This is a genomic window from Cochlodiniinecator piscidefendens (assembly GCF_011326755.1).
Lineage (GTDB): Bacteria > Pseudomonadota > Alphaproteobacteria > Rhodobacterales > Rhodobacteraceae > Cochlodiniinecator > Cochlodiniinecator piscidefendens.
Genome location: NZ_JAAOIE010000005.1, coordinates 114,356 through 171,407, shown reverse-complemented (window position 1 = coordinate 171,407; position 57,052 = coordinate 114,356). Strand labels below are relative to the sequence as shown.

The window sequence follows — 57,052 nt, the reverse complement described above, 5'->3', positions numbered from 1 at the left end:
AACCGAAATCTAATTCCGCACGGGCGATGTTAGCCGGATTACTGAACTAAAATTCTGCGCGACGGTTACAACGCTGCGCAGTCTAATTTTCCAAGGATCACTGCGACATCCCCCGTTAAGGATGCGGGATCAACAGAGCACTCTGTGACTTGTTCCATCGCGATACGTGCCTTTGGAAAAACTTCGGGGATCGATAAACCGAATTCAAAACCAGAGCGCACTGCTTGCACCTGCAATTCATCGCGGTAAACAACGAATGTCATGCCTTCGACAGTTACGCTCTGCCCCGCACCTTCGGCGCTGAACCGCATCGTTGAACTATCGCAACCTGAAAGCCCCCCGATCAAAACCAATCCTAACACCAATCGTAACATAATCGATCCTCCTGCGTTCAGCTTCAGGAACAAAAGTTAACAACTCCCTAATAGTTAGCGAAATATTAACGTCGGTTGTGAAACAGCGCCAACAAACGACCTTGGCGTTGAAATGGTTCCCTCTTCACTCCCGATGCACTGGAATTCATAACTCTACGTGCCAAGAACATGGCTCCTAATCCAAACACCACTCCGCCAACCGCTTGGCCAATCAGAACGCCGGCCGCTCCAAACCAAGACGCCCCTAACAAAACAAACGGAACGGTGCCTAAAATATTGCGACCCCAGTTCGTCCAAGTGGAATAAAACGGATGGCCCAGGTTATTAAATGCTGCGTTTGAAACAAACAGCATCCCGTTGAAATAGAACGCCAATGCCAAAGGCCCACAGAACAAATATACCAATTCAAGCGCAATTCCGTCCGCATTAAACAAAGCAGCGATAGGCGCTCGTAACACGAACAAAAGGGCTGTCACGCCTAAGACAAATACGGCTGCAAACAACAGCGCATCTCGAAATGCAATCTTGACTCGCTCCGTGTTTCCCGCACCAAAATTCTGCCCGATGATTGGTCCAACTGCCCCAGACAGCGCGAACAAGACACCAAAAGCAACGGGTGTTAATCTTCCGACGATTGCCATGCCTGCCACGGCATCCGCACCAAATTGCGCCATGGTCCGCGTTACAAAGGCCTGCCCAATTGGAGTCGCCAGCTGGGTTAAAATTGCAGGAAAGGCGATCCCGAGTATCGCAGGAAAATCGACTCTAAACTCTTCGCGTGTCGGGCGATCTAACCCACCGTGAAATTTGAAAATTGGCCACAAAGACATAAATGCGATTGCCACGCGTGCTGCGACACTGGCCAGCGCCGCACCTGTTAGATCAAGACCAAGGCCAAAGATCAGAATAGGATCAAGCACTGCATTGACAACACCCCCGGTCACAGTTGCCATCATTGAACGCCGCGCATCACCATGCGCGCGTAATATCGCCCCTCCAACCATACCGACAATCAACAATGGTAGGCTGGGAATAATAATCCTCAAATAACTAGTAGCAAGTGTCAGCGTTTCGCCCTCGGCGCCCATCAGCGCAGCAAAGGCAGGGACTTGCCACCAAACCAAAGCGGCAAAAACACCACCGAACAACACCCCATACAATAAAGAAGTCGCGGCCCGGCGGCGCGCCATATGTCCATCGCCCTCGCCCAGCGCACGCGCCACCAATGATCCGGCTGCGATCGCCATGCCAATGCCAAACGAACTGGTGAAAAACAAAATGGCGCCAGCATATCCAACCGCAGCAGCCAGTTCTGCCTTTCCCAACATGGAAATAAAAATCATGTCGACAAAATCGACCAGAAACACTGCCATCAACCCGATAGAAGCGGTTAGAGACATCACGCTCACATGCTTAAATAAATTGCCTTCTAGGAATTTTGCTTGTTCGTTCGCCATGGTTCGCTCCTACTTTAGAGTCACTATGACGTGATCAATTGAGTTTTTCCAATCCGTAGATTGCGCATCATCACCCTGCAAATACGCACATATCAAACACAAAAATTCACCGTAAGTGCAAAAAGACGCAACTCTTTCAAATAAGAACATGACCTACGACCCAAAATATGATTAAAGAACCAAACGCCAGTCTTTTTGAAGTGCTAAAGCACTGCATGGCGGATCAACAACATTGTTATTTGCGAAAGGTAAATGCGGCTTTATGCGTACGTTTAAACTGGCTGATCACGAGCAAAAATTGAAATGGTTTGCGCTATTATTAGGTGCCGCGAGTACAGTCGCAGTTGTTCAAAACTGGTACCCTTACACGATGTTTCTCAGCCTGCCCTTTTGCCTCATATGGATATATTGTGCATGGCTCCACACTGAACGGCAATTGAAGTATATCAACATAATGTTCAGCGCACTTTATGTATACGGAATTGCAAAGTACTTTTTGACAACTGGATAGATCCCCCTCGTCTTCCTAGATATGCCCCCACTCAGAGATTTACCGCTGCCATTCAGCAAGAAACGGGTCGATAAGAGCTGAAAATTGGGTGAACGTAGATCAAAATTCTAGGACAAAAAGATGGTTCACTTAACATTCGCCCTTTTGCTATTTTTATTCCCCCTCGCCTATAGCCCGGGTCCCGGCAACATGTTCTTTGCTGCCAATGGTGCACGGTTTGGGTTTCGATCAACAATTCCGGCAAATATTGGCTATCACCTTGCAACCTTGGGTGTCAGCACGGCCATTGGATTAGGCTTTGTCGCAACCTTAGATGCGTTTCCCCAATTCTTCTCTATCATCAAGGGCGCCGGGTCTGCCTACGTCCTTTGGATTGCTTGGAAGATGTTCCGAGCCAATACCCTCGATGGAGATCAGGCCGCGAAACCTGCGACGTTTATGGACGGGTTCATATTGCTCCTCTTGAATCCAAAGGGTTACGTCATCATGGCGCTTATGTTTACACAGTTTTTGACTCAGCCCGAAATTGACGCTTGGACCGGGGTGCTGTTTATTGCCACAATATTCACGCTCAACAATCTGGTTGCCTTTTCGCTCTGGGCGATGATCGGGGACAAAATCGCAACCTATTTCAGAACCCCGGAAAGCGCGCGAAAGCTCAACACAATGTTTGGTGCCATACTTGCTGCGGTAGCAATCTGGATGTTTCTTTCATAATTGGTCAACCGCAGTCGCCAAAATGGTGTGATCAGACGCAAGAGGGCTTGCAAACCCACACGGCTTCCGGTCCAATCAACAAAACGCGAACAACACCGGGGAATAAGATGAGCGAAGATACCGAACGCCACGCAATGAAGATGGCTAAGAAAAAAGCCGCCCGCGATAAAATCATGGCGACCAAAACCGATAAGAAAGGCCTGATCGTCGTCCACACAGGCAAAGGCAAAGGTAAATCATCTGCTGCGTTTGGTATGATCTTCCGTTGTATCGCTCATGATATGAAATGTGCTGTTGTCCAATTCATCAAAGGCGGAATGGAATGTGGTGAACGCAATCTCATTCAGGAAAAATTCTCTGACACCTGTGAATTCCACACGATGGGCGAAGGGTTCACATGGGAAACACAAGATAAATCGCGCGATATCGAAATGGCTGTGGCCGCTTGGGAAAAATCCAAAGAATTGATCCGCGACCCTGCCAACACCATGGTTCTTCTTGATGAAATCAACATCGCGTTGCGTTACGATTATATCGACATCAATGACGTTGTAACCTTCCTTACCGAAGAAAAACCAGAAATGACCCACGTCGTCATGACAGGGCGCAATGCCAAGGAAGAATTGATCGAAATTGCGGATCTGGTCACGGAAATGGAATTGATCAAGCACCCCTTCCGTGCAGGTGTCAAAGCCCAGATCGGTGTTGAATTTTAAACCCAGCACTAGAACGATCCAAAGCCGAAGCATCACTGCTTCGGCTTTTTTGTGCCTTGACCTTCTAGGGGCTGGAAACTGTATCAGTATTCCAAACACTATTGCATCAGCCGAACTTAGGACACGATAGATGAAAATTTTTCTTTCTTTGGCTCTTTGCTTGATATTGGCGACACCAATACTTGCACATTCTCCATTGCGTCACACTACACCAGAGGATGGCGAAAGGCTTTCTATGCCACCAGAGGAAATTGTCATGAAATTTGGCAGTGACATCCGCCTCACTCTGGTTCAGCTTGTCTATCAAAATGATACTGCAATTCCGCTGGACATGTCCGGCGCAACCGAATTTGCGACGAATTTCAGCTTTCCAGCAAACACCTTGAATGCTGGTCTATATGTCGTCGAATGGCGCGGCTTAGGCGCAGATGGCCATATTCTGGACGGTGCGTTTGAGTTCACCGTTGAATGACATCTGGCCTGTGGGACATTAGCGCGGTAGCAGCCAAACTTCTGATATATGCAGGCCTGCTCGGCGCGATTGGCGCGGTATTTTTTGATGCGGTCTTTGACCGAAAACACCCACGTCTTTTGTTTGGCTGTCTTTTGAGCGGGCTATTCGGAACCATCTTATCCTTTAGCCTAAATGCTATGGCTCTTACGGGAAGCGTTGCAGGGTTAACGGACCCTTTCATTTTATCATTACTCTGGGGTGGCCCCGTCGGATGGGCTCTCGCTTTACGGCTTGTTGGGTGCTTTTTTCTTCTCACATCTTTGACCCGCTTTCGTGGACAAAAGATTTCTGTCGGATTGGGGTGCATCTGTATTCTGGCTTCGTTTTTTCAGGTTGGCCATGTGTCCACTCTTGAATACGTAACCGCAAAGCCTGCACTGTTTTTACATCTCTTAGGTGTCACATTTTGGCTTGGCGCTCTCTGGCCCCTATATCATATGGCCTGTACATGCCCTCCGATCCAAACAAGCGTAATTGCCCATCGGTTTGGCCAAATAGCAATGATTGTCGTCCCTCTTTTACTGTTCATGGGTGGCTTTCTAGCGTGGCTCATTCTTGGGTCATTCGACGCATTGTTCAATTCTGCGTATGGTCGCGCGCTTGCCCTCAAGATTGCCTTCGTAGTCGCGCTATTAATCCTCGCTACGCTTAACAAACTGCGTTTTGTTCCGAAACTACGCGCCGGTGATCAAAATGCGGCCACACAGCTCGCCATGACCATTCGGTGGGAAGCTTTGGCGTTCGCGGCTATCTTTTTACTCACAGCAATATTTACCAGCATTCTTTCACTTCCACATTAATCGCAGAGTCACTGTGCATGAGGTGCAGTTGTAACTGTCCGGCTGTACGGCCAAGTTCACAGCAACGTGATTAGAAAGGTATAGCCATGTCAGAACTAAAACTTTTGGGTATTTCCGGCGCACTGCGCGAAGGGTCCTTTAACCGCAAGCTCCTACGCGAAGCAGCACGCGTGTCAGGCGCGCATTTGACCGAAGCCAACTTAAGGCTCCCGCTGTATGATGGCGATCTTGAAGAAAACGAAGGCATTCCAGCTGACGTGCAGGTTCTAGCGGATCAAATCGCTGCCGCAGATGCTGTGCTAATCGCAACACCCGAATACAACCAAAGCTTTTCGGGTGTTCTGAAAAATGCACTAGATTGGGTGAGCCGCGTTGAAAACAATCCCTGGCAGGATAAACCTGTTGCTATTATCGCTGCCGCTGCAGGTCGTGCTGGTGGTGCACGTGCTCAATACGCTTTACGCTTGGCGATGACTCCGTTTCAACCCAACCTGCTCACCGGGCCTGAGGTTTCGGTAGCACAGTCTTATGCTGAATTTGATGAAAACGGTCAGCTGACCAATGATCGCTACCTTGCGTCATTGGGTGAAGTTGTAAAACGCCTACAGGCTGCCGTTTAAACGCGGTTTGATATTTCGATTAAGTTTCGATCTGGGTCTCTGACGTAGATCGAAACGATCGGCCCCGTTGCCCCAGTTCGCGCAACCAGGCCTTGTTCGACCTCAACGCCATTGTTGGTGAAATGCACCAGCCATTCAGCCAAATCCGTTTGGCTAAGAAAGCACAAATCCGCGCTTCCCGGCGTGGGTTGTTTCGCTTTGGGGTCGAACTCACCCCCCGCTTTATGCAGATTGATTTTTTGACTGCCAAATTTTAACGCGGTGCGACAACTACCATCAACCGGATGAAACACTTCGGCCTGCATGCCCAACACATCGCAGTAAAATCCCACCGTTGCGTCTATATCAGACACGGTCAAAACCAAATGATCCAGACTATCAACTTTCAGCATCATCCCACCATTATTTTATGTCGCTCAAAGGTTCGCCTCAACCTTGAACAAAGTGGGGATGCGGTCAACGTCATTCAGAATCAGTTCCGCCATCGTCTCACCAACCATAGGGGCCATTCCGAAACCAATTTTGAAACCACCATTGGCAATATATTGCCCATCTCGCCCCGGATAGTGCCCTAACATCGGCGCTCGGGTTTTCCCGCGCGGACGCACCCCGGCCCAACGTTCCAAAACTGCCGCATTTTCCAACACCGGGAATGCGGTACGCGCCCGCGCCAATACGTCGTCCAACTGATCATCAGTGCTGCTTGGGTCATCAAAATACCGTTCACTGGTGGACCCAATCGCAACTGTTCCATTTTCATGCGGCACGATATGGATCGCATCAGCAAACAACTGCGGCCTATCCCGCGCATCAAACGCGAGCAATGCAGACTGCCCCTTTACCCCGTTGCCAGCCGGTTTCTCAAACTCATCCGACAGTTCATACAAACCTTGATAACCGGTTGCCCACACCACAGCGCCACCGGGGGTCACTGTGCGCGCATCCGCTGTGATGAACGTCGCTCCTTTCGCTTCGACAGCTTTTGCCAGACTCTGGGTCGCAAGACGTGGGTTAATCCGCGCCGCCAGAGTATCAAAAATCAAAAAACCTGATCCACTCTGAGGCGCCCAAGCCCCGGCCTGTGCTGCGTCAATAATGCGCCACTCCGCGCGACCCTGCCAAAACTCTTTTGATGTGGGCACACGATCATAAGCCTGCTGCAAGAGCCGTTCATTCCCGATGGGCTGCAAGCGACCCGTCTGAGCATATCCCGGCGAAATACCAGAAACCGCGGCAACCTCTGCCCAAAAGGCTTCAGCCATTAAAAGGCTTTCCAACTGAAACGCCTTTTTGGTGTCCCATGTGTCTGGCACATGTGGGGCAAGCGCACCGACAATTCCGCCGCTCGATCCGGCGCCTGCATGGTCTTTTTCCACCACTTGCACAGATGCGCCTCGCTTTAGACAGGCCCACGCAACCGAAAGCCCAAAAATCCCTGCGCCCATTACTGTGATATCAGCCATTGCCAAACCTTTTTGCATTGCCCATGTTCGCCGCGCACACCCGCGTTGCATTCCTTTAGGCGATCCAAACATGAACGACCAGTACGCAGAACTAGAGTGGCGTGATGAAACCTTGCCCGTGTCCAAGCGTTTTGACGATCCCTACTTTTCCATTCATGACGGCTTGGCGGAAACGCAACATGTGTTTTTGATGGGAAACGGATTGCCTGAACGATTTCGCGATGGCTTTCAAATTGCAGAACTCGGGTTTGGAACCGGGCTTTCGATGCTCACGGCCCTGTTGGCATGGCAACAATCAGGCCAAACCGGGAAACTGCGTTTTACCTCTTTTGAAGCCTATCCAATGAAAGCCGACGACATGGCCCGCGCATTGGCAGCCTTTCCCGCAGCCGCAGCAATTGCAGTCCCCTTTTTGACGCAATGGGCTGATGGAAAAACGAAAATTGAAACCGCCGACCTGATTGCAGACATTCGCGTTGGCGATGCACGGACAACCGTTGCCCAATGGAATACTCAAGCCGATGCCTGGTTCTTAGATGGCTTTGCCCCTGCAAAAAATCCAGAACTCTGGGAAGCGGGGCTGCTGGCCGATGTCGCAGCACATACTGCACCGAACGGCACTCTGGCCACCTACACTGCTGCGGGCTTTGTGCGGCGATCCTTGGCCGATGTCGGTTTTGTGGTAGAACGCATTCCCGGTTTCGGGCGTAAACGTCATATGACCATTGCAAAATTGGATGCCCTGCCGTGACCGAGAATAACACCCGACTTGGCATTCTATTAATGATCGCCACCGTATTCATTTTTGCAGTGCAGGATGGGTTATCCCGCTATCTTGCGGAAAACTACAATGTATTGATGGTTGTGATGATCCGCTATTGGTTCTTTGCCGCATTCGTCATCACAATTGCGGCTCGCAAAGCTGGCGGTTTAAAGGCCGCAGCAACCACGGATCAACCTGTCCTCCAGATCTTTCGCGGCCTTCTTCTTGCTGGCGAGGTTTGCGTCATGGTTGTCGCATTTACAACTTTAGGGCTTGTTGAAACCCATGCTGTTTTCACGTCTTACCCATTATTGGTTACGGCTTTGTCCGGCCCTGTCTTGGGGGAAAAAGTCGGTTGGCGGCGCTGGGGCGCGGTTGCGATCGGGTTCATCGGCATCCTTGTTATCCTAAAACCAGGCTTTCAAGTGTTTAGCCCTCTAGCCCTTATTCCCCTACTGGCAGCGAGCATGTTTGCGCTTTATGGCCTGCTTACCCGCTTTGCTGCACGTAAAGATTCAGTCGCCACCAGTTTTTTCTGGGCTGGTGTCTCGGGGAGCGTTGCAATGACCTTGGCAGGCGTTTGGTATTGGGAACCGATGTCCAGTTATGACTGGATGTTCATGGGGGCGCTTTGTGTTACCGGTTCTCTGGGTCATTGGTTGTTGATAAAATGCTACTCAGTCGCAGAAGCCAGCTCGGTACAACCTTTCGCCTATTTACAATTGGTCTTCGTAGCAATCATCGGCGTGTCTATTTTCAGTGAAACACTCCACCTGAATGTTATCATTGGGGCAGTGATCGTTGTAAGTGCAGGGATCTTCACACTTTGGCGCGAACGTACAAAACCAAGTAACTGATTATTTTTATCAGGATTGACTTTCTGATAATTTTTGTCGGATATAGACTCCATAGGAAAATGAGTCGTACCGCCATGATAATCTGTAGCTGCCAAGCCATCAGTGACAAAGACATTCACGCCGCCATTGATTGGATGCGTGCAGCTGATAGGCGCGCGATTATTACACCCGGAAAAATTTATCATGCGCTTGGTAAGTCCCCAGAATGCGGCGGCTGCATGAAGCTTTTTGTTGCCTCTATGCGTTCAAATCCTAAACTGGAAATACCTGCAGAGCTGAGAGGCCTGCGTTCTCGTACACAGCACAAAAGGACGCGTCATGAAGGGCGACAAGAAAGTTATTGAATATTTGAACAAGGCGCTACGGGTAGAACTAACTGCCGTAAGCCAATTTTGGTTGCATTACCGCCTGCAAAAAGACTGGGGTTACGGTAAACTCGCGAAAAAAATGCGCGAGGAAAGCATTGAAGAAATGGAACATGCGGACAAGCTGATTGACCGCATTATTTTCCTGGAAGGCCACCCAAACCTGCAAACACTCGATGCCCTTAGAATCGGTGAAAACGTACGTGAGACTCTAACGTGCGACCTCGAAGCAGAAATGGAAGCTGTCAAACTATACGCCGAAGCGCGCAAATACTGTTCAGATGTTGGCGACTTTGCATCAATGCACCTGTTTGAAGAACTGATCTTAGATGAGCAAGGGCACGTTGATTTTCTGGAAACACAAATCGGGCTTCTCGACGAGATCGGTGAACAAAACTACGGTTTACTGAATGCCGACTCTGCCGATCAAGCAGAGTAATATAAAAAGAACTGGCATGTGTTTTCAGCTTACGGCTGTATGATGGCGGGCGATGTGCCCCCGTTTTGGTTGAACAAGAAAAAGAAAGGGCGGCGTTGATACGTCGCTCTTTTTCCTACATGAAATGTGGTCAAATCACACATGCGCCACTCAAAAAACACTTGGGAACCGGGAAGCATATTACTTCTCAATCCTGGCCAACGCCGCCGCTTATCGCTTTGTCAGAACCCTTACAAACAATTCGACGAAAACGCCATTTCGATGCCTGTCAACGCATGATGGGTTTTGGCATTAAAATGGCGGAAGGCGCATCCTCACGGGGCTCGATTTCACAATTGAAGTATTCGTGGTTGCCGTCCGTCCGAACGTTTCCAGCAATGGGTCCAATTCGCCAATATCCTTCAAGAGCATACGCGCAACAAAACCGTCTTCACCAGTGATCTTATCACATTGAACAATCCGACTGGTGTCTTGGATCTGTTGCTCCAATACGTGACGCTTGCCAGGCAGAGGGCGAAATCTCACAACGGCCTCAAGGGCGTATCCGAGCGCGGCCGGTGAGAGTTCCACAGCGAAGCTCTGAATCACACCTGTGTCCTGTAATCGCTTTACGCGATCACGGATGGTCGGCGAAGAGACCCCTGCCCCTGCGGCCAAATCTTTCCAACTGATACGAGCATCGCAGGCCAACGCAGTCAAAATAGTTCGATCCAATTCATCCACTAAGATTTCCTTTATAAGCCATATAGCCAAAACTCCTTACATTACATAAGAAACAATACAACATTGCCTTCGTTTTAAAAAGTACATTGTACGACTTCATAGGTACGCTCCAGCCCTCACCACTTCAACATCAGGAGAGAGCATGAATTTAGCACTGTGGATATCCTTCTTAACCGTTTCTGCCGTGAACATCGTTACACCGGGACCAGCGAATATGAACACCGTGCGACGCGCGGTGCAGTTGGGTAGCAAGCGGGTTATACCTACAATATTTGGAAATGCCTTTGGCCTTGCAGTAGGCGGAGTAGTTTGCGCTGCGGGCATTGCTTCTTTTGTGATGACATCCAGCGTTCTCTGGTCTCTCTTTCAATGGCTGGGCATTTTCTATCTTGCGGGACTTGGAATTAAATTACTGATAAAAAAGGAACCTTTATCTTCGAACTCCTCCGCTGACGTTTCTATTAGAGCGAAAAAACTGTTTTCAGAAGCGTTTCTGCTGGCCGCCACCAACCCAAAAGCATTGCTTTTCTACATGGCTTTATTCCCTCAAACCTTGGACCAAGAGCGCAGTATCTTACTGCAAGCAAGCGTTATGATCTTAACCTATTGTGGGTTGTCTATACTGTCGCTCAGTACGTATTCGGTACTTGCAGATTTCTTGAGAACCCAGCTTATGACTCAAGAGAGATACGACAAATTCCGCCAAGTTTCGGGAATGGTTCTCATTCTTTTTGCAATCAAACTAACATCGTAACTAACGCCCCCTAGGTGGCGCTTGGGTTTGCCGGCCTGTGGATCAGTGCAGCCTTTCGCGAACTCAAAACAAGCATTCGCATTGTGTTGTACTGATACTATCTTTTCCGAGTCTGACTAGCTGTTTCCTTGAACTGCCTTTTATAACTACGAGCGAAGCTTTCAGGATTTTCATATCCGCAAAGCCTGCTGACTTCGCTGATCCGGTAGCTCGAATTTTGTAGAATGTTTTTAGCCTGGGACAAGCGAAGATAACGATAATACTCAGAGGGCGTCTGCCCAAGATGCCGTTGAAACAACCGCGCTAGTGTCCATTCAGGCAAATCAAGCTGATCGCCAATTTCAGCAATAGTGAGTGGCTCGGAGATATGTACGAGCATTAAATCGACTGCACGGCCTAAATTGCGATCTAGGCGCATGAGCGATGTCTCAGCTAACATTCTTTGTTGAGGCCCAAGGTGCTCAGTTGGACGATACGTTAAAATCTCAGCAACACGGCGCGACAAGTCACGGTTCGTGAACCGAGCAATCAAAGCAAGTGTCATGTCAAAAGTAGCCACCCCTCCCGCGCTTGAACATCGATTGTCCGACAAATCAAACAGCCTATCTGCGAACATCTGATCAGCATACGCCTCACGGTATCCGTGTAATGCTTCAAAATGAACTGCGGCCGGTGCCTTGGTGAGCAAACCAGCCTCGGCAAAAATCAACGCCCCTGTGTCAACGCACCCCATGAGAGCCCCAGATCGCGCCTTTGCACGAAGCCATCCCAGAAGCGGTTTTGCCAGCGCTTTTTCCGGGGCGTAGGACGATACTAACAGGACGATGTCCGCACGCTGCTCGTCCAACGGGGCAGAGTGTAACTCAAATCCGCTGGAACTCAGAACTAGCCCGCCCGTCGCTGTTAAAACGCGCCAGTGCCACACCCGTTTACCCAGTTCCCGATTGGCAACACGCAGTGGTTCCGTGATCAGAGTGAGAGACAGCATTGGAAAATTCTGGGTTAGAACAATATCGACTTGGATCATGGCACCACCTGCATTTGTCATTTAGCGTCAAGTAACTGCTAAATACAGTCAACCCACTTGCAGGTTTCACGGCTAGTCTTTCGATAGGAGGACCAATAATGTCGGAATTGCCTGCGACCCCGGATTTCAATATATGGCCTGTGAATGAAACGGTGCAAACCGTGTCATTTTCGGAGTATAGCATGCGTCTAACATGGTCCGATGGGCGCATTAGCGATCATCATGTTTTGCTGTTGCGGGAAAACAGTCCTGACCCCATAACAACACATCCCAAAGCCCGTGAAATGGCAATCGCCCCGACAGATATCGTCGACGATGTGACGTTAACAGCGGTGGAACTTTTAGAGTCAGGCGTAATTCGCGTAGAGTTTTCAGATGGATTGAACACCGCCTACCATCCGGGGTGGTTGTTCGGAACAGCGTGGTTTGGACCGGATTCCGTTGAACAGCCAATTTTGTGGAATGCGGCAGAACAACCGGAGCCACCAACATTTGACGGGCCTGAAGCCCTAAAGAACTCCGATGTTTTCTTGGAGTGGTTAGAAGCATTGCGGGATTATGGGGTAGCGCGATTGCGCAATCTTCCGCAACAGGATGGTTTACTTGAACAGGTTGTGACGATGATTGGCCCCGTCCGCGAAAGCAACTTCGGGCGTCAATATGTGCTTGAAATCAAAGATGACCCCGACAGTCAGGCCTATACATCAGGCAGCTTGCTTCAGCATATTGATTTGCCAACACGCGAGTTACCATTTGGGCTTCAGTTTCTCTATACGAGGGACAACACCACAACTGGTGGAGAGGGCGTTTATGTCGATGCGTATCGAATTGCAGAAGACATGCGAACCAATGAGTCCGATCATTTTTACTCCCTGACCACTGACGTTTGGGAATATAATAATCGCGCAAAGACGTCGGATTATAGGGGGCAAGGACCGGTTGTTGAAACCAATGCCGAGGGGGCGATAACCGGGGTCAGATACAACACGTTCCTACGCGCCCCGCTGAAAGCCCCATTGGATATTCAAGCACGCGCGTACAAAGCTTACCGCGCCTTTTGCACCCGCGCCCAAAGTCCTGAATACCAAATGAAATTTAGCTACCAAGCTGGCGATCTTCTGGCCTTTGACAATCGGCGCGCGCTTCATGGTCGCGCCGGGTATGACGCCAAGGGCGGCGCGCGATTTATCGAAGGGCTCTACGCGGATCGAGATGATCTTTATTCACGCATCCGCACCATCAAACGCCAACAGCGCGCCAAAAACGCCACCTAAGAGAGGACACTCCAATGCCTGATACCCTAGCAACATCAACACACACCTGTTCAGATGCCGAATGGCAGACGCGCGTCGAACTTGCCGCGCTTTTTCGGGTTGTAGCCCATTATGGGATGTCCGATTTGGCCAATGGCGCGATTAGTGCGCGCGTGCCAGACCAACCCGATCACTATCTCGTGCACCCTTACGGGATGTTCTGGGAAGAAGCGCGGGCCTCTGACATGATCAAAATCAACGCAGAAGGTCAGCCCGTCGATCGGGATGCGCCTTGGCTTAACGATGGCGTGCAAAACTTGTGCAAGTGGATCTTGGGGTCTCGTAATGACGCGAACTTCTTTGTTCATGGTCACGAAGAAGAGGTCATGGCTGTTGGGTCAATCGAAGAGGGAATTTTGCCGCTGAACCAACCCGCCGTCTATCTGGGCAATATCACGGGCTATATCGAGTATGAATTCGAAGAGGACGACGCATTTGGTGAACATTTCATCCGTCAGCTCGGGAATAATCAGATTCTGGTTAGTCACAATCACGGCTACTACGCATTAGGTGATACTGCCGCTGCTGCGTTCTTCCGGGCATACTTCTTGCGTCAAACCTGTTCCACTCAGATCAAAACGCTTTCCATGGGGCGTGAATTACACTTGATTGATCCGCAAAAAGTAGCCCGCTATCAGGATCAAATGGCGGCGTCAGAACATTATAATTATAATGGTAAAACCGAATGGCCGGGCTTGCTACGTATGCTCGACAGATCCGGGTCCGACCATGCAACTTAATGTGAGCATTGGGAGATTGAGATGAGACAGTTTCAAACTCTGGGTGAAATCGTGGACAATGGATTTTGCATAGGCTGCGGCCTGTGCAAAGCTATAGCTCCGAATGCTGCTATCGAAATGCGCGAGGCGGCTCACGGACATTTGCGACCTGCGCCGACGCGGTTACTTGAAAAAGACGAAGAGAAAGCCATTCTCGGTTCTTGCCCCGGCATCAATGTAACAGGGCCTTTTTCGGCAGATACGAAACCGGGATTTGATGCGATCTGGGGGGAGTGCCGCCGCATTGCAAGAGGATACGCGCAGGACAAGGCTCTCAGGTTTGCAGCGTCTTCCGGCGGTATTATGACCGCAATCAACATCCATTTGCTTAAGACAGGTCGTGTCAATTTCATTTTGCAGGCTATTCCTGATCCTGAAAACCCATATGGGAGCCTGCCTGCTGTATGTCGCACAGAGGAAGAGCTGCTGGCCGCCAACGGATCGCGTTATGCCAGTGCCGCCACTCTTTCGAGCATCCTTGATGTCCTTGACTTGGGGGAGCCTTTTGCTGTTTCGCTCAAGCCATGTGATGTTGCTGGCGTTAAAAACCTTCAGCGTAAAGATGCCCGTGCGCGCGATCTTATCCGGTTTACGCAAGCGATGTTCTGCGGCACGGTTCCAAGCATATCATCCCTAGAAGGGTTTTATGAGAGACGGAACCTGAACTACCATAAAGATCGGCCCACAGCGTTCCGCTGGCGCGGCATGGGCTGCCCCGGTCCAACTGTAGCAACTATGCCTGATGGTAGCGCTCTTGAAGGGACCTACAACGAGCTTTGGGATGAAAACCCTTGGACGACACAATTTCGTTGTAAACTTTGCCCAGACGCAATCGGTCTGCAGGCCGACATTGCCGTCGGTGACGATTGGGCTGGTGCGGTTCCCGTCGGTGAAGACGAAGGTTGGAATGCCCTTGTTGCGCACACTGAAATCGGCCTTGAAGTGCTAAACTCGTGCGAAGCGGCCGCTGAAATAGCGCTGTATGACGCTGACATTGAACACCTGAACAATGTGCAACCTCATCACGTCAAGATGAGAACAGAGATGCAGTCGCGCCTAAATGCTTGTGCCGATGAGGGTTTGCCGGTTCCTAAATTTGAGGCGTTAGATCTGGCGGCTTGCTCAGATCGATTAACTCCGAATGAACGAAAAAGAGCTCGTCAAGGAACAGCTGCTCGACTTCAACGAGGACAGGGTGACAGCGATACAATGACGGACTACGGCTCTTTTGTCGGCTAGGATTATCCGCATGGAATATCTATCGACTCCGAATACGTGACGTGTGTTTGCACTAGCATATCGACCATAAAAGGCGCTACAGTTCCTGCCGCAATCAACTCATGATCGAATGAGAAGCGGGGCACGCAATGATGAACCAAATTCACACCATTACGTGCCTTCTTTCGATAAATCAGCGCTCAGTCCTGGCGCACATCCACGCGCTTCCCTTTGCGAATTGTTGCGGCTACGCGTACGTCCTGCAGCCTGGCGGCATCACGACGAGGATCAGTTGATAAAACAACAAAGTCTGCAACTTTCCCCACTTCAATAGAGCCCCGGGTATCTTCCTGAAAAACTTGCCAAGCAGCATCTATGGTTTGGGCACGCAACGCAGATAGTACTGATATTTTTTGAGCTTCGCCAAGAGTACGACCCGATGCCGTTACGCGATTGACTGCGCAATGGGCGAGATAAATGGGGCGTGTCGGTGTTACAGCCGCGTCGTTATGTAAGGTATAGCGCACACCGCGTTTTTCCGCTGATGCTGCCGGAGAGATATTTTCTGCGCGTTCTGGCCCGAGAAAACTCTCGTAGTGGCGATCGCCCCAGAAATGAATATGGGCTGAGAAAAAGCTAACCGTCATACCAAGGCTTGCCATGCGCTGAAGCTGATCATCCCTTAGAACCTGGCCATGGATCAACGTGTGACGGTGGTCCTGTCTCGGAGTATCCCGCAGAGCAGCTTCTACCGCATCAATGAAGATGTCAGCGCCCGCATCACCATTACAATGGCAGTGGATTTGATAGCCCATATCATGTAGATTTTTCACCTGCTTGTGGTGCTCGTCTATGGCGGTATAGGGCATGCCACGCGGAGCATTTTCATCAATTGGGTGGTGATAGTCTTCTGACAAGAATGCGGTTTGCAGCTGAAATGCGCCATCTGTGAACAGCTTCCTGGGACCGAGGGTGAAATGTGGATTACCTGGCCATTTAAGTGGATCATCGCCTTGTGTTAGCGCAGGTTCCATTTCTCCAATCGGCAGTAACATGATGTCGATGCCCGGATCCTGATCTGCGGGCAAGCTCGCAAAATGTTCGAGCATCTCACGGGTGGCCCAAGCATTTTGTGCATAGGTCACACCATGTTCAAGGTATTCATCACGCGTGGCATCAAAGCCCTGCCAGAACTTTTCGCGATCTATCAAAAAATCCGTGTCACCCATCGGGCCCATCGCTGCGATACCTTCGATCAATCCAGTCAAAACACCTGTTTCTGGATCACGTCCATATCTGCCACCAAGGGGGTCCGGCGTGTTTTCTGTAATCCCCTGCATTCGAAGCGCCACAGAATTCGCTGTACCATTATGACCGGATGCATGGATAACCCAAACTGGGTGTTCGGACGAAACCTGATCCAACTCATTCCGGGTCGGCATTCGCCCCTCTGCAATGGCTGTGTTATCAAAGGACACGCCCATCACCCATTCACCAACTGGGGTACGTTCAGCACGCGCTTTGAGGCGCTCGATCGCTTGCGGAATATCGGCGCAATCACCGCGTGGCGCGGATGAAAGATCAACGCGAAACAGTTTAATAAACCCCGGATCGGGGAAGTGGCCGTGCGGATCAATGAAAGCTGGCAACATGGTTTTGCCACGTAGATTATATTCGCGGGCGCCATGGCGCATCCGCTGACGCAGTTCTGCTTCGCTCCCCACGGCTAGGATTTTTTCATCAAGTGTCAACACCGCTTCGGGTGTGGAGTCGGCCGTATCCATCGAAAGGATCGTCCCGTTAAAATATAGGGTCAGTGCAGAAGTCATATGAGTATTCCGGAGTTAGCGAGGTGTCAGGCAGCGCAGACCATGATCGTTATTTACTTCCCAGATCGGGGTTTGCTGACATATGTCAGACGCCACAGGGCAGCGTTCGCGAAATTCGCAACCGCTTGGACGTTGCAAAAGGCTGGGTGGCTCGCCTTTCAACGCAATACGCTCGAGCTGGGCGTCCGGATCTGGTTCCGGGTTCGCGGACAACAAGCAGTGTGTGTAAGGGTGACGAGGTCGGTCAAAGATGGCTTCTGTATCGCCTTCTTCTACAAGTCGACCAAGATACAGAATACCCATCCTGTCAGCGATATGACGCACAACATTAAGGTTGTGGGTGATGATTACCATCGAAAGGCCCAACCGATCACGCAATTCGTTCAACAGGTTCAACAATTCGCCCTGAACAGACACATCCAGCCCTGCTGTCGGCTCATCAGCAAGGATCAACTTTGGTTCAAGCGCCAATGCGCGGGCAACACCCACCCGACGCGCCTGACCACCTGATAATTGATAAGGATAGCGATCCGCAAAATGTGACGGGAGATTCACCAAAGCAAGCAAGCGCTTGGCTTCAGCATCTATATCCTTATTCTTCATCCCCTGAATACGATAGGGTTCTGTGATCAGATTGCGTACAGTGACACGTGGTGACAGTGATCCAATCGGGTCCTGAAACATCATAGCAATGTCTTTGCGCAAGGGCCGCATAGCGCGTTCCGGCAAACCACGAATTTCCTGCCCATCAAATTTCACTGAACCTGCCTGCGCTGGCGCTAAACCGGCAATGGCGCGAATGACAGTGGTTTTACCAGATCCGCTTTCTCCGACCATGGCGTAAGTTTCACCCGGTTGAACCGAAAAACTAACCCCAGCTAGAACATTAACTTTACCATAACTGGTCTGAAGGTCTTTTACATCAAGGATCGCGCTCATGCCGTGGTCTCCTCAGGGTGATTAAGCCAACAGGCGGCAAAATGCCCTTCTTTCAGTTTATCAAGGGCAGGCACCTGCTGGCATTTGTCAAAAGCCTGTTCGCAACGATCACGGAAAATACACCCATCCGGTAAGTTGACCAAATCGGGCACTTCGCCCGGAATTGTAGGCAAGATACGGGCACGAGTTTTGATGTGACCCGGATCACATTCAATCAAACGCCGGGTATAGGGGTGTTTGGGATCATGGAAAATCTCGCGCACATCGCCGCTTTCCACAACCGCGCCCGCATACATAACGACCACACGATCACAGAGTTCTGCGATCACACCAAGATGATGGGAAATAAACAGGATTGCACAGTTCATCTCGCTTTGTAGTTCTTTCAACCGCTCAATGATCTGGACTTCAAGCGTGGCATCCAACGCCGTTGTCGGCTCATCAGCAATCAATAAATCTGGTTCAGACATCAGGGCCATGGCAATCGCGATGCGCTGTCGCATACCGCCCGAAAATTCGTGTGGGTATTGCTTTAAACGCGCCTGCGGATCAGGGATCCCCACAGCCGCCAACATCTTTGCCGCGGTTTCCAATTTCTGTGCCGTCGTTGCCTTTGACCGGTGCTGAATATCCAGCAACTGTCGCCCAATGGTCAGCACTGGATTGTGGGTTTGCATCGGGTCTTGAAACACAATCGAAATATCCGAACCGCGCAAATCACGCATCTGGCGTTCTGTCATTGCCAGAATGTCATCACCATTGAAACGCACTTCTCCTTGGCGAAATCTTGTGTTGGGGGCAGTCAAACGCAGGATCGAAGAAATCAGTGTCGATTTACCACATCCGCTTTCACCCACGATTCCGACGATTTCGCCTTTCTTCACATCAAAACTGATGTCGCGCAAAGCCTTCAGATCACCACGTTCTGTTTCGTAATCAACGCTGAGGTTGTCGATTTCCAACAATGTATCGCTCATCTGTTCTTCCTCAGCTTTGGATCGACCACGTCGCGTAGGCTTTCCCCTAAAAAAGTAAAGCCAAGGGTGGCTAGGATAATTGGCAACCCACCACCAACCACAAGCCAGGGAGTTTGACGGATCAAAGCGTAGCCATCTTTCAGCAATGCCCCCCAACTGGGCGTTGGTGGTTTCACACCAAGACCCAGAAACGAAAGCCCAGCTTCGAGGGCGATCACAGTGGGGACATCCATTGCAGCGAGCACGCCGAGAACGCCGATGATGTTGGGCAACATATGCACGCCAAGGATACGCGCCATACTGGCCCCCATAGCGCGTTCAGCCAGAATGAACTCGCTGTTTCGAAGCGTCAATGTCTGTGTGCGCGCCACCCGGCCATAGGTCGGAATAGACGTGGCCATCACAACCAGAACAACCGTTTGCAAGCTTGGTCCAACGAGAGCAACCACTGCCAAGGCAAACATCACAGTGGGAAAGGAGCGCAACGTATCAAAGAACAACATCAATAGGTTATCCAGCCATTTTGGCCCATAACCTGCGATCATGCCCAATGTCAGGCCTATCGCCATGGCACCAAACACAGCAGGTAGGGCAACTTTCAACGCGACCTGCCCCCCCATAATCACGCGCGATAGGGTGTCGCGCCCCAGATTATCGGTACCCAACCAATGCGCAGCAGAAGGCCCCTGCATACGGTCGGGAATATTCATACCAATCGGATCATAGGGCACGATCCAAGCGGCGAAGATCGCGCTGACGGCGATGGTTCCCACAATGATCAACCCAATCAGGCCAAGTGGATCTTTCGCGACGCCACGCAGGATTATACTAAGTTCGGAACGGGAGTTTGACATGATTTACGTTCCTTATTTCGTGCTACGCGCACGGGGATCAAGAAGGGCGTTCAAAAGGTCAGCAATGGCCGTTGAAAGTACAAACAGTCCTGTTGAAACCAATACAGTGCCCATCACAACGGGGTAGTTACGGGTAGTGATACTGTCGATGACCAGCTTTCCGATGCCTGGGCGTGCAAAGACGATTTCCGTGAAAACCGCAGAACTAAGCAGAAAGCCCATACCAACGCCGATAACCGTCACAACAGGCAGGATTGCGATGCGCAAAGCGTAGCTCATTATGATCCGGCGCTCCGAAATACCAAAGGCTCGCGCAGTCCGAATATGGCCTTCGCCCAGAACCTCAAGCATTGAAGCCCTTACGAGACGTGCAATATAGCCGACCCAACTTAATCCGATGGCGAAAGAAGGCAGGACCAGATGGTTCAGGCGTCCCCAAAACCCTTCGCCGACCCCAATGGCGGGAAACCATTGCAACTGAACCGCAAAAATCAGCAAGGCCAGCAAGGCAACGACAAATGCAGGTGCAGCAACGAAGCTCACTGAAACAGCGGCGGCAACTCGGTCGATAATTGTATTGGGGTGGGCAGCGGCATAGGCCCCAAGCGCAATCCCCAGAGCAGCGGACCAAACGACCGACAGAGCTATCATCTCGAGCGTATAGGGAAGCTGTTGGAAGACAATATCTACGACAGAACGCCCGGAAAAGACATCAATGCCTAGGTCTCCGCGCAGCAGGCCCCCGTAATAGATTAGCAATTGTTTCCAGATCGGTTGATCCAGCGCCATTTGCTCAATTAACGAAGCCTTTAACTCCGGCGTGGCCCGAGGTCCAAGCATGATGGAAACAGGATCTCCGGGAACGGCACGGATCATCAGAAACATAGCGGTCACCGCCACGATCAGGATCAGCCCCGCCAAAGCGAACCGTTTTACAGTATAAATGAACATTCCCACATGGCTCCCTGGGCTGTGCGGCAGATATGGGCGCGGCGATCAGACCGCACCCATAAGCGTGATCAAGATTTTCCGAAGTAACGTAGCAAAGTCAGCCCATCCGGGCGTAGTGCCGGCACTACGCCAGAAGAATGCACAACCGGTGTCGCTTCATGGGTGATAAAGCGATATGCTCCGCTTTCTTCCATCAAGTCCTGTGCACGAACGTACATCTCTGCGCGTTTCTCCAGATCCGTTTCTCGCGCTGCCTCTGCATGTAACTGATCGAACTCAGCATTGCGGAAGTTCTCCCAGTTCCAGATGCCAGCCTGTTCGGTCGTGAACCATGCCGTTGCATAAGTTGGATCGGGTGTCATTGAAAAGCGATTCAGCACAAGCTGTAGGTTTTCATTATTGCCGCTGTCCCAGAAGGCTCCGGATTCAAGCACGTTGATTTCTACTGTGATACCAATACCAGCCAACGTCGCCTGAATGATCTGAGCCGTTGTGGTAAAGGTCGTTTTGTTCAGGACATCCAAGGTAAGAGACACATTGGTTTCCCCGGATTCAGCCAGAAGTTCCGCTGCCCGTGCAAAGTCAGCCGCCGGTGCAATGCTACCTGCATCACGATGCCCAATAAGGCCCGGCGCGATAATGCCGGTGGACGGTTCCACTGCGCCAAAATAGGCCGCTTCCAGAATAGATGGCACATCAATCGCATGCTGAATCGCTTGGCGCAGCTTGATGTTTTGTAGTTTTGGGTGGTCAAGATTCATGCCCAGCCAAACGTAAAACAGCGATGGGTTTTCGATCAATGCTCCACCATTTGGAACATCCGCGCGGTAACGTTCCACCGACCCAAGTGAGACACGGGTGAAGTCCAACTCACCAGCTTCGAATGCAATCTCAGCCGTGTTTTCATCATCAATCGGCAGAATTTCAATGTTGTCCCAAGCTGGTGCGTCGCCTTGCCAATCCGGGTTGCGGGTCAGGACTGTCTTTTCCTTCGGATTCCAGCTCGCACGCAAATAAGGACCGGATTCTGCAACCGGGTCTGCTCCGATACGCCCACCCGCGGCTTCCGTCGCAGTTTTTGAAACAATGTTACCCGTGATATATGGCAGAGCAATCGACCAAAGCGGTGCAAACGGTTCGTTCAGAACGATCGTACCTTCGCGCTCCCCTGTGACTTCAATATGACTGAGTGGCCCCATATCCGGCTTGTTCGGAGATTCAGTGTCGTCCGCAATAATGCGTTCAAACGAGAATTTAACATCCTCAGCAGTCATCGCACCATGACCATTAGTAAACCCAATATCATCGCGCAAAGCAAAGTTGATATGTGTTGGATCAGCCTGTTCAATCATGGAGGCTGCATCCAGTTGCCAACCCCATTCTGAACCAGGCTTATACTGGATCAACTTATTGTAAACAGAAGCATGAATTTCTTCGTCAAACACCCCGTTGCTGTGGGCTGGATCCATCGTGCTCATGTCGCCATAGGATCGTACACGCAATGTACCGCCTTCTGATGCCATGGCCCGTCCGGCCAAGCCCATTGGCAAAGTAGCCGCAGCACCCAAAGCAGTTGCGGTTTTCAGAAAGTTACGCCGTCCCATCGGGGCTTTGGTCCATTCGAGTTTCATAGTCTTCTCCCTTTGTGTCGTTTACAGAAACCCGCGTGCGATGGTCTGGGACCATTCCTTCACGAGGACCTCCGATTTTGATGCGGTTTCGGTCGCGCGCAATTTTCGCTGTAGGTAAAAATTTTGTGCGTCGCAGGTCATTGAACACTCCGTGTCAATTTCGACCTGCCACTCGCCACGCCCGTAGGTAAAATTCCACTGCGACGCATAACTTGCGCTGAGAGGATCATCTGGGTGGATCGCATAGCGCAGCGAAACATGGCTGCCACTTTCCAAACCATGCTCAGGATCACGAGATTTCCCATAATCATCAAAAGTCTCTAGAATGATCGTTCCGTCTTCTGCTTGTTTATGTTCAACGCGCGACGCGGTGTTGCGCAGCTCTTCGTTGTGCAATGTCGGGAAATCAATCGGCCCCTTTGGATGGGACAAAGCTGGCTCTTCCTGTGCATTGCGCACTGGCAGAGACAAACTGCAGCTGGCATTCAAAAGCGTGACAGTCGTTGTCTGCGCTGTTGGCCAAAGTATAGGCCAGTATGAGGTTGACACCGCTAGGCGCAAACGATGGCCTGGGCGCAAATGATGGCCCAATTCATTTAGCTCAATTTCGGCTTCATAAACCTGGCCAGGTACCAAATATTCCGGTGTCTCATGGCTTGTATGATGCGTAAGATTTAACGGACGATAACTAATCCGCTGCGAAACACCTTCAGGTGAGACATCGCACAAGCGCGCCATAATCTGGGCCGTAGGTTGATCGGCAATAAAACTGATTTTCAACACGGGCCGCCCTAGAAGCTCCAGCGCTTCCGCTAAAGGCGGTGTATCGAAACAAATACTGAAAGCATCATCCAACGCCTGATCACTCGCCAGTTCATTATCCACACGCATGCCTGGGCAAAAATACCCACTTTGCTGGCCAACGTGAGCCGGAGTTCTGACCGGTGTTTCCCCCCCTTGCAGGTGTGTCGTCAGGCCATCGACCCCGAGATGCATGATCTCTACCTGAACATTGTCAGATGGCCAGTTTTCTTCCGAAACCCAGCGCCCTATGCGAGGTTTGTTCTGAGGTGTTGGATTGAAATGTTCCTGAATAAAACTGCGATAGGCAGGTAGATTTTCCACCCCATTTTGTTCATTCTTCATCCAGCGATCAAACCAGTTGATAACCTCCGAATGGAAATCCGCAGCACCAAGTTTAGAAATGTGTGCATAGCGATGTTCCCAAGGACCAATCAGAGCCTTTGCGTTCGATAACGATTTCGCCAAGAGCGGTGGCGTGTTCACGTAGGAATCCGACCACCCAGTGATCGCAAGAACCGGCACCTCCACTTTGCCAAAATCCTCACAGATAGAGCCATGCTGCCAGAACGCATCCCGAGTTGGATGCTTCAGCCATTCCGCCGCGAGATCAGGTAATGTTTCCATTCGGGTGACCCAGTCTTCGCGCCAGTCAGGGCGTAACTCAGGATCAGCCGGGCGGGATAGATAGGCAAACATCTGGCTGGCCCAATTCGCATTGTCGCTCAGCAAACAACCGCCCATATAGTGAATGTCATCGGCGTAACGATCTGCAGTTGAGGCAACCGATACGACGGCCTTTAGGGCTTCAGGTTGACGATAGGCAAGTTGTAAGCCGTTAAAACCACCCCAAGAAATCCCGATGATCCCGACAGAGCCATTACACCAAGGTTGTGCAGCAATCCACGCAATGATCTCTTCGCCGTCAGATAGCTCCTGTTCAGAGTATTCATCATCAAAAGAGCCCTCAGAATCGCCCGTTCCTGCGATGTCCACCCGAACGCATGCGTAACCTGCCTCGGCAAAAACTGTATGCGTTGTTTCATCTCGTGCAGCAGTTCCGTCGCGTTTGCGGTAAGGTAAATATTCCAAAATTGCCGGAGCAGAAATCGCGGTTCTTGGTTTCCAAAGACGGGCAGATAAGCGCCGACCGTCTTTGAGTAGTACCCAATGGGTTTCCGTTTCCTGACCAAAATCCCGCACGTTTGTCGCCTTTTGTTTTCCCAATTTGGGCGACAATTAACGTTATTCTTGCGTCGTGGAAGTGAACGAGTGTAAGCAAGTAGACGCGAATAGCATCTAAATAGCTTCAAATAGCGAAAGAAATGGGGTCATGCAAAAAGATTTTCCAGAAAACTTGCGATCCTTGTGCGCTGAGCATGGCTCAATCGCTCAGGTGTGTCGCGATATCGGAATCAATCGACAGCAATTCAATCGATACCTTAGTGGAAATGGCATGCCCTCGGCACATACGTTGCGCCGCATCGCGCGCCACTTCAGAATGACCGAAAGCGACCTTTTGCTTGAACATCAGTCATTTACTGAGCGTTTCGTTCAAAATGTAACACACCAAAAGCGCCGACCAATGGATGTGATGACCAACATCTTTCGCGATCAAGCGCGGGATCTTCGTCGGTATCTGGGCTTTTATCACGGGCATTTCTGCACCCCATCCTGGGAGGGGACCGCATTGCGCACCCTGATCTGGATTCGAGAACAAGACGGCTATGTCGTCGCTCACACATATGAGGTTGCAACCACACCTGATGGCAGCATTCGTCAACGAACCCGATATAGCGGGTTATTGTCATGGCGTGGGAACCGGATTTATTTGATCGAAAATGCGTTTAGTGACGATGGGTTTATCTCTGAAACAATCCTGTTTCCAGCTCACCGACAGCAAGTACAATACTTGCGCGGAATGACAATTGGCGTGGCCACTCGACCGCGTTTGTCACCTTACTCATCCCCAACCATATGGAAACGCATTAGCGAAACCGTCTCTGCCCGCGAAGCCGTTGGCGCATGTGGAGCTATTCCATTAACGAGCACAAAACTGGATCCAACTATTCAGAGGTTCCTTTCAGAAAGCCAAGAGAGGGATGATACATTTTCAACAATTCAGGGGTTGTTTTAAAATCACGGCATCATTGCATTGCTTATGAATAAGAATTGAACACCGCCTCTTCGATATGGTTTGTCGCACTGGTACCCCCAATTCGGCACAACAGCTATTTTCACATAGTTTTTCTGGCAGCTATTGGCGTGATCTCACATCTTCACTGATTGTGATCATTCGAGCATCCGCAGCCATTAATCCAGAAAGAGAGTAGTCGAGAAGCCGACATTTATCTACATATGCTAGCAACGAAGAAGCTGCAGAAAATGTATTACCTCATTGGTATTTAACAGAGGGCCGCACGCGAGACTTTGCAAACACTGCTCTCAAAGAAACTATAAATGCAGATTCAAGGCAATCGCGATTAGGATCAACCCACCCACCCATGACATTCGCTCTCTCATTGCGTGTTCACGGTTGATCAGCTTTGTCATAGAGCCCCCCATATAAGCCACCACAAGGTCGGACGGGATTGCGGTAAGTGGCACGAGCACCCCTAATACAAGAAGCTGCTTTGTAACATTGGCGCCAGTAGTCTGCACATCGCCTGCGCCGATGAACGGCGGCAAAAACAGTGCAAAAAACAGGACCGTTTTGGGATTCAAGACCTCGACAAGAACGCCCTGCCAAATGATCGAAAACAGCGGTTTCTGACGCACCTTCTCTACATTGAGCACCCTTTGCGCTTCGGATCTTGCCTTGAGGATCATATCAATCCCCAACCATGCAAGATATGCTGATCCGGTATAGCGAAGGGCAACTACCAACCAATCGGTCTTTTCGAAAACCGTCGCTAGGCCAAGTGCCGTTGCAACGGCCAATATGATTCCACCCAAGCACAAACCGAGTGCTGAGGCTAAGCCAGCTGCACGGCTTTGACCAACAGTTCGTGATAAAACATAAAGCATTGATGGGCCTGGCGTCACACTCAAGGCAAGCCCGGCCAGGGCCACGGCAACAATCGCATCTAAACTTGGCATAGCTTAACTCGAACTCCGGTTCATTCGTTCTTCAAATGGGTTTGCAACGCTTGCAGGTGTATCGGCCAAGCTATGGGATGGCAGCCTTCGCAGATAGGGGAAATCCCTGATCAACATCCGTTCCAAATGCACGCCCGCAGTAAAGGGTTCATATTTCTGCCGCTCTTGTATCAGCAACTCGGCAAAAGGCTTGATCAACGTGTCGTAGTTGGCCGCTACAAAATACGGCATAGAAAATCGCTCAGGGCTGAGGTTCAGCACTCGATGCGGCGTTGAGCGAAAACGGCCATTGCTCCAGGCTTCCAGCATGTCGCCAATGTTCACGACGTAAACGCGAGGGTCGACTGGCACGTCGATCCAGCGGTCTTCGGCGGTCATTACCTGCAAGCCAGCGTTGCGAGTGTGTAGGAGTGTCAGGCATTCATAATCCGTATGCGCCCCCATGTTGACAGACGCAGCGTCGACCTCATCATTTTGCCGGACATAATGCAGCAAACGCAGCTGCGATATTGGCTTAGTCATCTGCCCGGTCATCGCGCCGGGTTTCAGACCCAAGTGAAGTTCGAGAGCGGCGCTAATCAGCCCACCCAGCGCCGAAATCTGCTTGTAATAGGCAGATACAGTTTCTTGGAATCCGATGACGTCGGGCCAAACATTCGGTCCAAGTAATCGATTGCCCGCCAAATAGTCAGGATCATCATGCGGCAAATCTACCGCAAGATCGAAGGCTTCGTAGCTACGATTCACCTCATCGGGGTAATCGCCCTTTTCCGAAAAGGGTACATACCCCCTATGGTTGGTGCTGAGACCGATATAATAGCGTCGCTTGATCGGTTCTGGCAATGCAAAGAACTGCTCAGCCATCTGGTAGGTGTTCTCTACGAGGCGTAAATTCATCCCATGCCCTATGATCCGGAAAAAACCTACCTCACGCGCAGCCTGTCCTATTTCGTCGGCAATTTCTCGGAGCCTTTTTGTGTCTCCTGTCCTTATCCCACTGATGTCGATTAGCGGCACACTATCGTGCGCACCCTGACAATCCTTCGTCTGATCTGCAATCATTGCCTCCATAATTGACGGCCCCGCGCCCAGTAACCTTCAGGAAGGAATTTCGACCCTCACGATGCGGCTGGGAAGTAAAGTTGGAATGTTGAGCCTTTGCCCGCTTCACTTTGAACGGCAACGGTGCCACCTGATTGGCGCATTACGCCTAACACCATCGACAACCCCAAGCCCGTGCCATCCCCCACAGCCTTCGTCGTGAAAAAAGGGTCAAAGATCTGCGCCATATGCTCCACTTTAATGCCGCTCCCTTGATCAGACACGCTAAGTCTTACATAGCGCCCAGGCGTCAGCTCAGACGGGAATGCCTGTCCTTCAGCAAGGGTATGGAAAATGTTTTCTGTTATGATTTTGATCCCACCACCCTTTGGTCCCGACTGGGTAGCGTTTAGTGCAAGAGCAAGAAGCATGTTTTCGACAGCTATGGGGTCGGCCGATGCTGACCATAGATCCCCGGCTCTACACTGCTCCACTGGGCTTCCTAATGATTGTTCACAATCTTGACAAAAGGTCGATACGATCGCGTTCAAATCAATAACTTCAGGTGCAAGGCGCGTGCGTTCGCCAAAGGCCAACATACTGCGGATCAGATGCGCACCCCGTGCCGAGGCCGTCTTGACGACCTGTAGCGTATCCTTCGCGACGGCATCAGACGCATCAAACTCCAACAACTCTACGTTGCCTGCAATAACGGTCAGTAGATTGTTGAACTCATGCGCAAATCGACCTGTTAACCGACCAATCGCGTCCATCTTACGTGCCTCAAACAATCTAGCTTCTAGGGCCTTTCGATTACTCGTTTCCTGAGACAATTGGGTGTGTGCAACCAAAAGATCATCATACCGCTCCAGAGATCGGTTGGTTTCGGCCAGCAATTCCAGCTTGGCACTGGTCATCGCGGCAACCGTGCTCAGGATTTCCAACTCTGCTTCGCCGAACGCCCCAACGTTAGGATGTTCACTGTCAATTACACCAGCAATGCGTCCAGCACAGATCAGAGGAACGCAGATCTCTGATCGCGCTGGTTCCGTGTCCGCGATATAGTTACCATCCACCAACAAATCGTTCACGATGATTGGCTTGCGGGTTTGCGCTGCTTGCCCGGTGATGCCACACCCGAAGGGGATGACCAAAGGGTTGATAATGTTACGTCCAAAAGGATTTTTTTCTCCCCAAGCCGCAACCTGCATCAACTCTGTTTGCTGCTCGTCCGCCTGGTAAATTACACAATCAATGAAGCCCAGCTTTCCAACCACGTTTTGAGCGACATACCAGAATAAATCCTCAACACTCGGGATCGACATTAAATCCACCGCGAAGGTATTGAGCGTACGCAGCATCTGCGCCTCACTCGCGCGATCGATCTGGTTTAGGCTGGTTGATATTGTCTTAAGCATGTTGCTATCCTTGAGCCCGCGAACAATACCACCTTAGATTGTCTTGTGACTCATGTATAGCTTTTGAGCGGGATCGACCTCGGGCAGGTTTCCCAAAGCGCACCATTTGCAATTACGTTGCTTGCAACCAATCCCTCCAAAGCCACACAAATAATAAGCTCGACGAAATACACTACCGCAGCGAAGCCTCATATCAGGTGTCTCCTTTAGGCCATGCATTCTACCCACTTAATCAGTTATATTTCAAAAGGTTATGAAACATTCAGCACGCCTTCAAACTCAACACTTTGATATCTGACAGTGCAATCCATTTCCTCTGATCCAACGCGCCCACCCGCAACGACGATTCAGTGTTGACGAGGATTAAATCACAATATGCTATGCCTCTGCCAAATAGCGATCTGCCACAATTGGAAACGACGCGCGTATTTTAGTAATGTGGAGGCGTCACCGCCCAGACCAGCACTGTGTCGGTGTCGCCAGGATTGTGGTAGCGATGCGGTCGTGTAGACGCAAAGCGAAAGGAATCCCCGGATTTCAAAATCATGATCTGGTCTTCCACTGTCAGCTCCAGCGTTCCTTCCACGACATAACCGCCCTCTTCACCTTTATGAGAATAGAGCACGGCGCCAGAACTTGCCCCAGGTGCCAAAGTTGTCAGGATCATCTCCAGCTGCCCGCTGAGAGAAGGGCTTAACAGCTCATCTCTCACACCCGATTCAAAGCGCAGTGCACGTCTGCGAAGGCCGCGCACGACAATGTCACCTTCTGGGTCGGCTTTTTGTTCAGGGTCTGGGAAAAACCAGTTGATCCCAACTCCCAGCGCATTCCCGATCACATTAAGGCTTCGAACGGATGGATCCGCATCTTGTCGCTCGAGTTGGCTAAGGTATCCCACCGATAAATTTGTCAGTTCTGCCAACTGTTTAAGCGTCAATCCTTTGGCTTTACGAAGGTCGCGCATCTGTGGGCCAATAATTTCCTGCGTTGCTCTTTTATTCATTGATCTATCTTTCATAGATATATTTCATCATAATTATACTTGATAAATTATGATGAAATGATATTTCTCCTCACATTACTAAGATGAACTAGCTGAATTTGGAAGTCGCCGGTCGGCGCAGTTTACACTTTTCCCAGAACAGTGGAGTGTCCTCAATGTTTAAGAATAGATTCTTCCGAGCATACGGTTTTTGGCATTGGGGAGAAGGTTTCCAGACGGTCCTGTTCACTTGGTACATGGCGTTTCACGCAAATCTGACAGCCACCGAAATCGGGTTCTATCAAGCGCTCGTTTTGTCTCCATTTCTGGTGTTCACCATATTCGGAGGGGCGCTGACGGACAGAGTGGGCGCAGGACTGAGCTATATTATGTCAACCAGCATTTTCGCGGCAATACTTATCACCTATGGTTTCATGGATCTTCAGTTCGGCTTCGTCCCCGAATTGTTTTTCCTCTATTGCGTTGGAGCGGGGATTGTCAGCGCGTTTTCTAACCCAGCCATAGACACGTTCATTCCCGATGCCACAGATCAGCCAGTTCAGGACAACAGTCTACTGGCTGCAACGGCACATAACATCGCAAAGCTGACAGGAAATGTTTCAGGACTTCTGCTGCCGTTGCTGTCTGCAACAGGCGGTTTTGTGGTAAATGGGATACTGATGGCCATCAGTGTCATTTTCCTGCAGACACATCAGCGCCGCAGGGATGGTCATTCACCAAATTATGTCGATCATTCCGATTTGCAACCCGGGGTTTTTCGACGGATCATTCTACATTACCGAAACTGCCCGGAAAACCTCGATATTCTGTTATCTAGCGCATTGCTTGGCTTAATCATTGTACCTGCTGGCTATATTCTCGTGCCTCTTATCCTGCGTGAAAGGTTTCCCGAATACGGCAACATGATCGCACTGATTGGCATTTCCTCTTGGATCGGGGCAATCCTTACCACTGCGGCTGCAAAACAGATGTCGGCCAAAATTGTGCGCCCCGGTGCTGTGTCGCTGGGGGTATGGGGGGGATATGGCGCAGGCTTGTTGATTTTGATCAATGTGAACAGCTTTCCGGCTTTTTGTCTGATCATCTGCATTTTTGGCGGCGTCAAAGTGGGCAAAGCCTTGGTTTACGGAAAATATCTACACAACAGTCCCGTCAATGATCGTGGTCTGATCGTTGCAGTAGATCAAACTGCCTTTTGGGGATTGGCTACCCTTGGCACTGCAGGAATGGGGGTTTTGGTGGATATGATAGGGCTGAATACAACAATCATGCTGACAAGCGGATGCATTTTATGCGGGGTCGCCATTCTGATGATCCGAGGTCATTTATCAACAATGGTGCCGGCATGATCTTGTATCACCGAGCATCCCAAACGCCACCCCGATCTGTTAGCAATCGAAAACCAGCAAACCCAAAAAACGTACCGAGTGTACCCTGAATAACCCGTCGTGCATGTCCGTAAATACGTACCATTGTGGGGGTCGAGAAAACCAATGCATATATCAGATGGATCACCACGGACAGAATGAACGTACCAATCACAATCGCACCCGCAACCCAAAGCGGAGCATCCGGTGCAAGACCTAGCGAGATAATTGCGATCCATGCCAGCGCCGCTTTCGGATTAGTCATTTGGATAATATACCCGCGCCTTGCATAGCCCCAAGTTGTCCGGCGACCTCCAGCCAGTTCGTTTACGTCAATATCGTGCGCTGACGCAGCAGAACGAAATGATTTATAGGCGAGCCATAGTAAATAGAGACCACCAAACACTTTGATTATGAGAATTGCCGAAGCATAAGTTGCAAGCAGCGCAGATAGCCCAACAGCGGTCAGCATTGCCCATGTAAGCGTGCCCGTCGCCACACCCATCGCGAGCGCCAATCCGGACTGGCGGTTAACAGCCATAGACGTTCCGATCACGGCGAGAACGTTCGGGCCTGGGCTAGCGATTGCGATTAAAAACGCGCCGTAGGAAAGAAAGATTCCGGCTACATAGGGTGAAATGCTATCCATGAATAATACCTCGCTCGGGAAACAATGTTCCCACTATGTTCTATGATAATTATTTTCACAAGCTTTTGTTGTTTGGTCGGTCAGATCGATGATTACTCGATTTAGGTATAGGCACCAAAGCGCGCGCCGGTCTTTCGCCGCCCATGCGAAATTTCTGGCCCAGGAGCATAGCGTTGCAAAGAAGCAAGCGTTTGTGATCAATGCCTGATTTAGAAACTGAGGATAGCTGCCGCACTCAATCAAATTACATAAACGTCCACATGCCCCAGTCAAAACATGGCCGAACGCGGTATTGTGCCTCTTATAAAAAGTTATGCAATAATATATCAAATATCACTTGAAAGAGACTAAGAAGAGGCGAGCGCCACAATGGCATTGGGGGACAACCGCATTCCCGTCACTTTATTAACGGGCTTCCTCGGAGCAGGAAAAACGACGCTGCTCAATCACCTGATCCGCGATCCAGAGGCTGGCCGGATTGCCGTCATCTGAATGAGTTCGGTGATGTAGGTCTCGATCATGATCTGATCGAGGAGGCCGCCGAAGAAACCGTATTGCTGCAATCCGGGTGCCTGTGCTGTGCCATCCTGTGTGACTTAACCAAGACACTTGTGGGCTTGATCGCAAAGCGCGCCGCCGGGAAGATACATTTTGACAGGGTTGTGATTGAAACCAGCGGCATCGCCGATCCGGGCCCAATCATCCACACTTTAGGCACGGATTATCAGATTGCGCAGGCGTTCCGGTTGGATGGCGTCGTCACGCTTGCAGATGCGGCAACGGGAATGAAAACACTCAATCAGCAGCTCGAGGCGGTTCATCAGGTCGCTATGGCCGACGTACTGATCCTCTCAAAGACTGATCTCATCGAACCCTTTGATTTATCCAGATTTGAGAAACGGTTAAAAGAGCTTAACGCCTCGGCTCAGCACATCCTTGCGCACCACGGAAGCGTGCCAGTAGGAACACTTTTCGGCCTATCCGCCATGCGCAGTGGCGTGACATCTTCTGAGGTGGATAGTTGGCTGGGGATGGCGACAGAGGTAAACAAGCCCGATCCGCTGGCCGATCTTTCAGGCTTCTCCGCAAAGCCTAAAGTAACAACAACCTTCAGCCCCTCGGTGCCAACCAAACACCAGCAGCATGATCACCGGGTCAGCTCTGCATCCATCGAGGTAACAGAACCAATTCCCGCGAACGTCTTCGACTTCTGGCTGGATACGCTGATTGCACTCAAGGGTGCGAACATCTTACGTATGAAGGGTATTTTGCATGTCGAAGGGCTGCAGTATCCATTTGTCTTTCACGGAGTGCAGCACATCTTCGATGCACCTGTGCCCCTCAAAAACTGGCCAGGCAAGGACACAACAAGCCGCGTTGTCGTCATCGCGCGAGACATGGAAGAAACTGATCTGAAGGCCGGCCTTGAAATGCTCTTACTGCGCACCGAGGAAGGCGCGGCATCGGATGCCTTGCCTGCCGGAATGATGGCTGAAACCATCGAGATGCCATTCTGATCCATGACAAACTGTAGCAACCATCCCCTCCTGTTCCACCACTGCCATTGAAGCCCGGCCCCTGCGCTGGACATGGCTAACGATTTGGCGCCTTGTCCGCAGCGCACCATGGGCAAGAAGCGATAATGACCCAGCCCCCTAACCAAGAACGCTAAGTGGCCCCGACGCTTCTAAAGTCTTGAAACCCGGATAGGCGAGCAGCACCACCTGTCGCCTTTGGTTCATCTTAGAAGCTAGTCCCTGATCGTTCGACATCTATACCCCTATTGGTGACCAATACGGCCCGTTGTTTGGCAGAAGGAAGGGGTTGGCTTCCTCACACTATAATAGTTATGATATAACACAACATATATCATAATAAGAACGAGATGAGTCATGAAAATCCGCGCCGCCGTCGCATGAGAACCGAACTGCCCACTCGAAATCGAAGAGATCGATCTGGACGGCCCGAAGGAGGGCGAAGTTTTGATCCGGATCGTAACCACCAGCCTTTGCCACACTGACATGTTCACCCTGTCGGGTGCAGACCCCGAAGGACTTTTCCCTGCTGTCTTTGGTCACGAGGCCGTCGGCATCATCGAGGAACTGGGTGCGGGCGTCACTTCGGTCAAGCCCGGCGACCACGTGATGCCTCTTTATACGCCTGAGGATCCTAACTGCCCCTATATCAAATCGGGCAAGAGCAATCTTTGCCAGACCATACGTAAAACCCAAGGACAGGGGGTTATGCCTAACGGCACCTCACGGTTCAGCTACAAAGGAAAAATGATCCATCATTACATGAGCACCTCAACCTTCGCTGAATATACCGTATTACCAGAGATCGCCGTAGCAAAGATTTCAAACGAAGCGCCGCTGGCCAAAGCGTCAGTTATGGGGTGCGCCATTCCGACGGGCATGGGGGCAGTACGCAATACGGCCAAGGTTGAACCGGGGGCGACGGTCGCAGTCTGTGGTCTCGGTGCCGTGGGCATGGCGGTCATTCAAGGTGCGAAAATGCAAGGTGCATCCCGTATCATCGGTGTTGACACGAACCCGAACAAATTCGCGTTAGCGAAATCACTGGGCGCGCACGCGTGCATCAATCCGATTGAATTCTCACAACCTACCCAGGACGTGATCGTCGAGATGACTAACGGTGGTGTAGACTATTCCTTCGAATGCACCGTGATCGGCGTAGCAGGTGCAGGCGAGGAAATCGCGACGCCCCTTTCAGTTGGTTACCGGCCGCGTCTGGCGCAGGTCGCGTACTTGGACGCAGTCAGTTGCCCGGCATGGTCGACGAGTGGCTCCGCGGTGACTTTGACGTCGATCCCTACATCACCCACAACATGACCCATGAACAGATCAACACAGCGTTTGATCTACTACACGCAGGCAAATCGATCCGGTCGGTGATCCATATCCAGCCATCCGACACCATGTTGGCAAACGACCATCTGGCGTTTGAGCAGGCACATCGTCCAGTGCCACCAGTGCGTTGGCGTCGGTGCGCTATTTGCCAGTTTGATGTCTCCCTCGCTCTGGCCTTGGTGAACGGGTTTGGAAGCGACCTCAATTTGCATTGGCCGCTCATAGAGTTGTTTGGCCTTGCTCTCCAAAAGGTCAGATCCGGAATTGATACCAGTATTTTTCCGTTTCGCCGCCTGTTTGCCCAATTGTTAAGCTTTGCTCAAATCAATCAAAAAGCGCCCTTGTTCCGCCGCGTCTGCTTCATCAAGCACTAGGCAGGCCCATAATTTAATTTCGTCAAAAATCATCTTCACTAATCAATCCCAAACGGATTGCCATCGCAACGACCTCTACCCGATTGGAGACATCCAGTTTTTGCAAAATTGCACTGACGTGGTATCGGGCTGTCGGCAGCGATACTTTCATATGTGCCGCAATTTCAGGGTTTGTGAGTCCTTTGGTTAAAAGCGCAAGAACACGCTTCTGTTGTACACCCATAGCCATAACCGTTTCGGTAATGCTGGAGTCGGCTACTGTCTTTTCGACCCCACTTGCGGGATACGGCACAGCTGACGAAAGGACGATTTCACCAACATGGATGCGACGGATTGCATCCGCTAGCTCATTGGCAGATACGTCTTTTAGCAGATATCCTTTTGCTCCAGCAGACATCATGTCACTGACCACCCCCGGATCTGCAAATGTACTCAGGCCAATCACCCGAACCGCAGGATGATGCTGAAGCACTAGGCGTGTAGCCTCGATACCGCCAAGTCCGTCCATCTGTACATCCATCAACAAGACATCCGGTTTGTGTTTTTGACAGAGGTACAGGGCCTCCTCCCCGCTCTCGGCCTCATCGATGACCTCCAGATCTGGCGCAGTCGCTAGAACATGATGCAAGCCTTTGCGCACGACCATATGATCGTCGGCGAGCAGAATTCGGATTACATTTTCTGGTTGCATAGAGAGACTAACATGTTCGGGTGACAAATTCCGGTATCGCGGCATCTACTTCTGTAGCGCTTAAATGAAGCTCACAATCGTTGTGTGGTCAATACCGGTTGGTTCGGTACCATCTCGCACCCACGAAATAGCAGATGCAAGAAATATTTTACGATTTTATAACAAACCCTTATTCCCCAAACCATCTAATTTCAATACTAGTAGGTCGATCAGAAGCATTGCTGAAAATGTCAATGCGGCTTCGACCATGACCAGGTTGGTGGGTGGTAACCGTTCCGGTAAAATACGAAGGCGCCCCAGGGTGTAACACTTGCTCAGCGGCCTGATCCATCCTTGTTCTATGACTGCTCGATCTCACGTGGTACACGACAAGAGGGAAGTCGCCATCGTTCAAATAATCCATTTCAAATGACGTGGTTTGGCCGACCGGTATAACCCCTAAGTCGTAAGCATAACCTTGTAGGTAGTTAAAGTTTCTGTCTAAGATTTGCAATATTGGCTCAGCTTTTGCTGAGGTTGAAAATGCGATCAAACCTACTGTTATCATGAATGCAGAAAGCATCTGTTTTATCATCGTCATCTCGTATTATTCCTTAAAGTATTGCTAAGTTTGTTTGGCGTTTTGGCGATTGGTGACAAATACCAATTGGGAAAACCGTCCCCAACGGAATTGGAGCCGGATAGATATGCCCCGACAGATTTTGACGTTCTATTGTGTCAGAAACTGCTTGGTCCAAGTTGTATTGTCGGTCCAAGACACTGAATTATTTTCACTGTTGAAAGTACCCTCGAGGGTATACGCCCCATTGTTGTTATCCGCAGGAATGTGGAGCGTCGTTCTGTTGCCTTCGCATGTTCCGTATGCATTGGGTAGGTTAAGGCTCACCCGCACAAGACTAATGCCGTACATGTTACCCGAAATTGGATTTTCACTTACGACTATTGCAGTGCTAGCGCCGTAGTAACCACTCAGCCCATTGCAACCATCAGAATACGCCATGGCTGTTGTGGATACAAAAACACCGCTTAATGTAATAGCCGCCGAAAGCACCAATTTTGGGAGATAATTTTTCATAACATAGTTACCTATTTTGAGATTTTAGTACCTTCATGGATAGGTATGTCGGTCTACTCAGGGAACTAACCAAGCCAACAGGCACCCCTGTACAGGCGTATAGTTTCTCCTACTTTTCCAAGAATGCTTCCGAACAAAATGTAAACGCACCCTTACGCCCTTTAGAGAGCGAAGGTTAGCTTGCGCCTTTTTCAAACCAGATCGCGGTCACTTGGCAGCCATGACCAGGCTTACTTTCGATTTCCAACGACCCGCCCACATCACCTATACGTTCATTCATGATCTGTAGCCCCATGTGACCGGGTTCCTGTGCAACAGTGTCAAAGCCAATGCCATCGTCATTGACTGACAACATGGCCTGCTTTTCCATCCCGTCGAAAATCATTTCGATCTGGTTCGCTCGGGCATGTTTTGCAGCATTCGTCAAACTTTCCTGAGCAATTCTGTAGAAAGTCAGCTGTACTGCCTCAGGAAGCACTACATCCGATGCAACTTGGAGAGAAATATGCACCGAAAACTTGCTTTCAATATCGTGGGCCAAAGCCTCCAACAGGAGACCAAGAGGAGATTCTGCTAATTTTTCTGGGCGAAGGTCCAACAACATTTGTCGCATTTCCACTAGGGCCTCCTTGTTCAATCGTTGAATATCTTCCAACGCGTTAAGGCCTTGCTTCGGATCTTTATCCATCAGGTCCGGCAAAGAACTCGCAATCAAATTTGCTGAGAATAGGGTTTGGCTGACGGCGTCATGTAAATCCCTCGAAAGTCGGTTTCTCTCAACTAAGCGTGCGTTCTTCGCTGCATATTCCGTGACTTCGGACGTTCGACGTTCTACTTTCTCTTCTAAGGTTAAAATTAAATCACTTTGTGCTGCGGCCATCTTTTTAAATGAAACCGCCAAAAAACCGATTTCGTCGCGATGCGATATCCCGACTTCCGTGGTCAGTTTTCCATCCATAATTTGTTGTACGGACCAGATAAGCTGTTTTAGTGGTAAATCCAAATTGATGCGGAAAAACCGCGGGAAAATGAGGAAAATAGCCAAACTGGAGGCGAGAATAAAGTAGGCGATAGGGGCATAAATCCGATCAAGATATGTTAGAAAGTCAAGTCGATGATATTCAATCACACCTTGTCTGATAGACGTTTCAAAGGGTAGATCACTTGAAAACCGGATCGCTGACATATCCCGCCCCTGAAACGCTGGAACGATCCCCATCATCATCGGTGTGAAATGGGCGCGGTAAACATCCGGCGTTAATTCTTGCGGTATGTCTTTGAAAACCAGGTCTATGATCCCATCGCGGTAAAGCCGTAATTGAAAGGTATATTCTTCATTTGGGCTGAACTCGGAAACAAGCCGATTCCACGTGATGGTGACTTGGTCCTGCTCTCCTTCATAAAATAGACCACTATCAACGGCGCCCTCACCGGTCGATGTTTCGATGAGCGCGACCGCCATTGCAAAAATAGCAGGCTGTGGACCGAAATTATTTTCAACATCGCGCCATACCGGCAGGTGATCAAACCCGATAATTCCAGCACTGTGCACGAACAGTGTACTGTAGCTCTCTTCGAAAAAGGGGAACTCGAACGGAAGCTCTATCTCGTGGTCAGGCGTGTCAATCTCATTACCGAACCCGGTTTCGAACCTGTAATCCATAGATGTGACTAAATAACGTCCATTGCCATCAGGTGCGAAACGGATCGCTGACTGATCTGAGGGCATGTATGCGCTTTTGAAGCCCTCAACAGACACCGATCCAACAATCCAGGAAATCCCGCAGAGAATGGACAGAATAGAGATCAAAGTGATGCCGATGACCTTGACCCGGATAGAAGATTGTTCAGGGACGTAGTTCAAATAGGTCAAAGCAAAGCTGGCAACCAACAATAAGAAAAACCAACAGGCGAGTACCTCTGCCATAAGCCAATCAATAATGCCGTAGCTTCGTAATAATAAGCACACAGCAAGAAGAAGCGGCATGGTCGAAACATAAAAGAAACTTCGAGCCACCGCAGCCTCCCCGCTTAATTTTGTAGGAGGCCAAGCAATAGCCTTTATCGCGCGCCACATTCCCATGCAGAATGAAACGTTTCTTTCCTTCACTATCGTTCTGGCCAGATGGGCCGCAAAAAATAACCACGAGAAACAAAAACCCACAGCAAATGGGATGTCCACCCAGGCTTCCCGAAACTCGATGACCCCAGTACGCACCAACACCCATCGTTCGGTAGCAATCAGCAATTCTAGAGATACAAGCGCGGTGAGCGCCAAAACCAATGCCACACCACCCCGTTTACCCAGCCCCGATGGGCCTTGAAAATAGTAGGCAAAAAGTAAAAAACCCGACATCCCAATTGCACCAGCGGGGCCCACCCAAGGCAATACCAAATTGCCAGTGGAAGGGTGCAATGAGATTGAAAACATCTGCAGCAGCGTTGACATTGTGCCGCCAAGTGCTGCCAATGCCACTAAACCTGTGCTTCGGGTTTCCTGCCATGTATCCCTTTTACGAACCAGATGGTAAGAGAAATAACCGAAGACGCTGAACATCATAACGATTTCAATAAGGTAGTTTATTGAAAGAGGATTCCAGTACACGTTCACCTCTTGGGTTGGTATCAAAATTTATTTTTAGTTAACTCAAAACTCTGTCGATCTAGGAAATCAATAACACCCGTGGGTACTAAGGGAAAAGTGAAATGACCCATCAAAAACGCCAAAAGAAGAGCAAACTGAAACTTGCCTACCTTTGACGTGATCACAATGCGAACCTATCTAATGCAAAGCATCCATGCGTCTTGCCCAAGGGCATCTTGAACCGCCAGACCTTGGTTCGGTGCAGGCTCCATACAATCTTGATCCTGAGCAACTGGCTGCCAATACCCTTTGTAATCCCAGCTCTGAAGGCCATCAGGATACGACACCCAAACCTCAATTTGCGCATCGTTCACTTGTTTAATCAAATAGCGTTCAGCGTTTGGATCATCTGAATCCACAGTCAATACTTCGAGATAGGAACCCTCGCTGGGTTGTTGGGTTAAGGTGCAAGCAAAAGGTCCGTTGAAGACGGTTTCACAAGTTACACGCGCTGTCGCTGCGTTGCCGTTTTGCGTTGACGCAGTGTTCGCTGGTGCAGTTGCCTGCACTGGAACTTGACCTCCGTGCTGATAACATTCCGAAACCTTCAAAGTACTAGCGGTCACACCGGAAAGGTCAAAATCGTAATCAACTCTTCCGACGCTCAAAATCGCTTGGCTTCCTCGCTGCAGTCGGTCAAGCTCGTTAAGACCAAGCCATGCGATTGTGTTCCCCGTGGTCGCGTTGCCACTCGTAGAACGTTGATCACCATCAATTTCCAAAGTTCCCGACCAGTCGCTGTATTGGCCTGCTATCGGCACAGCAAGCTGCCACTGCATACCGTCGTAACCAATGCTCATATAGCTGCCGCCAGCGTATCGACCAGCAGAGCAATAGGCGAGCCGCCCCCCGACATAGGAGGCCGTGACCTGCCAGCCCCTAACGTTAGCATAATCTTGATCAACCGCCCCCGGTGTCCCAGCAATGTCATACCCACCATACGCGTTCTGCGCGGTTGCACCAGTTGCCGTCATTGCCACGAGTGTGCAGATCGCAAAAAAGTTGTTTGTCTTTAAGTAATTCAAAGTCATATAAAAATAGCACCGGCTGAAACATTAGACGCACCACCAAGTTGGGGTGCCTCGCAAAGACCTTCATACATATTATGCGTTGTTTCAAGGAGCATTTACCCCTCCTAGACACCTGTCTAGGGCGGCAGAACATGTGGCTAGTTCTGAGCCTACTATCCATACACCGTGCAGCAATTTGACATCAATAAAGACTGCGGAACAGGACTTAACGTACTTTTACAGATCGTCTCTTGCGGCCTGATTTCAGTCTGTGGCACGCGTTTGTAAATGTGTCTAAAATGCCTCCCCAAACACTTCGCTATTCGCGATTTAGATTGGGCACACCTTTGACATTCAAGTGCCGTATGCAAGCTAGATCAAACCTCATATTGGTGTCGAACTGTTGTTCGCACTGCCCACCTTTTCAGATCATCAGCAGGTACGCGCCATAACTCATGAGTTTTCAAAAAGGAACATCGTCGCCGCGAACTAAATCCTACTATGGAAAACCCTGATCAAGCACAAAGCAACTTTGAGATAAGTTGTAACGCATTGGAGCGTGTAGGCCCGTTTGCTTCCGAAGATCACTATTGGCGTGTGAGAGAGCATGAAAACGGCGCCCAGTATTGACGGGCCAACATAAGCGCAGTGACCTCGATTAACCACTCGACGGGCTGGCCTTTCATTCTCACTACGTCATTGATCTATATCAACACCACAAGGCTGTAACGCTAACAGAAAGCACCCTACCCAAGGTTTACCAAGCTATGGTTAGATGCAGATATATGAAGGTAATTTCCACAAAAAATCTAAATGCTGTGACAATTTTGGTCCCTGGTTAGTCCGCCACGACGCATGGAGTTTGGCCGCGAGCGCGCGAATGTCAGCTTACAATTGCGAGCGAACTCAACACGATTTTCTGCCGTCAGTGAAGTTTTCACACCGGCAGGCCCCGTCTTCGATGTTGACAAATACGATGGTAGTGCGTTTCTGCTTGCAAAGTTTCGACAATCTTACTTCACCCATCACTAAGATTTTATCGGGTCGTTTCTACAATTTTGTCAGGCGATCTGAACTTAGTAACTCAACACGGCTCTTGGCCGGTGCCCGGAGAATTTGATGAAAACGACTGCAGCAATACCCGCTTTGAACCAGAAAGTTTTTCTCAACGGATGTGATTTGAATTGCGATATTCTAGCAGATATCGTCAGTCAAAATTTGCCAGTAGGCGTTCAGAAGTCTTGTTGGGAAATCGTACAACAACAGCGTGATATTGTGGACGAAATTGTCCGCAAGAAAGTTCCAGCCTACGGCGTGACTACTGGAGTTGGATCTCAAAAAGACTTTGTCGTCTCTGAAAAAGAAGTCGCTCAATATAATATGCGTTTGGTACGTGCGCATGCAACTCGTGTACCTGGCCCATTGCTTTCTGGTGAGGCTATTCGGGCTGCGCTTATCATCATGATCAATGAGTTTGCACAAGGCCACTCGGGGGTAAGTCAAGACTTGCTACAAACAATGACCGAGGCTTGCAATAAAGAGAACATGCCCGAAATCGACGCGAGCGGCTCGGTCGGTGCCTCTGATCTTGTTCCGTTGGCACAAATGGCAGTGTGGCTTTTATCCCTTGACGCGGCGAAGGCGCGAAACTTGCCTAAGGCAAAAGAAACTCTTTCGCTGATCAACCACAATGCGGTGACGTTAGCGCTTGGTGCCTTTGCTATTGTCGAGTTAAAGCAGTTGTTGGCCCTAAACGATCTGACCGCGGCTGCAACAATGGAGGGTTTTCGCGGCAACGTCAGCGCTTTATCCGAAGCGGTAAATCGTGTTCATCGCCGTCCGGGTCAACGCGCCAGTGCTGCGCGTATTCGTTCTCATTTGAAAGGATCAAAACTTTGGACACAGGGCGAAGCTCGCTTTTTGCAAGATCCGCTTAGTTTTCGAACCTTGTCCCAAGTGCATGGCGCAGTGGACGAAATTGTGGGTCAGTCCGAAGAAATTTGGAATCAAGAGCTCAACTCAGTCAATGACAACCCGATTATTGACCCCGAAATACGTGGGCCGAATTCCCATGCAAACATGGACACGACGCGCCTGACACTTGCTCTTGATACCTTGCGGCAAGCCCTTGGGAAACTTGCTGATTTGTCAGGGGAACGCATTCAAAAACTGCAATGGCCCACATTTTCAGGCCTCCCAACGGGGTTGGCTGAAGGGGATGGTCATGCCACAGGAGGTGTTCAGTTTCTCAACTTGGGTCACATTGCAGCCTCTCTTGTAACGTCAACAAAGATATGGGCTAGGCCTCATTTGCTTATTTCAGTTGGGCAACTAGCAGATGGCGTCGAGGATACCTCAGGGCATGCGCTCCACGCAGTCCATGATTTACAGCGCCAGATTGATACCGGATGGAAAATTGTCGCGATTGAATTAAGCATTGCGATCTGGGCCATTCATCGCCGTCGTATCCCTATCTTTGATCTTGGTGACGGCGTGCGTAAAGCATACGAAGCGATTTGTCCTGTGCTCCCAATTGGGAAGGAGGGCGACGAACCGTTTGATCTTGCATGTGTGATTGAGGTTGCGAAAACACTAGTCAAATCGGAAAGCAACTTGGAAGATCAGCGTAGCAAGTGTGAACCATTTTGATGATGTGTCGCCCCAAACTGATACAGTTGAGCAGATCAAAATAAAATCCAGAAAGCCGCCCTTTGTACAGCCCGCAGCATCGGTTGTTCTGGGCTCTATCCGGGCATCGGATGCAGCGCAGCATATTGTGATACATTGCCTCGTCAACGTCAGGTTGTCGCTTTGGGAGGGATTGGCGGATCGGAGGATCAGTCATGGAAACACCAAACTTACCTGCCATTCGCGCTCTTCGCCCGGCTTGGAACAAAGGACGCATCGTCGGTCAGAAACGCCCACTCAAGCCAAAGCACGTGTGGGCGATCCGCGTCCGTCTGGAGTTGGCGGAAAACCACCGCGATCTCGCGCTGTTCAACATGGCAATCGACAGTAAACTTCGCGGGTGTGATCTTATTCGGATGCAAGTCGCCGATGTTATGGCTTCAGGCCAGATCAAGGAACGGGCTTCCGTTTTGCAGAGCAAGACACGAAAGCCCGTTCGCTTCGAGATATCAGAGGGGACACGGGCGTCTGTCACAAATTGGATGGAAGATCCCCTTATGGTAGGATCTGAATATCTCTGGCCAGGCCGGTTTCACGAGCGGCTGCACATTTCTACGAGGCAATATGCACGGATCGTTCGCGATTGGGTCACCTCCATTGGCCTTGAGGCGACGGCCTTTGGGACCCATTCGATGCGTAGGACCAAAGTCACGCAGATCTACAAGAAGACGGGCAACTTGCGTGCAGTCCAGCTTTTGCTTGGGCACACCAAGATGGACAGCACTGTTCGATATCTGGGTGTCGAACTCGAAGATGCACTGTCGATCTCCGAAGCCATTGATATCTAAGAACGCGGGCCGCTGTTGCAGGCGGCCCATTGCGGACCTTTGGCCGGTCTATCCATGCTGAAACGCAGCATCCCAAAAGCAGATCTTGGTCAAACTATCTCTTAGTTTAAGATGCCTTTGGGGCAAAAAAACTGACACCGTGCGTGGCTACACGGCGATGCAAAACAGGTATTATGTACCCCAGGGGCAAAGTTCCTCGACCTGTCGACGACCAAGTTTATTCAATGTTTTTATGTTATCTATATAAATCTTCTCGGGATCCAAAACCTGAGCGAGGACTTTCGTCATCTGATCTTGACGCAGAAGGTGTATGGTTGGATAGGGCGCGCGATTGGTAAAGTGGCTAAGATCGTCTGCCGCCACCCCCTCAAATTGATATTGAGGATGAAAGGATGCCAATTGCACATGCTCTGTCAGGTCTGCTTGCTCCAAGAGCTGCTGAAACCAATCGAGTAAGTCGAGGTAATCATCGAACTTTTCTAGACCTTGGGGAAACATGAGCAAGCTCGTGGCAATGTCATTTTCGTTGGCCCCAAGCAGACGCTGCAATTCACTCACATAGAACTGCTTTAGCTGTGCATCGGTGGAGGCATCACATACGGCATAATACACTTGGTCACGCGCTATGACGCTAGGGGAAAATGGACATAGATTTAATCCGACTACCATTTGTTTAAGCCACCGGCGGGTGTTTTTAACCACGTCTTGATGAGCGATTGATAGCGTTTTAAGGTCAAACTTATTGATAGGATAGATCCCTTTTTGTTTGCGAAAATCAAAACCATCGACTTGGCGCAGTCACAGTCGTCTATATAGTGTCATACCATCCCTTACCATCGGCAACGGCCCATACCGGCCACTCGACCAATGCAAAATCCGAAGAGCCGTCTTACCGTTTTGAACTGGCCACCTACCATTCTTGGTTGGCTTTAGGCTCCGGGAATGATGGCAGTCCAGTTTCTACCATCGTTAAAGGCGTCAAACGCGCAATGGCCGGTGAGTACAGCCGTGAGCTGTCGCAAAAGGTCTTTGCTGGTCAGTCACGGCTGATTGAAATGGGCTACAGACAAGGTGGCCCGCCTGGGTACGGCCTGCGGCGGATGCTGATCGATGGAGCTGGCAACCAGAAAGGTATTCTAACGCGAGGCGAACATAAGAGTATTCAGACTGACCGTGTGACGCTCGTACCGGGCCCGGATGACGAGATCGCAGTTGTGAACCAGATCTTCCGTAACTTTGTCGATGACAATCAATCCGAGGTTATGATCGCCGCCGATCTTAACGCCGAGGGTATCAAAACAGATTTGGACCGGGACTGGACACCGTCCGTCGTGCGACAGCTGCTCTCAAACGAAAAGTACATCGGCAACAACATCTGGAACCGCCATTCCTTCAAATTGAAAAAGCGCCATGTGCGCAATAATCCAGATAACTGGGTCAGATCCGAAGGTGCGTTTGAAGCGATTGTCGATGCTGGGTTATTTACCGCCGCCAAAGCCATCTTTGCTGCCAAAGCACACCGATATTCTGACAAAGAAATGCTAGATGGACTGCGGGAGGCGCTGGAAACGCATGGCTTTCTATCTGGTATCGTCATCAACGAAGCCAGCACGTTGCCGTCCAGTGGGGCATATCAAAGCAGGTTTGGTAGCTTACTCAGAGCGTACAAGTTGGTCGGTTTTACCCCTGACAGGGATTACCGACACATTGAAATCAACAAACGTCTGCGTAAAATCCATGCCGGGACCATCCATGATACGGTAGGTGGAATCGAACAGGTTGGCGGGTTGGTCCAGCAGGATACCAAGACGGGCCTTCTGACCATCAATCAAGAATTTTCTGCCTCTGTTGTTATCGCCAGATGTACACAGACCGATGCCGGCGCGTATCGATGGAACATTAGGTTAGATACCGGTCTTTTGCCAGACATCACGGTTGTCGCGCGCATGGATCAAGCGAATGAGACGCCGCTCGATTTCTACCTGCTGCCAACTGCGGATATGACGTTTTCCAAACTCCGCCTTTCAGAAACCAACGGTTTGTCGCTGGACGCTTACCGATTTGATGACCTCGCCCATTTCTTTGCGATGTGTGAGCGCACCTCAATCTTGGAGGTCGCATGATGCCTGACGCGTCACCAGAACATACTGAACTCATTGCTGTAGATGCGATCACTGTGGTCAATCCGCGTATCCGAAATCAAAAGGCCTTTGATGGAATCGTCGCAAACATTGCTGAGCTTGGCCTAAAGCGCCCAATCACTGTTGCCGCCCGCAAGGATGATGAGAGCGATGGCCTGACATACGAATTGGTCTGTGGCCAAGGTCGATTGGAGGCCTTCAAGGTCTTAAAACAAGACAAAATACCGGCAGTTGTCATCACCGCCAGCTCAGAGGATTGTCTTGTGATGAGCTTGGTCGAAAACCTCGCGCGCAGGCAGCACCACTCGCTTGATCTACTGAGGGATATCAAACGCCTCAAAGACAGTGGATACTCTGAACGAGAAATCGGCGCGAAGACCCAGCTATCAAGCAAATACGTGCACGGTGTCATTCGATTGTTGGAAAGCCATGAACACCGGCTCCTGCGCGCTGTTGAAAGCGGGAGAATTCCGGTCAGCGTCGCCGTTGATATCGCCGAGGCCGATGATGTTGGCGTACAGACGGTGCTGCGTCAGGCCTATGAAAGCAAGGTTTTGCGCGGTGGTCGTCTGATGGCGGCGAAGCGCTTGGTTGAAACGCGCAAACAATTCGGCAAAGGCCGTGGGGCCTCGGACAAGCGGTCACGGACAAATCTTTCCGTCGAAACGTTGCTACGGACCTATCAAAACGATGTGGAAAAGAAGAAAATCCTGCTGCGTAAGGCTGGGGCGACACGAAGCGAAATCATGTTTCTGACCCAATCCTTGAAGACGCTGCTTTCAGACGAAAACTTTGTGACGCTTTTGCGCGCCGAAGGCCTGTCCAATATTCCCAAGACAATCGCAGATCGATTGACCCGCATTAACGGGGCAATGACATGACAACTAGAGACGAAGAACAGATCGTTGCCGCCGCATTCGAGTGCGCCTTACGACGCATCACCTTCGATAATATTGCGCCACTTTATGTTGTGACCCCGCAAACGAAGGAAACGGTCAAGTTCAAACGGATTGTCGCATCCATTACAGAGATCGGCCTTGTCGAACCGATCGTCGTGACCCGTGATCGACAAGATCCGACTCAATACACGCTGCTTGATGGGCATCTGCGCTTGGAAGTATTGAAGGATCAAGGTGCCACCGACACGCCCTGCATCATTTCCACCGACGATGAAGCCTTCACCTATAATAAGCGGATCAGCAGGCTTGCCACAATCCAAGAACATAAGATGATTTTGCGCGCACTGACCCTCGGTGCGTCGGAAGAACGCTTAGCAAAAGCACTGAATGTGAACATCAAGACGCTGCAAGAAAAGCGACGTTTGCTTGATGGCATCTGTCCTGAAGCTGCTGATCTGTTGAAAGATAAGCAGGTTGCCTTGACCGGATTTCGTATTCTCAAGAAAATGAAACCAATGCGCCAGATCGAAGCGGCACAGCTGATGGTGACGATGAACAAATACACCGTCAACTACGCTCAATCTCTCTTGGCGGGGACACCCGAAAGCCAGTTGGTCTCTGGCGCGACACCGAAGAAGGTCAAAGGCATCTCACGCGAACAGCTTGATCTGATGGAACGCGAGTCCGCCAACCTAGAACGTGAAGTGCGTTTGGTCGAAGACAGTTATGGCGCTGATCATCTCGATCTAGTTTTGGCGCGCGGCTACGTCACGCGGTTGGTGAGCAATGAGCGGATCACCAAATACCTCGCCCTGCATAATGAGGAATTTCTGCCTGAGTTTGAGAAGATCACCGAACGGGAGGCATTTGCGTCCTAGACGTATCAACCGAAAAGTCTGTTTGGGGACCCGGACCCATAAAGCGCGGGGACCGCAGGAGACGCCGCACGGTGGGGCGGATCAAGTGCGGCGATCCCGTTTAGGCCCATCATGTCAGACCATATGTTTGACAAAATATTAAGCGGTTCGGTCTGCACGCACCTTTTAGGCGAAGGGTGTGTGCAGACAACCCTCAGGTGAAATCACGCGCCGCAACGAAGCGTGAGCGTCTGCTAAGGGGTGTTATGTAAAGCACCTTTAAGTTGAAACGCCCACCTAAATGCAAATCGTTTGACGGTCCACGCCGAGCCCTTCAAGTTGCTCTACAGCTTGCAGCCTGGCTTCGACTTCCTCAGGCTTAAGGCTTTCCGAGACGATCGCTGCCAGCTTCACCGTATCTCCACCATGCGACTCGATGCTGGCTGCGTTATTGCGCGCAGCTGTAATACCCTCAAAATCTAAGTCATGTCCGGTGCGTTTTGCCAGTTGTTCCATAAATGCACGTTGGGTACGCCCATTTCCCTCACGAAACGGATGCGCATAATTGAGATCAGACAAGATCTCGGTGGCCATGTTCGCAAACGTTTCGCAGTTCTGGGATTGCGCTTCTGGTGAATTTGCCAATCGTTCGATGTGAGCAAGCCCATTATCCAAATGAGACGCAGGCAGAAAGGTGCTACCGCCCTTGGATAAAATGTTTGCGTGTTCAAGAATATTATAAGTCTCACCGTCAAGAACGATGGTATCGGAACGCATGGTCCCCGCCCACTAAAAGACATCTTGGAATAGATGTTTGTGAATGGCGCGCAAATGTTGCCCGTCGAAGTGGCCCGTAATTTTTTCAACCGTTTCGGCCCGGCTTGACGTAAGTTCTCGCTCAACAATACGCAGTAAAGCTGGGTCGGACTTTATGCCGAGACAGTTTTTCATACTCATTCGATCTTCTTGCAGGAATGGATCAGGCACTGTTCTTCACACAATCTAGCACCATTTTCATCCGTCGTTTTTCCAGCTCTTCGCAGTCAATCTCGCCAATAATCCAGAGCTCCGACAGGGCATTATATTCGGGAGTCTGTCGCCCCAACCCGCAACCTCGTTCGAACCAAAGACATTTTGGTTGCTTGTTGCCCGGAGATTTCAAAGCGATTTTTATCAATCGTGCGCACGGCCCAACGTTTCATATCGTCGGCATTCGCACCACCGATTGCAGCCACTTTATCGAACAAGACGTCATCGCCTCGTACGAAGTCTTGCCACCGAAACCCGTGATCCAAGCAAAAATCATTTGGTGAATTCAAACCGCAGTACCGTGTTAGACGCGAGACGTAAGATGTCGCCGTTTCATACTCGAGGATTGGGAAGGATAAAGAATGATTGATACTCATCGCCTTACCTGCCCGTCGCCGAATTGCATGATCCCCATGACAGCACGTGTATCGATGGCTAAGTAGTCAGAGACTACAAAGGGATTGAGCCCACGCACGCAGCCAGACTTGCTTTGAAAAGCATCGATAAAGTGCTCAAGACGCAGTGTGTCCGTCTCCTCCAAAATCGCGTTTTCAATCCCGTTCAAGATCATTGAAACTGTCAAGCCAAACTCATTGGCACCAGCATGGAGCAGGCGCGGCAAGAAATCTTCGAGATCCAGTTCAATGCACAAAGACAATCCTGCCTTGTCGGCATAGGCTTTGAAATAAGCCCGCACCTCTTTCCCATGAGAGGCCCAAGTCACCGCATCGATGCTGACCATGTCGATCCGGCGCTTGAGCTGATCGTCGGAGTTAATCATTTCAATCATCTTGGGAGTGCCCGACAAGATCAGGCCAACAGGCCAAGCCTTGCTGTTCATGAGGGACTTCAGTGTGTTCACGACATCGTTGCGTACATTTGTGTTTCGGCTGGAGAACAAGTCCTGCGCCTCATCAAGATGCACAAACAAGGTTTCTCGATTGTGCAGTAGCGTGCGCACCTGATCCCAAATCGCACCCGCCGGACTTCGACGCATGGAATCGTATCCCAATGCACCCAGAATGGTGGAACCGACATCTTTAAGCGTGGCTGGCGATGGAACCAGAAGACTGATAATCTCAGCCTTCTGACTTTCTGATTGCGGTTGCAGAATGTCCGGGTGCTGCGTCAACAGACGTGCCGTAAGCGTTGACTTGCCACTCCCAGACGCACCTACGATGGCAATCCCTCGGGCCTCCTCAAAGAGGCCCAAAGACAGAGCGGCACGCCGCCTTTGCAGATGTCGATCAAACTGATCACACAATTGTTCGTATGCGGCATGCCTGATGAACTGCCCCCGCAACTTCGCGAGCTGGATATGAGTATCAGAAACCTTATTCATCATCGAACCTCCATGTCAGAGGCGCATGATCATCTTCGGCTTCAGGCTCTTCAGTTTCCACAGCATCCGGAATTGCAGTGGCCCCTCCGCCATCCTTGTCTAGGAGAGGTACGAGGCTGCCGAACAGGTCTTCATCTGGTGGCAAGTCAAAGCCTTCAGGGTCGTCTGGGTCAATCGACAGCCCCAGAAAGAGATCCTCTTCGCCACGTCGCAAGCCCGCTGGTGTTACGGTGCGCAAAGCGACGCCCATTCTCCTCTCTGCCTCTGCATTCACAGTCGCAATTTTTTGAAGCGCCTCCGCAACGACGCTTTCATGAAGAGCCGCCTCCTCGCGAAATTTAAGGCGCAGCTGACGAGCCGCGGCCTCCCACTTATCGTAAGACACGCCGTCGAAACACTTCTGTAACGCTGTTGCGGGGAACCATTCATCTCCAATCCGAACCATAATCCAACCAATGTCATTCAGATCGATCCGCAGATCGACATATGTTTCATGGCTGTGAAGGTGGAAGTGACGCAATGCTGCACAGGTGTAATCGATGCCAAAGACGCGGACACCACGGCCCGAAACTTTACGGTTCTGCGGTTTCCCAAAAGCACGACGCCTGATCCGTTCTGGGACATCTGGCACAACGCCCTTTTCCTTCCCTAGACGTTTCCAGCAATTGTTGGGCGTCTCGCCTTTTAACCCTGCATGAGGCCGGTTGTGATACACATCCACGACGTACAAGATCAGCATCTGCATCAATTGATCATCCGTGATCGCAGCCATCTCTACTGACGGATAATCACCTCTCTCCTTCGGGTTGGAAAATGTCTGGCCCGCAAGGCCAGGCATCAAATCCGTCCCAAAGGTTCCGAATATCCGTTCCACGCGCGCCCGCAGTTGCGGCAGACCACCAGTTGGCGTTTCCGGAGAACCACCCGCATCAAAGATGGCGGCACGAAACCTATCATCGACGAATGCTGCACCGAGGTCGGTTGCTACAGTTTTAAGCCCACCATATTGCCCCCATTCCGATCGGCATCCAGCAGCCGCTGCCAAACTTGACTTGCCCCGTGTCACATCAGCAAGCAATGCAATCGCATCATCAGCGTTTGGGGTTTCACAGAGCCGCATGCCGAGAACACAACCGGTCGCGGCATCGATGGCGAGGTAAAGCCAACGCCTTCCGCGCGGCAAAGCTGCCAATTGTTCCGGCGAAAGGTTATCGAGAGCCCCACGTTCGGCGAGGATCGTGATCAAGTCAACTTTCCACTCATCGATCTCGATGCGTTCCATCGGATAACTCGCATCCAAGCCTGTTTCATAGAGTATGAATTTGCGGTTTGCTGCATCTACACCGTGGCGTTGCGCATAAGTGGAATATGGATCGAGCTTTGCGATCTCACGTTCAACCTTACGCTTTGAAGGCACCTTGAGCAGGGGCAGTCCAAGTTCGACGCGCTGCACATTTTCCGCTTCAAATTTGACTTTGGTGTTATCTGCAACACGCCGCTTGGACAGCCGACTACGCGTCAGATAATCACCGATACAACGGCCTAAGAACCGCAGCTCCTCAAGCGTGAAACGATCCTTCCAGTTTCCTGATCGAAATGTTCTCGGCGCGAGTGCAAGCCGCGAACACCCCGCTTTTTCATAGAGGCGCACCCATTCCAGAAGGGTACGGGCACAAGGAAGTTCACGGTACTCCTTTTTCTGACCTGCGCGTTTTTTGACCCAACCGCTCTGCTCCGCATAAGCTTGCTTGTTCACATGCTTTTCGATTTCAGGCAGCAAGAGCCGCGTCGAAAATTCCGATTTTTTGACCGCACCCGAGCGCCAATATGCTAGGAAAGCGACCACGTATGCGTAGCGCCAGATTACCTCGGTATCCGTCTCACCTGAAAGCGTGTGGATAGAATCTACAATGCCGGTACTACGTAGCTTTTCCCGCTCAACAGTAAAGTAACCTGGCTCCAGCAGCACGCCCGGCTGCTTCAAGAGCTCGCGGAATTTCTCAAATGGGTAGAAGGTTGGTGTACTTGCTTGGTCCGTACGATCAAACGTGTATAGGCGTGCGTTCACCAAACCAAGATCTGGCCCCAATAAAGATGCCACCATCCGCTACCGCGCCCGAAAATCTGATTGTGAGGTATGCCCACTTAAACAACGCTGCACACCGAAAGAACCATAGCGTAAAGTCACGCGTTCAATCTACGAACCCTCCCGTGATGTCGCTCGAGCCCTATCGCAAACGCAGCAGTATGCCATCTCGAGAAAGTTACGCAAAAAGGTCGGAATGTCGTTCGCACATCTGAAGCGCATTCACGGCCTAGGCCGGCTCCGATTGCGTGGCCCCTGTGGCGCTCATGATGAATTTATCCTCGCCGCAACCGCCCAAAACCTCAAAAAGTTAGCTAAAATGGCCCCAAGCCCAAGTCAAGCCAGAGCAGTCCTATAAAACTGTGGCGGAAGCCATTCAGTCTGCGAAGCACTCCCGCGAAAACCCAGAGTTTTTCAACAGAATATGCCCTTAGTGACCGATGCTGCGAAGTGCATTAATGACTGAAAAAGGCAAGGAGCGGACGTTAGTTGCGGATTTCAAAGGTGCCCCAATACGATCCGTTGATCTGCCAAGCCGCTGTGGCGGATATTGCCCAGAAATGCGCACCCGGGAAAGGTAACTCAGTTCTTCACTGGTGCTAGAGTATCCCGAAAAACAAGGCTTGCGTCGAGCTCGATAGCCTCGATTGATGTTCCATTGGTCACTAATTCGGCGAGGGCTTTGCCGGCGCGTCGCCCCATTTCGCGATGCGGAACATGGACAGTTGTCAGCGCGGGATAGGCAATTTCAGCTAGATCAATGTCGTCGAACCCGATGATGGACACATCTTCGGGTACCCTGACGCCCATTTCGCGGGCACGGCGCAGGGCTCCCACTCCCAACACATCGTTGCCGCAGAAAATGGCTGTCGTTTGGGGCGCGGCTTTTAGCACCTGTTCGAAGGCGATTGAGCCCTGTTCTATGCCATAGACGGTTTCAACCATGTACAGATCGCCCGAGACCAGGTTGGAGGCGACCATAGCGTCCTCTATCCCCAATTGGCGCGCTTTAGCGCGGTCGTTCAGGGTGGTTCTCGCTGAGATAAACGCGAGATTTCTGTGGCCCAATTCGATGACTCTTAGCGCCATTTCGCGCATAGCTTTGCGGTTGTCAAAGCCGATCGAAGGACGTGGCAGGCGGGTGTCGAAGGCCCACGTGACAAGTGCGGGCACGTTTTGAGTTTCCAGAAAGCGGTAGATGTCGGGGCTGCGCTCATGCCCAATGAGCAGTAAGGCATCGGCCCCGCGCCCAACGAGCGCGCGAATTTGTTCTTCTTCGATATCGGCACGGTAGGATGTACTGGCCACCAGCATCGTGAAGCCATGTTCATGGAGCTCATCTTGAAAGGCTTGAAGACCACGTGCAAAAATCGCGTTTTCCATTGTCGGGATGATCGCGCCGATTGTATTTGTGCGCCGCGAGGCCATAGCACGCGCGCCGAAATGTGGCGAATAGCTCAGCGCTTTGACGGCTTTTAGGACTTTGTTGCGGGTGCTTTCTGTGACCTGATCCGGGAAGTTCAGACAGCGCGAGACCGTCGCCGTGGAGACCTCTGCCGCTGTTGCGACATCTTGTAGAGTTGGAGTCGGTTGGTCTTTTGCCATCGTGATCCTTTATCAAATCCCTGATTTCAGGGCTTATTATCTTCAACGCGAGTTTGGCCAAAAAACGCAATGCCTGCAACACAGAAATGTAAGGGCTTGCATTTTGCATTTGTAAGCGCTTACATGGACGGAGAATCGGATTTGCGACTGGGAGGAGACGCAATATGCCGCTGATTGGGGCGATACTCTTGTTTGTGGTTTTTGGTGTGAATGTAGGGCTCGGCTCTGCATCCAATTCCGCATTTCTGAACGACGTAGGTGAGATGCTAGTTTTGTCCGGTGCCGCGGTGTTGTTCGTAATTGCCATTCTCAAAAAAGAAGCTGTCGCCAAGAAATAGCGCAACGCACAACCGTCCAGGGAGGACACTAAATTGGATAAAGACATCAAAGAATTGAAATCGGCCGAGCGTCGTAATTTCTTGAAACTGGCAGGGTCCGGCGCATTTACCGCCGCAATCGTTGCTGGTGCTGCTGGAACGCTTTGGTCAACCGAGGCCGCTGCGCAGACCGCGCAAGAAGAGAACGAGCGCGAAAACGCGGCTGAGCATATCATGACAATCGCAACGGCCTATGTGCTGGGTGCGACCCGCAGCTATCCGATCATGCAGCTTGACCTGAAAGAGAATATCCAGAACGCCACAAACGGCAAGGTTTATGTCAGGCTTGCCCCTGGTGGTCAACTTGGTGCGGGTGGCGCATTGGCGCAATCTGTGCAGACCGGCACCATTCAGGCCGCGCAGCACTCGCTGTCCAACTTTGCCCCCTTCGCGAGCGTCGTTGACCTGATCAACATGCCGTATCTGTGCGGATCTAACCAACGTTTCACGAATCTCGTACATTCCGATGTTTGGGCGCAAGAAGTGAACCCAAAGGTCGAAGCAGCTGGTTTCAAAGCGCTGTTTTACGTGAACATTGACCCACGGGTTGTTGCCGTTCGCAAAGGCGGCGCAGGCGCTGTGATGACTCCAGGCGATTTGGATGGCGTTAAGTTCCGCGTTCCCGGGTCTGCGATGTTGCAACAATACTACCGCATGGTTGGCGCGAACCCGACACCGGTTGCATGGGGCGAAACACCGTCCGCGATTGCACAGGGTGTTGCTGACGCGCTTGACCCATCCGTTGGTGCGCTGCTTGTGTTTGGCTTCAAGGACTTACTGTCCCACGTAACGTTCACGCAGGCCGTGCCGGATTCACAGGTTTATTCCTGCAACCTCGAATGGTTCAATTCTATGCCTGCCGACATTCAAGACGGCATCATGGAAGCGGCTGAAATAACCCGCCACCAGAACCTTGCCAAAGTTCCATCGGCGCGTAACTACGCAATGGCTGAACTGCGCAAAGCTGGCGTTGAATTCCACTCGCTCTCGGATGATCAGCTGGGCGAATGGCAGGCGGCCGGTGGGTACCAGTTGGCCGAATGGGACAGCTTCAAGACCGAGCTGGCCGGTTCCATGGACACCTTCGCGAAAATCGAAGAGGCCGCTAGCACACAGGGCCGCCACTACGTCCACGACGCCTAAAAAAAAACCGGCGCGCACCCTATGTGGTGCGCGCCAGTCTAACGCGTTTGATGCGGCCTTTTGACGGCCGCTCCGTGAGAGAGGACCGCCATGAGTTTACTGCAAAGACTAGACCAAGATGCCGAACGCTGGATGCTTTTAGTGTTCTACGTAATGCTTGTGTTGACCATGGCCATCGAGGTCTTACGCCGAGAGATTTTCGCATACTCGTCCATTTGGGGCGAAGAGATCGTGCGCTATTCGTTCATCTACCTTGCATGGATCGGTGCCGCTGCGGCCGTCAAGGAACGCGCACACATCCGCATTGATGTGTTGATGCACTACGTCAGCCCCCGCGTTAAGGCTCTGCTTTATATCTTTGGTGATCTGGTGATGTTCGGCGTCGCCCTGATCGCTCTCTATTGGTCATGGGAGACAGTCCATGTGTCGTGGAAGTTCGGCTCGGTGAGCCACGGCCTGCGCATTTCCATGGTTTGGTTCTTCATGGCCGTGCCGTTGGGCTTTGCCATAATGATCGTTCGTCTCATCCAGTCATTGCTGCGTGACTTCCGCTCCCTTCGTGACGGCACGCCCGTTTACGAAGGCGACAAGCTGTTTGATTGAGGATTAGCACATGTTGTTTGGACCTATAGAAACGATCGTTATTCTTGGCTGGGATTTTTATTTACCTGTCATCGCTTTTGTTCTGATGTGTGCCTTGGCGGTGCCTGTTTGGGCGGCCATCGGAGTTGCGGCGACGATGATGTTGGTGATGGCAGGCGATTTGCCACTGGCTTTGCTGGGCGAAAGCCTGTTTCACGGCATTGATGCTTTCGCTTTGACGGCGGTGCCGCTGTTCATTTTGACAGGTGACGTCTTGGTACGCACCGGACTGTCACGCAAGTTCTTGGACGTGGCCGAGGCGCTAACACAGTTCGCCAAGGGCGGATTCGGGTCGGCCACGGTTCTGGTCTGCGGTATGTTCGCCGCGATTTCAGGGTCAGACGCGGCGGGGGCGGCTGCGGTGGGTCGGATGACCATCGATCGTCTCGTCGAGAGCGGCTATCCGCGTCCCTATGCCTGCGCCCTGGTCGCGGCGGGTGCCTGTACTGGTATCCTGATTCCACCGTCGATTGCTTATATCATCGTGGGCCTGATCCTCGGGATTTCTGCCTCGACGCTATTCCTTGCAGCAATCATTCCGGGTGTGTCGATCCTTTTGGCAATCCTGATCACCAATATCATCGTCAACCGCATCTATAACTATGAGGGCGGCGGCAATCTGTCTGCGGGTGAATACTTCTCCCGACTTGGCTCGGCGCTGGCGTCTGGTTGGTATGCGTTCATCGTTCCCGGGATTATCTTTTACGGTATCTTCTCTGGCCGTTTGACCCCGACCGAAGCGGGTGCGACGGCTGTCGTCGTCACCATCATCATCGGCTTCATCATTGGCACGCTGAAACTGGCGGAGTTCCCAGCGATGCT

At 50.9% G+C, this 57,052-nt stretch carries 56 protein-coding genes and 2 pseudogenes (2 of these 58 cut by a window edge); 28 read left to right on the top strand and 30 right to left on the bottom strand.

All coding sequences use genetic code 11. From position 1 onward, the window contains the following. A protein-coding gene (cobN, locus tag G9C99_RS14205) for a cobaltochelatase subunit CobN (protein ID WP_166418172.1) crosses the window boundary here: on the top strand, positions 1–50 show its end. Its footprint begins 3,649 nt before the window's first position; only the last 50 of its 3,699 coding nucleotides appear in the window; the start codon falls outside the window, past its left edge; the stop codon is at positions 48–50. 15 nt (positions 51–65) lie between these two features. Here the strand turns inward: cobN and G9C99_RS14200 are convergent, their stop codons facing one another. Both G9C99_RS14200 and G9C99_RS14195 read right to left on the bottom strand, forming a co-directional pair. Further along, positions 66–374 (bottom strand): hypothetical protein, encoded by a 309-nt coding sequence (locus G9C99_RS14200; RefSeq protein WP_166418171.1) that lies wholly within the window; start codon positions 372–374, stop codon positions 66–68. A gap of 65 nt (positions 375–439) precedes the next feature. After that, the gene (locus G9C99_RS14195; protein WP_166418170.1) at positions 440–1,831 is read right to left on the bottom strand and encodes an MATE family efflux transporter; all 1,392 of its coding nucleotides are present in this window, start codon (positions 1,829–1,831) and stop codon (positions 440–442) included. A gap of 631 nt (positions 1,832–2,462) precedes the next feature. On the opposite strand from G9C99_RS14195, the gene G9C99_RS14185 reads away from it, so the two are divergent. The 5 genes from G9C99_RS14185 to G9C99_RS14165 all read left to right on the top strand — a co-directional run bounded on the left by G9C99_RS14185 (position 2,463) and on the right by G9C99_RS14165 (position 5,709). Then, positions 2,463–3,059: a LysE family translocator gene (locus tag G9C99_RS14185; protein ID WP_166418168.1), complete on the top strand. Its 597-nt coding sequence runs from the start codon at positions 2,463–2,465 to the stop codon at positions 3,057–3,059. Between the two features lie 107 nt (positions 3,060–3,166). Then, on the top strand, positions 3,167–3,775 hold the full coding sequence (cobO, locus tag G9C99_RS14180; RefSeq protein ID WP_166418167.1) for a cob(I)yrinic acid a,c-diamide adenosyltransferase: 609 nt from the start codon (positions 3,167–3,169) through the stop codon (positions 3,773–3,775). 130 nt (positions 3,776–3,905) lie between these two features. Next, a complete protein-coding gene (locus G9C99_RS14175) occupies positions 3,906–4,247 on the top strand; it encodes a copper resistance CopC family protein (protein ID WP_166418166.1) in 342 nt (113 codons plus the stop codon). After that, entirely contained in the window at positions 4,244–5,089 is an 846-nt protein-coding gene (locus G9C99_RS14170) for a copper resistance D family protein (protein ID WP_166418165.1), read from the top strand. Before G9C99_RS14175 ends, G9C99_RS14170 begins: the two co-directional genes overlap by 4 nt. A gap of 86 nt (positions 5,090–5,175) precedes the next feature. Continuing rightward, the gene (locus G9C99_RS14165; RefSeq protein ID WP_166418164.1) at positions 5,176–5,709 is read left to right on the top strand and encodes an NADPH-dependent FMN reductase; all 534 of its coding nucleotides are present in this window, start codon (positions 5,176–5,178) and stop codon (positions 5,707–5,709) included. Here the strand turns inward: G9C99_RS14165 and G9C99_RS14160 are convergent. Further along, positions 5,706–6,101 carry a VOC family protein gene (locus tag G9C99_RS14160; protein ID WP_166418248.1) on the bottom strand — a complete coding sequence of 132 codons (396 nt, stop codon included), beginning with the start codon at positions 6,099–6,101 and terminating at the stop codon, positions 5,706–5,708. The genes G9C99_RS14165 and G9C99_RS14160 overlap by 4 nt on opposite strands. A gap of 24 nt (positions 6,102–6,125) precedes the next feature. Beyond that, positions 6,126–7,178: an NAD(P)/FAD-dependent oxidoreductase gene (locus G9C99_RS14155; protein ID WP_166418247.1), complete on the bottom strand. Its 1,053-nt coding sequence runs from the start codon at positions 7,176–7,178 to the stop codon at positions 6,126–6,128. A gap of 64 nt (positions 7,179–7,242) precedes the next feature. Here G9C99_RS14155 and mnmD point away from each other — a divergent pair, with 64 nt between their 5' ends. From mnmD to bfr, 3 genes are all read left to right on the top strand, one after another. Continuing rightward, positions 7,243–7,923, top strand: a complete 681-nt coding sequence (mnmD, locus tag G9C99_RS14150; protein ID WP_166418163.1) for a tRNA (5-methylaminomethyl-2-thiouridine)(34)-methyltransferase MnmD — start codon at positions 7,243–7,245, stop codon at positions 7,921–7,923. Then, positions 7,920–8,792 (top strand): DMT family transporter, encoded by an 873-nt coding sequence (locus G9C99_RS14145; protein WP_166418162.1) that lies wholly within the window; start codon positions 7,920–7,922, stop codon positions 8,790–8,792. Before mnmD ends, G9C99_RS14145 begins: the two co-directional genes overlap by 4 nt. Positions 8,793–9,110: 318 nt before the next feature. Next, positions 9,111–9,596, top strand: coding sequence for a bacterioferritin (bfr, locus tag G9C99_RS14135; protein ID WP_166418161.1), 486 nt, complete (start codon positions 9,111–9,113; stop codon positions 9,594–9,596). A gap of 291 nt (positions 9,597–9,887) precedes the next feature. On the opposite strand, the gene G9C99_RS14130 is transcribed toward bfr, so the two are convergent. Beyond that, on the bottom strand, positions 9,888–10,319 hold the full coding sequence (locus G9C99_RS14130) for an Lrp/AsnC family transcriptional regulator (protein WP_331460008.1): 432 nt from the start codon (positions 10,317–10,319) through the stop codon (positions 9,888–9,890). Between the two features lie 142 nt (positions 10,320–10,461). On the opposite strand from G9C99_RS14130, the gene G9C99_RS14125 reads away from it, so the two are divergent. Next, a complete protein-coding gene (locus G9C99_RS14125; RefSeq protein ID WP_166418160.1) occupies positions 10,462–11,073 on the top strand; it encodes a LysE family translocator in 612 nt (203 codons plus the stop codon). Between the two features lie 97 nt (positions 11,074–11,170). On the opposite strand, the gene G9C99_RS14120 is transcribed toward G9C99_RS14125, so the two are convergent. Beyond that, positions 11,171–12,121 carry a GlxA family transcriptional regulator gene (locus G9C99_RS14120; RefSeq protein ID WP_166418159.1) on the bottom strand — a complete coding sequence of 317 codons (951 nt, stop codon included), beginning with the start codon at positions 12,119–12,121 and terminating at the stop codon, positions 11,171–11,173. Between the two features lie 77 nt (positions 12,122–12,198). Between G9C99_RS14120 and G9C99_RS14115 the strand changes: the two genes are divergently transcribed. Genes G9C99_RS14115 through G9C99_RS14105 form a run of 3 tightly spaced genes read left to right on the top strand, consistent with a single transcriptional unit; the run spans position 12,199 to position 15,431 of the window. Further along, the gene (locus G9C99_RS14115; RefSeq protein WP_166418158.1) at positions 12,199–13,374 is read left to right on the top strand and encodes a TauD/TfdA family dioxygenase; all 1,176 of its coding nucleotides are present in this window, start codon (positions 12,199–12,201) and stop codon (positions 13,372–13,374) included. Positions 13,375–13,388: 14 nt separating this feature from the next. Continuing rightward, complete coding sequence (locus G9C99_RS14110) at positions 13,389–14,153, top strand: class II aldolase/adducin family protein (protein ID WP_166418157.1); 765 nt, start codon at positions 13,389–13,391, stop codon at positions 14,151–14,153. A gap of 21 nt (positions 14,154–14,174) precedes the next feature. Next, positions 14,175–15,431 carry a Coenzyme F420 hydrogenase/dehydrogenase, beta subunit C-terminal domain gene (locus G9C99_RS14105; protein WP_166418156.1) on the top strand — a complete coding sequence of 419 codons (1,257 nt, stop codon included), beginning with the start codon at positions 14,175–14,177 and terminating at the stop codon, positions 15,429–15,431. Positions 15,432–15,610: 179 nt separating this feature from the next. Here the strand turns inward: G9C99_RS14105 and G9C99_RS14100 are convergent, their stop codons facing one another. From G9C99_RS14100 to G9C99_RS14070, 7 genes are all read right to left on the bottom strand, one after another. Beyond that, positions 15,611–17,239 (bottom strand): amidohydrolase, encoded by a 1,629-nt coding sequence (locus G9C99_RS14100; RefSeq protein WP_166418155.1) that lies wholly within the window; start codon positions 17,237–17,239, stop codon positions 15,611–15,613. A 15-nt stretch (positions 17,240–17,254) separates the two neighbouring features. Beyond that, positions 17,255–18,178: an oligopeptide/dipeptide ABC transporter ATP-binding protein gene (locus G9C99_RS14095; protein WP_166418154.1), complete on the bottom strand. Its 924-nt coding sequence runs from the start codon at positions 18,176–18,178 to the stop codon at positions 17,255–17,257. Continuing rightward, the gene (locus G9C99_RS14090) at positions 18,175–19,155 is read right to left on the bottom strand and encodes an ABC transporter ATP-binding protein (protein ID WP_166418153.1); all 981 of its coding nucleotides are present in this window, start codon (positions 19,153–19,155) and stop codon (positions 18,175–18,177) included. The genes G9C99_RS14095 and G9C99_RS14090 overlap by 4 nt, the downstream gene beginning before the upstream one ends. Continuing rightward, the gene (locus G9C99_RS14085; RefSeq protein ID WP_166418152.1) at positions 19,152–20,009 is read right to left on the bottom strand and encodes an ABC transporter permease; all 858 of its coding nucleotides are present in this window, start codon (positions 20,007–20,009) and stop codon (positions 19,152–19,154) included. Before G9C99_RS14085 ends, G9C99_RS14090 begins: the two co-directional genes overlap by 4 nt. A gap of 12 nt (positions 20,010–20,021) precedes the next feature. Beyond that, on the bottom strand, positions 20,022–20,960 hold the full coding sequence (locus G9C99_RS14080; protein WP_166418151.1) for an ABC transporter permease: 939 nt from the start codon (positions 20,958–20,960) through the stop codon (positions 20,022–20,024). Between the two features lie 68 nt (positions 20,961–21,028). Further along, complete coding sequence (locus tag G9C99_RS14075) at positions 21,029–22,591, bottom strand: ABC transporter substrate-binding protein (RefSeq protein WP_166418150.1); 1,563 nt, start codon at positions 22,589–22,591, stop codon at positions 21,029–21,031. A 21-nt stretch (positions 22,592–22,612) separates the two neighbouring features. Beyond that, entirely contained in the window at positions 22,613–24,595 is a 1,983-nt protein-coding gene (locus G9C99_RS14070) for a CocE/NonD family hydrolase (RefSeq protein WP_166418149.1), read from the bottom strand. A gap of 130 nt (positions 24,596–24,725) precedes the next feature. On the opposite strand from G9C99_RS14070, the gene G9C99_RS14065 reads away from it, so the two are divergent. Next, the gene (locus tag G9C99_RS14065) at positions 24,726–25,529 is read left to right on the top strand and encodes a helix-turn-helix domain-containing protein (RefSeq protein WP_166418148.1); all 804 of its coding nucleotides are present in this window, start codon (positions 24,726–24,728) and stop codon (positions 25,527–25,529) included. Between the two features lie 317 nt (positions 25,530–25,846). Here the strand turns inward: G9C99_RS14065 and G9C99_RS14060 are convergent, their stop codons facing one another. The 4 genes from G9C99_RS14060 to G9C99_RS14045 form a co-directional block, all read right to left on the bottom strand. Further along, positions 25,847–26,491, bottom strand: a complete 645-nt coding sequence (locus tag G9C99_RS14060) for a LysE family translocator (RefSeq protein ID WP_166418147.1) — start codon at positions 26,489–26,491, stop codon at positions 25,847–25,849. A 3-nt stretch (positions 26,492–26,494) separates the two neighbouring features. Next, positions 26,495–27,553 (bottom strand): isopenicillin N synthase family dioxygenase, encoded by a 1,059-nt coding sequence (locus tag G9C99_RS14055; protein ID WP_166418146.1) that lies wholly within the window; start codon positions 27,551–27,553, stop codon positions 26,495–26,497. A 56-nt stretch (positions 27,554–27,609) separates the two neighbouring features. Continuing rightward, on the bottom strand, positions 27,610–28,950 hold the full coding sequence (locus tag G9C99_RS14050) for an ATP-binding protein (RefSeq protein ID WP_166418145.1): 1,341 nt from the start codon (positions 28,948–28,950) through the stop codon (positions 27,610–27,612). A 430-nt stretch (positions 28,951–29,380) separates the two neighbouring features. Beyond that, positions 29,381–29,953: a helix-turn-helix domain-containing protein gene (locus G9C99_RS14045; protein ID WP_231704080.1), complete on the bottom strand. Its 573-nt coding sequence runs from the start codon at positions 29,951–29,953 to the stop codon at positions 29,381–29,383. Between the two features lie 155 nt (positions 29,954–30,108). Here G9C99_RS14045 and G9C99_RS14040 point away from each other — a divergent pair, with 155 nt between their 5' ends. Continuing rightward, entirely contained in the window at positions 30,109–31,302 is a 1,194-nt protein-coding gene (locus G9C99_RS14040) for an MFS transporter (RefSeq protein ID WP_166418143.1), read from the top strand. 7 nt (positions 31,303–31,309) lie between these two features. Here the strand turns inward: G9C99_RS14040 and G9C99_RS14035 are convergent, their stop codons facing one another. Further along, positions 31,310–31,969, bottom strand: coding sequence for a LysE family translocator (locus G9C99_RS14035; protein WP_166418142.1), 660 nt, complete (start codon positions 31,967–31,969; stop codon positions 31,310–31,312). A gap of 369 nt (positions 31,970–32,338) precedes the next feature. On the opposite strand from G9C99_RS14035, the gene G9C99_RS18610 reads away from it, so the two are divergent. The 3 genes and pseudogenes from G9C99_RS18610 to G9C99_RS14025 form a co-directional block, all read left to right on the top strand. Beyond that, on the top strand, positions 32,339–32,461 hold the full coding sequence (locus tag G9C99_RS18610) for a GTP-binding protein (protein WP_269434829.1): 123 nt from the start codon (positions 32,339–32,341) through the stop codon (positions 32,459–32,461). Then, positions 32,458–33,486, top strand: coding sequence for a CobW family GTP-binding protein (locus G9C99_RS18605; protein ID WP_331460012.1), 1,029 nt, complete (start codon positions 32,458–32,460; stop codon positions 33,484–33,486). Before G9C99_RS18610 ends, G9C99_RS18605 begins: the two co-directional genes overlap by 4 nt. 423 nt (positions 33,487–33,909) lie before the next feature. Next, positions 33,910–34,892: pseudogene (locus G9C99_RS14025) on the top strand (alcohol dehydrogenase catalytic domain-containing protein); the annotation flags it as partial. Between the two features lie 343 nt (positions 34,893–35,235). On the opposite strand, the gene G9C99_RS14020 reads toward G9C99_RS14025, so the two are convergent. The 5 genes from G9C99_RS14020 to G9C99_RS14000 form a co-directional block, all read right to left on the bottom strand. Beyond that, positions 35,236–35,904, bottom strand: coding sequence for a response regulator transcription factor (locus G9C99_RS14020; protein WP_166418141.1), 669 nt, complete (start codon positions 35,902–35,904; stop codon positions 35,236–35,238). Positions 35,905–36,073: 169 nt separating this feature from the next. After that, on the bottom strand, positions 36,074–36,484 hold the full coding sequence (locus tag G9C99_RS14015; RefSeq protein WP_166418140.1) for a DUF1573 domain-containing protein: 411 nt from the start codon (positions 36,482–36,484) through the stop codon (positions 36,074–36,076). 129 nt (positions 36,485–36,613) lie between these two features. Then, on the bottom strand, positions 36,614–36,979 hold the full coding sequence (locus tag G9C99_RS14010; RefSeq protein ID WP_166418139.1) for a hypothetical protein: 366 nt from the start codon (positions 36,977–36,979) through the stop codon (positions 36,614–36,616). 175 nt (positions 36,980–37,154) lie between these two features. Further along, positions 37,155–39,269 carry a sensor histidine kinase gene (locus G9C99_RS14005; RefSeq protein ID WP_166418138.1) on the bottom strand — a complete coding sequence of 705 codons (2,115 nt, stop codon included), beginning with the start codon at positions 39,267–39,269 and terminating at the stop codon, positions 37,155–37,157. A 488-nt stretch (positions 39,270–39,757) separates the two neighbouring features. Continuing rightward, positions 39,758–40,654 carry a hypothetical protein gene (locus G9C99_RS14000; protein ID WP_166418137.1) on the bottom strand — a complete coding sequence of 299 codons (897 nt, stop codon included), beginning with the start codon at positions 40,652–40,654 and terminating at the stop codon, positions 39,758–39,760. A gap of 1,098 nt (positions 40,655–41,752) precedes the next feature. Between G9C99_RS14000 and G9C99_RS13995 the strand changes: the two genes are divergently transcribed. Both G9C99_RS13995 and G9C99_RS13990 read left to right on the top strand, forming a co-directional pair. Then, complete coding sequence (locus tag G9C99_RS13995) at positions 41,753–43,282, top strand: aromatic amino acid ammonia-lyase (RefSeq protein WP_166418136.1); 1,530 nt, start codon at positions 41,753–41,755, stop codon at positions 43,280–43,282. Positions 43,283–43,476: 194 nt separating this feature from the next. Further along, the gene (locus G9C99_RS13990; RefSeq protein ID WP_166418135.1) at positions 43,477–44,109 is read left to right on the top strand and encodes a tyrosine-type recombinase/integrase; all 633 of its coding nucleotides are present in this window, start codon (positions 43,477–43,479) and stop codon (positions 44,107–44,109) included. Positions 44,110–44,280: 171 nt separating this feature from the next. Here G9C99_RS13990 and G9C99_RS13985 read toward each other — a convergent pair whose 3' ends face one another. Then, entirely contained in the window at positions 44,281–44,811 is a 531-nt protein-coding gene (locus G9C99_RS13985; RefSeq protein ID WP_331460007.1) for a DUF1415 domain-containing protein, read from the bottom strand. Positions 44,812–44,924: 113 nt separating this feature from the next. Between G9C99_RS13985 and G9C99_RS13980 the strand changes: the two genes are divergently transcribed. The 3 genes from G9C99_RS13980 to G9C99_RS13970 are packed head-to-tail and all read left to right on the top strand — an operon-like array spanning position 44,925 to position 48,027. After that, positions 44,925–46,232 (top strand): recombinase family protein, encoded by a 1,308-nt coding sequence (locus tag G9C99_RS13980; protein ID WP_331460006.1) that lies wholly within the window; start codon positions 44,925–44,927, stop codon positions 46,230–46,232. Then, positions 46,229–47,131 carry a ParB/RepB/Spo0J family partition protein gene (locus tag G9C99_RS13975; RefSeq protein ID WP_231704079.1) on the top strand — a complete coding sequence of 301 codons (903 nt, stop codon included), beginning with the start codon at positions 46,229–46,231 and terminating at the stop codon, positions 47,129–47,131. The genes G9C99_RS13980 and G9C99_RS13975 overlap by 4 nt, the downstream gene beginning before the upstream one ends. Next, positions 47,128–48,027 carry a plasmid partitioning protein RepB C-terminal domain-containing protein gene (locus tag G9C99_RS13970; RefSeq protein ID WP_166418134.1) on the top strand — a complete coding sequence of 300 codons (900 nt, stop codon included), beginning with the start codon at positions 47,128–47,130 and terminating at the stop codon, positions 48,025–48,027. The genes G9C99_RS13975 and G9C99_RS13970 overlap by 4 nt, the downstream gene beginning before the upstream one ends. Positions 48,028–48,303: 276 nt before the next feature. Here G9C99_RS13970 and G9C99_RS13965 read toward each other — a convergent pair whose 3' ends face one another. From G9C99_RS13965 to G9C99_RS18745, 5 genes are all read right to left on the bottom strand, one after another. Then, positions 48,304–48,783 carry a Fic/DOC family protein gene (locus G9C99_RS13965; RefSeq protein ID WP_166418133.1) on the bottom strand — a complete coding sequence of 160 codons (480 nt, stop codon included), beginning with the start codon at positions 48,781–48,783 and terminating at the stop codon, positions 48,304–48,306. Positions 48,784–48,795: 12 nt separating this feature from the next. Further along, positions 48,796–48,963 (bottom strand): hypothetical protein, encoded by a 168-nt coding sequence (locus G9C99_RS13960; protein WP_166418132.1) that lies wholly within the window; start codon positions 48,961–48,963, stop codon positions 48,796–48,798. 122 nt (positions 48,964–49,085) lie between these two features. Further along, complete coding sequence (locus G9C99_RS13955; RefSeq protein ID WP_166418131.1) at positions 49,086–49,412, bottom strand: hypothetical protein; 327 nt, start codon at positions 49,410–49,412, stop codon at positions 49,086–49,088. After that, entirely contained in the window at positions 49,409–50,380 is a 972-nt protein-coding gene (locus G9C99_RS13950) for an ATP-binding protein (RefSeq protein WP_166418130.1), read from the bottom strand. The genes G9C99_RS13955 and G9C99_RS13950 overlap by 4 nt, the downstream gene beginning before the upstream one ends. Continuing rightward, a complete protein-coding gene (locus G9C99_RS18745) occupies positions 50,370–52,481 on the bottom strand; it encodes a Mu transposase C-terminal domain-containing protein (RefSeq protein WP_166418129.1) in 2,112 nt (703 codons plus the stop codon). The genes G9C99_RS13950 and G9C99_RS18745 overlap by 11 nt, the downstream gene beginning before the upstream one ends. Positions 52,482–52,515: 34 nt before the next feature. Between G9C99_RS18745 and G9C99_RS13940 the strand changes: the two are divergent. Continuing rightward, positions 52,516–52,821, top strand: a pseudogene (locus G9C99_RS13940) (transposase); the annotation flags it as partial. Positions 52,822–53,045: 224 nt separating this feature from the next. Here the strand turns inward: G9C99_RS13940 and G9C99_RS13935 are convergent. Further along, on the bottom strand, positions 53,046–54,068 hold the full coding sequence (locus G9C99_RS13935) for a LacI family DNA-binding transcriptional regulator (RefSeq protein WP_166418128.1): 1,023 nt from the start codon (positions 54,066–54,068) through the stop codon (positions 53,046–53,048). Between the two features lie 164 nt (positions 54,069–54,232). Here G9C99_RS13935 and G9C99_RS13930 point away from each other — a divergent pair, with 164 nt between their 5' ends. The 4 genes from G9C99_RS13930 to G9C99_RS13915 all read left to right on the top strand — a co-directional run. Beyond that, on the top strand, positions 54,233–54,406 hold the full coding sequence (locus G9C99_RS13930; RefSeq protein WP_166418127.1) for a hypothetical protein: 174 nt from the start codon (positions 54,233–54,235) through the stop codon (positions 54,404–54,406). A 33-nt stretch (positions 54,407–54,439) separates the two neighbouring features. Further along, positions 54,440–55,588: a TRAP transporter substrate-binding protein gene (locus tag G9C99_RS13925; RefSeq protein ID WP_166418126.1), complete on the top strand. Its 1,149-nt coding sequence runs from the start codon at positions 54,440–54,442 to the stop codon at positions 55,586–55,588. A gap of 90 nt (positions 55,589–55,678) precedes the next feature. Further along, positions 55,679–56,191: a TRAP transporter small permease gene (locus G9C99_RS13920; protein WP_166418125.1), complete on the top strand. Its 513-nt coding sequence runs from the start codon at positions 55,679–55,681 to the stop codon at positions 56,189–56,191. Between the two features lie 10 nt (positions 56,192–56,201). Then, on the top strand, positions 56,202–57,052 hold the 5' portion of the coding sequence (locus G9C99_RS13915; RefSeq protein WP_166418124.1) for a TRAP transporter large permease. 478 nt of this gene lie beyond the right edge of the window; the window shows 851 of its 1,329 coding nt (coding positions 1–851); the start codon lies at positions 56,202–56,204; the stop codon falls past the right edge of the window.

What these genes read in the sequence shown, in the direction of transcription:
- G9C99_RS14185 (WP_166418168.1), top strand. Translation starts at nt 2,463, where the DNA reads ATGGTTCACTTAACATTCGCCCTTTTGCTATTTTTATTCCCCCTCGCC.
- G9C99_RS14085 (WP_166418152.1), bottom strand. Translation starts at nt 20,009, where the DNA reads ATGTCAAACTCCCGTTCCGAACTTAGTATAATCCTGCGTGGCGTCGCG.
- G9C99_RS14120 (WP_166418159.1), bottom strand. Translation starts at nt 12,121, where the DNA reads ATGACAAATGCAGGTGGTGCCATGATCCAAGTCGATATTGTTCTAACC.
- cobO (WP_166418167.1), top strand. Translation starts at nt 3,167, where the DNA reads ATGAGCGAAGATACCGAACGCCACGCAATGAAGATGGCTAAGAAAAAA.
- G9C99_RS14000 (WP_166418137.1), bottom strand. Translation starts at nt 40,654, where the DNA reads ATGACTTTGAATTACTTAAAGACAAACAACTTTTTTGCGATCTGCACA.
- G9C99_RS13970 (WP_166418134.1), top strand. Translation starts at nt 47,128, where the DNA reads ATGACAACTAGAGACGAAGAACAGATCGTTGCCGCCGCATTCGAGTGC.
- G9C99_RS14020 (WP_166418141.1), bottom strand. Translation starts at nt 35,904, where the DNA reads ATGCAACCAGAAAATGTAATCCGAATTCTGCTCGCCGACGATCATATG.
- G9C99_RS14055 (WP_166418146.1), bottom strand. Translation starts at nt 27,553, where the DNA reads ATGATTGCAGATCAGACGAAGGATTGTCAGGGTGCGCACGATAGTGTG.
- G9C99_RS14125 (WP_166418160.1), top strand. Translation starts at nt 10,462, where the DNA reads ATGAATTTAGCACTGTGGATATCCTTCTTAACCGTTTCTGCCGTGAAC.
- bfr (WP_166418161.1), top strand. Translation starts at nt 9,111, where the DNA reads ATGAAGGGCGACAAGAAAGTTATTGAATATTTGAACAAGGCGCTACGG.
- G9C99_RS14095 (WP_166418154.1), bottom strand. Translation starts at nt 18,178, where the DNA reads ATGAGCGCGATCCTTGATGTAAAAGACCTTCAGACCAGTTATGGTAAA.
- G9C99_RS13935 (WP_166418128.1), bottom strand. Translation starts at nt 54,068, where the DNA reads ATGGCAAAAGACCAACCGACTCCAACTCTACAAGATGTCGCAACAGCG.
- G9C99_RS18745 (WP_166418129.1), bottom strand. Translation starts at nt 52,481, where the DNA reads ATGGTGGCATCTTTATTGGGGCCAGATCTTGGTTTGGTGAACGCACGC.
- G9C99_RS14050 (WP_166418145.1), bottom strand. Translation starts at nt 28,950, where the DNA reads ATGCTTAAGACAATATCAACCAGCCTAAACCAGATCGATCGCGCGAGT.
- G9C99_RS14160 (WP_166418248.1), bottom strand. Translation starts at nt 6,101, where the DNA reads ATGCTGAAAGTTGATAGTCTGGATCATTTGGTTTTGACCGTGTCTGAT.
- G9C99_RS13990 (WP_166418135.1), top strand. Translation starts at nt 43,477, where the DNA reads ATGGAAACACCAAACTTACCTGCCATTCGCGCTCTTCGCCCGGCTTGG.
- G9C99_RS14115 (WP_166418158.1), top strand. Translation starts at nt 12,199, where the DNA reads ATGTCGGAATTGCCTGCGACCCCGGATTTCAATATATGGCCTGTGAAT.
- G9C99_RS14075 (WP_166418150.1), bottom strand. Translation starts at nt 22,591, where the DNA reads ATGAAACTCGAATGGACCAAAGCCCCGATGGGACGGCGTAACTTTCTG.
- G9C99_RS13950 (WP_166418130.1), bottom strand. Translation starts at nt 50,380, where the DNA reads ATGATGAATAAGGTTTCTGATACTCATATCCAGCTCGCGAAGTTGCGG.
- G9C99_RS14015 (WP_166418140.1), bottom strand. Translation starts at nt 36,484, where the DNA reads ATGACGATGATAAAACAGATGCTTTCTGCATTCATGATAACAGTAGGT.
- G9C99_RS13965 (WP_166418133.1), bottom strand. Translation starts at nt 48,783, where the DNA reads ATGCGTTCCGATACCATCGTTCTTGACGGTGAGACTTATAATATTCTT.
- G9C99_RS14040 (WP_166418143.1), top strand. Translation starts at nt 30,109, where the DNA reads ATGTTTAAGAATAGATTCTTCCGAGCATACGGTTTTTGGCATTGGGGA.
- G9C99_RS18610 (WP_269434829.1), top strand. Translation starts at nt 32,339, where the DNA reads ATGGCATTGGGGGACAACCGCATTCCCGTCACTTTATTAACGGGCTTC.
- G9C99_RS14065 (WP_166418148.1), top strand. Translation starts at nt 24,726, where the DNA reads ATGCAAAAAGATTTTCCAGAAAACTTGCGATCCTTGTGCGCTGAGCAT.
- G9C99_RS13995 (WP_166418136.1), top strand. Translation starts at nt 41,753, where the DNA reads ATGAAAACGACTGCAGCAATACCCGCTTTGAACCAGAAAGTTTTTCTC.
- G9C99_RS13975 (WP_231704079.1), top strand. Translation starts at nt 46,229, where the DNA reads ATGATGCCTGACGCGTCACCAGAACATACTGAACTCATTGCTGTAGAT.
- G9C99_RS14110 (WP_166418157.1), top strand. Translation starts at nt 13,389, where the DNA reads ATGCCTGATACCCTAGCAACATCAACACACACCTGTTCAGATGCCGAA.
- G9C99_RS13920 (WP_166418125.1), top strand. Translation starts at nt 55,679, where the DNA reads ATGAGTTTACTGCAAAGACTAGACCAAGATGCCGAACGCTGGATGCTT.
- G9C99_RS14010 (WP_166418139.1), bottom strand. Translation starts at nt 36,979, where the DNA reads ATGAAAAATTATCTCCCAAAATTGGTGCTTTCGGCGGCTATTACATTA.
- G9C99_RS14200 (WP_166418171.1), bottom strand. Translation starts at nt 374, where the DNA reads ATGTTACGATTGGTGTTAGGATTGGTTTTGATCGGGGGGCTTTCAGGT.
- G9C99_RS14100 (WP_166418155.1), bottom strand. Translation starts at nt 17,239, where the DNA reads ATGACTTCTGCACTGACCCTATATTTTAACGGGACGATCCTTTCGATG.
- G9C99_RS14045 (WP_231704080.1), bottom strand. Translation starts at nt 29,953, where the DNA reads ATGAATAAAAGAGCAACGCAGGAAATTATTGGCCCACAGATGCGCGAC.
- mnmD (WP_166418163.1), top strand. Translation starts at nt 7,243, where the DNA reads ATGAACGACCAGTACGCAGAACTAGAGTGGCGTGATGAAACCTTGCCC.
- G9C99_RS14090 (WP_166418153.1), bottom strand. Translation starts at nt 19,155, where the DNA reads ATGAGCGATACATTGTTGGAAATCGACAACCTCAGCGTTGATTACGAA.
- G9C99_RS13960 (WP_166418132.1), bottom strand. Translation starts at nt 48,963, where the DNA reads ATGAGTATGAAAAACTGTCTCGGCATAAAGTCCGACCCAGCTTTACTG.
- G9C99_RS14195 (WP_166418170.1), bottom strand. Translation starts at nt 1,831, where the DNA reads ATGGCGAACGAACAAGCAAAATTCCTAGAAGGCAATTTATTTAAGCAT.
- G9C99_RS13930 (WP_166418127.1), top strand. Translation starts at nt 54,233, where the DNA reads ATGCCGCTGATTGGGGCGATACTCTTGTTTGTGGTTTTTGGTGTGAAT.
- G9C99_RS14035 (WP_166418142.1), bottom strand. Translation starts at nt 31,969, where the DNA reads ATGGATAGCATTTCACCCTATGTAGCCGGAATCTTTCTTTCCTACGGC.
- G9C99_RS14080 (WP_166418151.1), bottom strand. Translation starts at nt 20,960, where the DNA reads ATGTTCATTTATACTGTAAAACGGTTCGCTTTGGCGGGGCTGATCCTG.
- G9C99_RS14060 (WP_166418147.1), bottom strand. Translation starts at nt 26,491, where the DNA reads ATGCCAAGTTTAGATGCGATTGTTGCCGTGGCCCTGGCCGGGCTTGCC.
- G9C99_RS14105 (WP_166418156.1), top strand. Translation starts at nt 14,175, where the DNA reads ATGAGACAGTTTCAAACTCTGGGTGAAATCGTGGACAATGGATTTTGC.
- G9C99_RS13955 (WP_166418131.1), bottom strand. Translation starts at nt 49,412, where the DNA reads ATGAGTATCAATCATTCTTTATCCTTCCCAATCCTCGAGTATGAAACG.
- G9C99_RS14170 (WP_166418165.1), top strand. Translation starts at nt 4,244, where the DNA reads ATGACATCTGGCCTGTGGGACATTAGCGCGGTAGCAGCCAAACTTCTG.
- G9C99_RS14165 (WP_166418164.1), top strand. Translation starts at nt 5,176, where the DNA reads ATGTCAGAACTAAAACTTTTGGGTATTTCCGGCGCACTGCGCGAAGGG.
- G9C99_RS14175 (WP_166418166.1), top strand. Translation starts at nt 3,906, where the DNA reads ATGAAAATTTTTCTTTCTTTGGCTCTTTGCTTGATATTGGCGACACCA.